The organism is Cellulomonas sp. URHE0023 (assembly GCF_000688475.1).
GTDB lineage: Bacteria > Actinomycetota > Actinomycetes > Actinomycetales > Cellulomonadaceae > Cellulomonas.
This window is the reverse complement of the sequence record NZ_JIAN01000009.1, coordinates 230,686-285,994: the sequence shown is the minus strand read 5'-3', so window position 1 is coordinate 285,994 and position 55,309 is coordinate 230,686. Positions and strand designations below refer to the sequence as shown.

The 55,309-nt window shown below is 71.0% G+C and carries 61 protein-coding genes (2 of these 61 running past the window's edge); 35 read left to right on the top strand and 26 right to left on the bottom strand.

All coding sequences use genetic code 11. The features are described 5' to 3' along the window. On the bottom strand, nt 1–53 hold the start of the coding sequence (locus N553_RS0118130) for a LacI family DNA-binding transcriptional regulator (RefSeq protein WP_034623294.1). It extends 973 nt beyond the left edge of the window; 53 of the gene's 1,026 nt are visible here — the first part of the coding sequence; its start codon is at nt 51–53; the stop codon falls past the left edge of the window. 98 nt (nt 54–151) lie between these two features. Between N553_RS0118130 and N553_RS0118125 the strand changes: the two genes are divergently transcribed. The 6 genes from N553_RS0118125 to N553_RS0118100 all read left to right on the top strand — a co-directional run bounded on the left by N553_RS0118125 (nt 152) and on the right by N553_RS0118100 (nt 8,239). Then, nucleotides 152–1,459, top strand: a complete 1,308-nt coding sequence (locus tag N553_RS0118125; protein WP_028047710.1) for an extracellular solute-binding protein — start codon at nt 152–154, stop codon at nt 1,457–1,459. Nucleotides 1,460–1,464: 5 nt separating this feature from the next. After that, nucleotides 1,465–2,508: a carbohydrate ABC transporter permease gene (locus N553_RS0118120; RefSeq protein WP_028047709.1), complete on the top strand. Its 1,044-nt coding sequence runs from the start codon at nt 1,465–1,467 to the stop codon at nt 2,506–2,508. Then, nucleotides 2,505–3,392 (top strand): carbohydrate ABC transporter permease, encoded by an 888-nt coding sequence (locus N553_RS0118115; RefSeq protein WP_028047708.1) that lies wholly within the window; start codon nt 2,505–2,507, stop codon nt 3,390–3,392. The genes N553_RS0118120 and N553_RS0118115 overlap by 4 nt, the downstream gene beginning before the upstream one ends. Then, a complete protein-coding gene (locus tag N553_RS0118110; RefSeq protein ID WP_156043901.1) occupies nt 3,389–5,698 on the top strand; it encodes a glycoside hydrolase family 3 N-terminal domain-containing protein in 2,310 nt (769 codons plus the stop codon). The genes N553_RS0118115 and N553_RS0118110 overlap by 4 nt, the downstream gene beginning before the upstream one ends. 43 nt (nt 5,699–5,741) lie before the next feature. After that, nucleotides 5,742–7,472: a dihydroxy-acid dehydratase gene (gene ilvD / locus N553_RS0118105; RefSeq protein WP_028047706.1), complete on the top strand. Its 1,731-nt coding sequence runs from the start codon at nt 5,742–5,744 to the stop codon at nt 7,470–7,472. A gap of 83 nt (nt 7,473–7,555) precedes the next feature. After that, the gene (locus N553_RS0118100; RefSeq protein ID WP_156043900.1) at nt 7,556–8,239 is read left to right on the top strand and encodes a hypothetical protein; all 684 of its coding nucleotides are present in this window, start codon (nt 7,556–7,558) and stop codon (nt 8,237–8,239) included. 48 nt (nt 8,240–8,287) lie between these two features. Here N553_RS0118100 and N553_RS0118095 read toward each other — a convergent pair whose 3' ends face one another. After that, complete coding sequence (locus tag N553_RS0118095) at nt 8,288–8,791, bottom strand: hypothetical protein (RefSeq protein WP_028047704.1); 504 nt, start codon at nt 8,789–8,791, stop codon at nt 8,288–8,290. A 59-nt stretch (nt 8,792–8,850) separates the two neighbouring features. Here N553_RS0118095 and N553_RS23535 point away from each other — a divergent pair, with 59 nt between their 5' ends. Both N553_RS23535 and N553_RS0118085 read left to right on the top strand, forming a co-directional pair. Next, complete coding sequence (locus N553_RS23535; protein ID WP_051640332.1) at nt 8,851–10,554, top strand: alpha-glucosidase; 1,704 nt, start codon at nt 8,851–8,853, stop codon at nt 10,552–10,554. Between the two features lie 27 nt (nt 10,555–10,581). Continuing rightward, entirely contained in the window at nt 10,582–11,319 is a 738-nt protein-coding gene (locus tag N553_RS0118085; RefSeq protein ID WP_028047703.1) for a DUF2306 domain-containing protein, read from the top strand. Nucleotides 11,320–11,330: 11 nt separating this feature from the next. On the opposite strand, the gene N553_RS0118080 is transcribed toward N553_RS0118085, so the two are convergent. Genes N553_RS0118080 through N553_RS0118070 form a run of 3 tightly spaced genes read right to left on the bottom strand, consistent with a single transcriptional unit; the run spans nt 11,331 to nt 12,882 of the window. Further along, nucleotides 11,331–12,284 (bottom strand): NAD(P)-dependent alcohol dehydrogenase, encoded by a 954-nt coding sequence (locus N553_RS0118080; RefSeq protein ID WP_197030128.1) that lies wholly within the window; start codon nt 12,282–12,284, stop codon nt 11,331–11,333. Beyond that, nucleotides 12,281–12,565 (bottom strand): hypothetical protein, encoded by a 285-nt coding sequence (locus N553_RS0118075; RefSeq protein WP_028047701.1) that lies wholly within the window; start codon nt 12,563–12,565, stop codon nt 12,281–12,283. The genes N553_RS0118080 and N553_RS0118075 overlap by 4 nt, the downstream gene beginning before the upstream one ends. Then, nucleotides 12,565–12,882 carry a winged helix-turn-helix domain-containing protein gene (locus N553_RS0118070; protein ID WP_231505314.1) on the bottom strand — a complete coding sequence of 106 codons (318 nt, stop codon included), beginning with the start codon at nt 12,880–12,882 and terminating at the stop codon, nt 12,565–12,567. Before N553_RS0118070 ends, N553_RS0118075 begins: the two co-directional genes overlap by 1 nt. A gap of 83 nt (nt 12,883–12,965) precedes the next feature. Here N553_RS0118070 and N553_RS0118065 point away from each other — a divergent pair, with 83 nt between their 5' ends. From N553_RS0118065 to N553_RS0118035, 7 genes are all read left to right on the top strand, one after another. After that, the gene (locus N553_RS0118065; protein ID WP_028047699.1) at nt 12,966–13,535 is read left to right on the top strand and encodes a pyridoxamine 5'-phosphate oxidase family protein; all 570 of its coding nucleotides are present in this window, start codon (nt 12,966–12,968) and stop codon (nt 13,533–13,535) included. Between the two features lie 280 nt (nt 13,536–13,815). Then, nucleotides 13,816–15,684, top strand: a complete 1,869-nt coding sequence (locus N553_RS0118060) for an acetolactate synthase large subunit (RefSeq protein WP_028047698.1) — start codon at nt 13,816–13,818, stop codon at nt 15,682–15,684. Between the two features lie 3 nt (nt 15,685–15,687). Next, nucleotides 15,688–16,212, top strand: a complete 525-nt coding sequence (gene ilvN / locus N553_RS0118055) for an acetolactate synthase small subunit (RefSeq protein WP_028047697.1) — start codon at nt 15,688–15,690, stop codon at nt 16,210–16,212. A 45-nt stretch (nt 16,213–16,257) separates the two neighbouring features. Beyond that, complete coding sequence (gene ilvC, locus N553_RS0118050; RefSeq protein WP_028047696.1) at nt 16,258–17,286, top strand: ketol-acid reductoisomerase; 1,029 nt, start codon at nt 16,258–16,260, stop codon at nt 17,284–17,286. A gap of 146 nt (nt 17,287–17,432) precedes the next feature. Next, nucleotides 17,433–17,981: an ASCH domain-containing protein gene (locus tag N553_RS0118045; protein ID WP_028047695.1), complete on the top strand. Its 549-nt coding sequence runs from the start codon at nt 17,433–17,435 to the stop codon at nt 17,979–17,981. 58 nt (nt 17,982–18,039) lie between these two features. After that, nucleotides 18,040–19,104, top strand: coding sequence for a 3-isopropylmalate dehydrogenase (locus N553_RS0118040; protein WP_028047694.1), 1,065 nt, complete (start codon nt 18,040–18,042; stop codon nt 19,102–19,104). 94 nt (nt 19,105–19,198) lie between these two features. Beyond that, the gene (locus N553_RS0118035) at nt 19,199–20,308 is read left to right on the top strand and encodes a branched-chain amino acid aminotransferase (RefSeq protein WP_028047693.1); all 1,110 of its coding nucleotides are present in this window, start codon (nt 19,199–19,201) and stop codon (nt 20,306–20,308) included. Between the two features lie 65 nt (nt 20,309–20,373). On the opposite strand, the gene N553_RS23530 is transcribed toward N553_RS0118035, so the two are convergent. After that, the gene (locus tag N553_RS23530) at nt 20,374–20,976 is read right to left on the bottom strand and encodes a DUF6069 family protein (RefSeq protein ID WP_197030127.1); all 603 of its coding nucleotides are present in this window, start codon (nt 20,974–20,976) and stop codon (nt 20,374–20,376) included. Nucleotides 20,977–21,354: 378 nt separating this feature from the next. On the opposite strand from N553_RS23530, the gene cimA reads away from it, so the two are divergent. The 4 genes from cimA (at nt 21,355) to N553_RS0118010 (ending at nt 25,604) form a co-directional block, all read left to right on the top strand. Further along, nucleotides 21,355–22,983 (top strand): citramalate synthase, encoded by a 1,629-nt coding sequence (cimA, locus tag N553_RS0118025; RefSeq protein WP_369796725.1) that lies wholly within the window; start codon nt 21,355–21,357, stop codon nt 22,981–22,983. An 89-nt stretch (nt 22,984–23,072) separates the two neighbouring features. Continuing rightward, the gene (locus tag N553_RS0118020) at nt 23,073–23,933 is read left to right on the top strand and encodes a hypothetical protein (RefSeq protein WP_028047691.1); all 861 of its coding nucleotides are present in this window, start codon (nt 23,073–23,075) and stop codon (nt 23,931–23,933) included. Nucleotides 23,934–23,957: 24 nt separating this feature from the next. Beyond that, nucleotides 23,958–25,016 (top strand): lipoate--protein ligase family protein, encoded by a 1,059-nt coding sequence (locus N553_RS0118015; protein WP_028047690.1) that lies wholly within the window; start codon nt 23,958–23,960, stop codon nt 25,014–25,016. Nucleotides 25,017–25,061: 45 nt separating this feature from the next. Beyond that, entirely contained in the window at nt 25,062–25,604 is a 543-nt protein-coding gene (locus N553_RS0118010) for a DapH/DapD/GlmU-related protein (protein WP_028047689.1), read from the top strand. A gap of 7 nt (nt 25,605–25,611) precedes the next feature. Here N553_RS0118010 and N553_RS0118005 read toward each other — a convergent pair whose 3' ends face one another. Both N553_RS0118005 and N553_RS25730 read right to left on the bottom strand, forming a co-directional pair. Beyond that, on the bottom strand, nt 25,612–25,920 hold the full coding sequence (locus tag N553_RS0118005) for a DUF202 domain-containing protein (RefSeq protein ID WP_028047688.1): 309 nt from the start codon (nt 25,918–25,920) through the stop codon (nt 25,612–25,614). After that, nucleotides 25,917–26,282 carry a YidH family protein gene (locus N553_RS25730; protein WP_028047687.1) on the bottom strand — a complete coding sequence of 122 codons (366 nt, stop codon included), beginning with the start codon at nt 26,280–26,282 and terminating at the stop codon, nt 25,917–25,919. Before N553_RS25730 ends, N553_RS0118005 begins: the two co-directional genes overlap by 4 nt. A gap of 160 nt (nt 26,283–26,442) precedes the next feature. Between N553_RS25730 and N553_RS25465 the strand changes: the two genes are divergently transcribed. Then, nucleotides 26,443–26,610 (top strand): hypothetical protein, encoded by a 168-nt coding sequence (locus tag N553_RS25465; protein ID WP_197030131.1) that lies wholly within the window; start codon nt 26,443–26,445, stop codon nt 26,608–26,610. Between the two features lie 2 nt (nt 26,611–26,612). On the opposite strand, the gene N553_RS0117990 is transcribed toward N553_RS25465, so the two are convergent. Further along, a complete protein-coding gene (locus tag N553_RS0117990; RefSeq protein WP_028047686.1) occupies nt 26,613–27,323 on the bottom strand; it encodes a YggS family pyridoxal phosphate-dependent enzyme in 711 nt (236 codons plus the stop codon). 41 nt (nt 27,324–27,364) lie between these two features. On the opposite strand from N553_RS0117990, the gene N553_RS0117985 reads away from it, so the two are divergent. Further along, nucleotides 27,365–27,763 (top strand): YccF domain-containing protein, encoded by a 399-nt coding sequence (locus tag N553_RS0117985; RefSeq protein WP_028047685.1) that lies wholly within the window; start codon nt 27,365–27,367, stop codon nt 27,761–27,763. Here the strand turns inward: N553_RS0117985 and N553_RS0117980 are convergent. The 5 genes from N553_RS0117980 to N553_RS0117960 form a co-directional block, all read right to left on the bottom strand. Next, nucleotides 27,760–28,146, bottom strand: coding sequence for an MmcQ/YjbR family DNA-binding protein (locus N553_RS0117980; RefSeq protein WP_028047684.1), 387 nt, complete (start codon nt 28,144–28,146; stop codon nt 27,760–27,762). The two genes, N553_RS0117985 and N553_RS0117980, sit on opposite strands and share 4 nt — an antisense overlap. Then, nucleotides 28,146–28,637: a Cys-tRNA(Pro) deacylase gene (gene ybaK, locus N553_RS0117975; protein ID WP_369796724.1), complete on the bottom strand. Its 492-nt coding sequence runs from the start codon at nt 28,635–28,637 to the stop codon at nt 28,146–28,148. The genes N553_RS0117980 and ybaK overlap by 1 nt, the downstream gene beginning before the upstream one ends. A 13-nt stretch (nt 28,638–28,650) precedes the next feature. Further along, nucleotides 28,651–31,206 (bottom strand): RNA helicase, encoded by a 2,556-nt coding sequence (locus N553_RS0117970; RefSeq protein ID WP_028047682.1) that lies wholly within the window; start codon nt 31,204–31,206, stop codon nt 28,651–28,653. Nucleotides 31,207–31,243: 37 nt separating this feature from the next. After that, complete coding sequence (locus N553_RS0117965) at nt 31,244–31,807, bottom strand: hypothetical protein (protein WP_156043899.1); 564 nt, start codon at nt 31,805–31,807, stop codon at nt 31,244–31,246. A 64-nt stretch (nt 31,808–31,871) separates the two neighbouring features. After that, nucleotides 31,872–32,648, bottom strand: coding sequence for an MBL fold metallo-hydrolase (locus tag N553_RS0117960; RefSeq protein WP_028047680.1), 777 nt, complete (start codon nt 32,646–32,648; stop codon nt 31,872–31,874). A gap of 139 nt (nt 32,649–32,787) precedes the next feature. On the opposite strand from N553_RS0117960, the gene N553_RS0117955 reads away from it, so the two are divergent. After that, a complete protein-coding gene (locus N553_RS0117955; RefSeq protein WP_034623390.1) occupies nt 32,788–33,696 on the top strand; it encodes an oxygenase MpaB family protein in 909 nt (302 codons plus the stop codon). Here the strand turns inward: N553_RS0117955 and N553_RS0117950 are convergent. Then, a complete protein-coding gene (locus tag N553_RS0117950; RefSeq protein ID WP_028047678.1) occupies nt 33,693–34,298 on the bottom strand; it encodes a hypothetical protein in 606 nt (201 codons plus the stop codon). The two genes, N553_RS0117955 and N553_RS0117950, sit on opposite strands and share 4 nt — an antisense overlap. Beyond that, nucleotides 34,295–35,224 (bottom strand): hypothetical protein, encoded by a 930-nt coding sequence (locus N553_RS23525; RefSeq protein WP_051640331.1) that lies wholly within the window; start codon nt 35,222–35,224, stop codon nt 34,295–34,297. The genes N553_RS0117950 and N553_RS23525 overlap by 4 nt, the downstream gene beginning before the upstream one ends. Nucleotides 35,225–35,250: 26 nt before the next feature. On the opposite strand from N553_RS23525, the gene N553_RS0117940 reads away from it, so the two are divergent. Then, nucleotides 35,251–35,637 (top strand): DUF1304 domain-containing protein, encoded by a 387-nt coding sequence (locus N553_RS0117940; protein ID WP_028047677.1) that lies wholly within the window; start codon nt 35,251–35,253, stop codon nt 35,635–35,637. Nucleotides 35,638–35,656: 19 nt separating this feature from the next. Here N553_RS0117940 and N553_RS23520 read toward each other — a convergent pair whose 3' ends face one another. After that, complete coding sequence (locus N553_RS23520) at nt 35,657–36,676, bottom strand: DUF418 domain-containing protein (RefSeq protein WP_051640330.1); 1,020 nt, start codon at nt 36,674–36,676, stop codon at nt 35,657–35,659. 92 nt (nt 36,677–36,768) lie between these two features. On the opposite strand from N553_RS23520, the gene N553_RS0117930 reads away from it, so the two are divergent. Continuing rightward, nucleotides 36,769–37,590: a methyltransferase domain-containing protein gene (locus tag N553_RS0117930; protein WP_028047676.1), complete on the top strand. Its 822-nt coding sequence runs from the start codon at nt 36,769–36,771 to the stop codon at nt 37,588–37,590. A gap of 28 nt (nt 37,591–37,618) precedes the next feature. Here N553_RS0117930 and N553_RS0117925 read toward each other — a convergent pair whose 3' ends face one another. Continuing rightward, entirely contained in the window at nt 37,619–39,463 is a 1,845-nt protein-coding gene (locus N553_RS0117925) for a hypothetical protein (RefSeq protein WP_028047675.1), read from the bottom strand. Between the two features lie 236 nt (nt 39,464–39,699). Between N553_RS0117925 and N553_RS0117920 the strand changes: the two genes are divergently transcribed. The 5 genes from N553_RS0117920 to N553_RS23515 all read left to right on the top strand — a co-directional run bounded on the left by N553_RS0117920 (nt 39,700) and on the right by N553_RS23515 (nt 44,675). Then, on the top strand, nt 39,700–40,485 hold the full coding sequence (locus N553_RS0117920; protein WP_028047674.1) for a fumarylacetoacetate hydrolase family protein: 786 nt from the start codon (nt 39,700–39,702) through the stop codon (nt 40,483–40,485). Between the two features lie 109 nt (nt 40,486–40,594). Then, on the top strand, nt 40,595–42,097 hold the full coding sequence (gene gltX, locus N553_RS0117915) for a glutamate--tRNA ligase (RefSeq protein WP_028047673.1): 1,503 nt from the start codon (nt 40,595–40,597) through the stop codon (nt 42,095–42,097). Further along, entirely contained in the window at nt 42,094–43,008 is a 915-nt protein-coding gene (locus N553_RS0117910) for a pseudouridine-5'-phosphate glycosidase (RefSeq protein ID WP_028047672.1), read from the top strand. Before gltX ends, N553_RS0117910 begins: the two co-directional genes overlap by 4 nt. Nucleotides 43,009–43,011: 3 nt before the next feature. Continuing rightward, complete coding sequence (locus tag N553_RS0117905) at nt 43,012–43,863, top strand: carbohydrate kinase family protein (RefSeq protein WP_028047671.1); 852 nt, start codon at nt 43,012–43,014, stop codon at nt 43,861–43,863. Between the two features lie 62 nt (nt 43,864–43,925). After that, nucleotides 43,926–44,675, top strand: a complete 750-nt coding sequence (locus N553_RS23515) for an HAD family hydrolase (RefSeq protein ID WP_034623287.1) — start codon at nt 43,926–43,928, stop codon at nt 44,673–44,675. A gap of 26 nt (nt 44,676–44,701) precedes the next feature. On the opposite strand, the gene N553_RS0117895 is transcribed toward N553_RS23515, so the two are convergent. The 6 genes from N553_RS0117895 to N553_RS0117870 are packed head-to-tail and all read right to left on the bottom strand — an operon-like array spanning nt 44,702 to nt 49,737. Beyond that, on the bottom strand, nt 44,702–45,448 hold the full coding sequence (locus tag N553_RS0117895; protein ID WP_028047670.1) for a class I SAM-dependent methyltransferase: 747 nt from the start codon (nt 45,446–45,448) through the stop codon (nt 44,702–44,704). A 4-nt stretch (nt 45,449–45,452) separates the two neighbouring features. Further along, nucleotides 45,453–46,256 carry a histidinol-phosphatase gene (hisN, locus tag N553_RS0117890; protein ID WP_028047669.1) on the bottom strand — a complete coding sequence of 268 codons (804 nt, stop codon included), beginning with the start codon at nt 46,254–46,256 and terminating at the stop codon, nt 45,453–45,455. 35 nt (nt 46,257–46,291) lie between these two features. Next, entirely contained in the window at nt 46,292–47,368 is a 1,077-nt protein-coding gene (gene rsgA / locus N553_RS0117885; RefSeq protein ID WP_028047668.1) for a ribosome small subunit-dependent GTPase A, read from the bottom strand. Beyond that, nucleotides 47,368–48,669, bottom strand: a complete 1,302-nt coding sequence (aroA, locus tag N553_RS0117880; RefSeq protein WP_028047667.1) for a 3-phosphoshikimate 1-carboxyvinyltransferase — start codon at nt 48,667–48,669, stop codon at nt 47,368–47,370. The genes rsgA and aroA overlap by 1 nt, the downstream gene beginning before the upstream one ends. 10 nt (nt 48,670–48,679) lie before the next feature. Next, nucleotides 48,680–49,180, bottom strand: coding sequence for a hypothetical protein (locus tag N553_RS0117875; RefSeq protein WP_028047666.1), 501 nt, complete (start codon nt 49,178–49,180; stop codon nt 48,680–48,682). An 11-nt stretch (nt 49,181–49,191) separates the two neighbouring features. Further along, on the bottom strand, nt 49,192–49,737 hold the full coding sequence (locus tag N553_RS0117870) for a ferritin (protein WP_028047665.1): 546 nt from the start codon (nt 49,735–49,737) through the stop codon (nt 49,192–49,194). A 98-nt stretch (nt 49,738–49,835) separates the two neighbouring features. Here N553_RS0117870 and N553_RS23510 point away from each other — a divergent pair, with 98 nt between their 5' ends. Together N553_RS23510 and rsrA are read left to right on the top strand one after the other, a co-directional pair. Beyond that, on the top strand, nt 49,836–50,606 hold the full coding sequence (locus tag N553_RS23510; protein WP_034623284.1) for a sigma-70 family RNA polymerase sigma factor: 771 nt from the start codon (nt 49,836–49,838) through the stop codon (nt 50,604–50,606). Beyond that, complete coding sequence (gene rsrA, locus N553_RS0117860; protein ID WP_028047664.1) at nt 50,606–50,908, top strand: mycothiol system anti-sigma-R factor; 303 nt, start codon at nt 50,606–50,608, stop codon at nt 50,906–50,908. Before N553_RS23510 ends, rsrA begins: the two co-directional genes overlap by 1 nt. Nucleotides 50,909–50,967: 59 nt before the next feature. On the opposite strand, the gene N553_RS25945 is transcribed toward rsrA, so the two are convergent. Then, nucleotides 50,968–51,042, bottom strand: a complete 75-nt coding sequence (locus N553_RS25945; protein WP_155859599.1) for a 50S ribosomal protein bL37 — start codon at nt 51,040–51,042, stop codon at nt 50,968–50,970. Between the two features lie 137 nt (nt 51,043–51,179). Between N553_RS25945 and N553_RS0117855 the strand changes: the two genes are divergently transcribed. The 3 genes from N553_RS0117855 to N553_RS0117845 all read left to right on the top strand — a co-directional run bounded on the left by N553_RS0117855 (nt 51,180) and on the right by N553_RS0117845 (nt 53,856). Continuing rightward, nucleotides 51,180–52,268 (top strand): type IV pilus twitching motility protein PilT, encoded by a 1,089-nt coding sequence (locus tag N553_RS0117855; RefSeq protein WP_028047663.1) that lies wholly within the window; start codon nt 51,180–51,182, stop codon nt 52,266–52,268. A gap of 155 nt (nt 52,269–52,423) precedes the next feature. Further along, entirely contained in the window at nt 52,424–53,245 is an 822-nt protein-coding gene (locus N553_RS0117850; protein WP_028047662.1) for a DUF4097 family beta strand repeat-containing protein, read from the top strand. Then, nucleotides 53,245–53,856 carry a PadR family transcriptional regulator gene (locus N553_RS0117845; protein WP_369796723.1) on the top strand — a complete coding sequence of 204 codons (612 nt, stop codon included), beginning with the start codon at nt 53,245–53,247 and terminating at the stop codon, nt 53,854–53,856. The genes N553_RS0117850 and N553_RS0117845 overlap by 1 nt, the downstream gene beginning before the upstream one ends. Nucleotides 53,857–53,887: 31 nt before the next feature. Here N553_RS0117845 and N553_RS0117840 read toward each other — a convergent pair whose 3' ends face one another. Continuing rightward, on the bottom strand, nt 53,888–54,487 hold the full coding sequence (locus tag N553_RS0117840) for a GDSL-type esterase/lipase family protein (RefSeq protein WP_028047660.1): 600 nt from the start codon (nt 54,485–54,487) through the stop codon (nt 53,888–53,890). A gap of 247 nt (nt 54,488–54,734) precedes the next feature. Here N553_RS0117840 and N553_RS0117835 point away from each other — a divergent pair, with 247 nt between their 5' ends. Continuing rightward, nucleotides 54,735–55,309 carry the 5' portion of a GlxA family transcriptional regulator gene (locus tag N553_RS0117835; RefSeq protein WP_028047659.1) on the top strand. Its footprint extends 382 nt past the window's final position, so only the first 575 of its 957 coding nucleotides appear in the window; it begins with the start codon at nt 54,735–54,737; its stop codon lies off the right edge, out of view.

The following is a 55,309-nucleotide window of genomic DNA, read 5'->3' as shown; positions in this document are numbered from 1 at the left end:
ACGTCTTCCATCTTCACGCGGGGTATCGAGTCCACGTGGGGATCATATGGCATCGTTTCGATAACGTTATCGATAACGATTGACACACCGCGTGAACTAATGCCAACCTTGCGCCGTCCAGCCCTGTCAGTGACGACGAGGAGATTCGACGATGAAGAGGACAGCAGTCCTGCGCACCCTTGCCGTGGGTGCCTCGATAGCCCTGTTGGCCAGCGCCTGTAGCTCAGGCAGCGGAGGAAGTGACGACTCGAGCGACGGAGCATCCGGCGACGCCGTGACCGTCACGTGGTGGCACAACTCGAACACCGCGCCCGGCAAGGACTACTACGAGCAGGTGGCCAAGGACTTCGAGGCCGACAACCCGGGCGTGAAGATCGAGATCAGCGCCATGCAGCACGAGGACATGGTCACGAAGCTCGACGCCGCGTTCCAGGGCGGCGACGCGCCAGACATCTACATGGAGCGCGGTGGCGGCGAGCTCGCCGACCACGTGGAGGCCGGTCTGACCAAGGACCTGTCGGAGTCCTCGAAGGAGACGATCGACAAGCTCGGCGGTTCGGTCGCCGGTTGGCAGGTGGACGGCAAGACCTACGGTCTTCCGTTCTCGCTCGGTGTCGTCGGCTTCTGGTACAACAAGGCGCTCTTTGCGCAGGCCGGGATCACCGAGCCGCCCGCCACCTGGGACGACTTCAACGCCGACGTCGAGAAGCTCAAGGCCGCGGGCATCGAGCCGGTGTCGGTCGGTGCGGGAGACAAGTGGCCCGCAGCGCACTACTGGTACTACTTCGCCATGCGGGAGTGCTCCCAGGACGTCCTGGCGGACGCGGTCAAGTCGCTCGACTTCTCCGACCCGTGCTTCGTGAAGGCCGGCGAGGACCTCGAGGCGCTCATCAAGACGGAGCCCTTCAACGCAGGGTTCCTGGCGACGCCCGCCCAGGAGGGCCCGACCAGCGCCTCCGGACTGCTGGCCACCCGCAAGGTCGCCATGGAGATGCAGGGACACTGGGAGCCCGGCGTCATGCAGGGACTCACCGAGGACAAGAAGGGTCTCGGAGAGGACACCGGCTGGTTCCCGTTCCCGCCGGTCGACGGCGGCAAGGGTGCGCCGACGGCCGCCCTCGGTGGCGGCGACGCCTGGGCGGTCTCCGAGGACGCGCCCGACGCAGCGGTGGACTTCGTGAACTACCTGCTCTCCGACGAGGTCCAGAAGGGCTTCGCCGAGAACAGCATGGGTCTGCCGACCAACGCCTCGGCGTCGCAGTACGTCGCCGACCCTGCGCTGGCCGAGCTCCTGAAGGTCCGCGACGCGGCGCCGTACGTCCAGCTGTACTTCGACACGGCGTTCGGCCAGTCGGTCGGAGGCGCCATGAACGACGAGATCGCCCTCCTGTTCGCAGGACAGGCGAGCCCGCAGGACATCGTCGACGCCACTCAAGACGCGGCTGACGCCGAGAAGTGACCGACATGCCCGATCGGACAGCAGAAGTAGCGGACAGGGACGCCCCTTCTGCGTCGTCCACCCCCTCGGTCCCGTCCGCCGGTCGCACCTCGGTGCGGCCGGCGGGCGGGGGCCCCGGTGGCCGGCGCCGGACCGGGTCGCAGTGGCGCAAACGCCTGGAGATCCTGTTCTTCACGGCGCCGGCCCTGATCCTGTTCACGCTCTTCGTCGTGTGGCCGATCATCAAGGCGGTCCAGTTCTCGTTCTACCGCTGGAAGGGCTTCGGCCCGCTGGTCGACTTCGTCGGCCTGAAGAACTACGTCAGCGTCCTGCAGAACGACGTCTTCATCGGGGCGCTCGAGCACAACCTGATCGTCGTCGTGATGTCGATCGTGCTCCAGCTCCCGCTGGGGCTCGCGATCGCCCTGCTGCTCAACCGCCGGATGCGCGGCCAGGGCACGCTGCGCACGATCATCTTCGTCCCGTACGTGCTGGCCGAGGTCATCGCCGGAGTCGTGTGGTTCCAGCTCCTGCAGCCGCAGTACGGCGTGATCGACACCCTCCTCGGCGCGGTCGGCCTGCACGGGCCGGAGCAGGGCTTCCTCGGCACCCCGAAGTACGCCCTCATGACCGTCATCGTGGTGCTCACCTGGAAGTACCTCGGGCTCGCCGTCCTGCTGTTCCTGGCCGGCCTGCAGAGTGTGCCCGACGAGCTCTACGAGGCCGCGCAGATCGACGGCGCCGGCTGGTGGGAGACGCAGCGACGCATCGCGATCCCCCTGCTCGGCCCCACGATCCGCACCTGGGCCTTCCTGTCCATGATCGGCTCTCTGCAGCTGTTCGACATGGTCTGGATCCTCACGGGCGGCGGCCCTGCCAACGCCACCACGACCATGGCGACCTTCCTGGTCACCGAGGGCACCAAGCGACACAACTTCGGGATCGCGTCGGCGGCCTCCGTGATCCTCTTCGTCGTCGCCCTGGTGCTCGCACTCACGTACCAGCGCTTCGTCCTGCGGCGGGACCTCCAGCCCTCGAGGACTCACAAGGCCAAGAAGGTGACCCGATGACCGCGGCAGTTCTCACCGAGCCGGCGACGCCCGGCCAGTCCGGCACGCACAGGACGCGCAGGCGCGCGTTCGGCGGCGGCAACCCGATCGTCTACGGACTGGCGCTCGTCGTGGTGGCCGTGACGGTCGGACCCGTGCTCTACGGCGTCCTGGGTGGCTTCCGCACCAACGCGCAGCTGGCCGAGAACCCTGCCGGGCTCCCGGACCCGTGGGTGCTGACCAACTACGCCAAGGTGCTCACGAGCGGGACCTTCTGGCAGTACGCACTCAACTCGACGGTCATCGCGGTCACCACCACGGCCATCGTCGTGGTGTTCGGGATCATGGCCGCCTACCCGCTGGCCCGCTATCAGTTCCGCGGCCGCGAGCAGCTGTTCCTCGTGTTCGTGCTCGGCCTGCTGTTCCCTGTCACGGTCGCGATCATCCCGCTCTTCATCCTGGTCACCGGCAGCCTGCACCTGGGCAACACGTGGTGGGGCGTCGCGCTCCCGCAGGCGGCGTTCGCTCTGCCGATGACCGTCGTGATCCTGCGCCCGTTCCTCCAGGCGCTTCCCGACGAGCTCGAGGAGGCCGCGCTGCTCGACGGCGCGTCCCGGATCGGGTTCTTCTGGCGGATCCTCGTGCCGCTGTCCGGTCCGGGCATGGTCACCGTCGGCGTGCTGGCCTTCGTCGGCTCGTGGAACGCCTACCTGCTGCCCCTGCTTCTCCTGCAGGGCGACATGAAGACCCTGCCGCTCGGCGTCGCCGACTTCTCCTCCGAGCACGCCTCCGACACCGCTGGCGTGTTCGCGTTCACCACCCTGGCCATGATCCCGGCCCTCGTCTTCTTCCTGGCGATGCAGAAGCGCATCGTGAACGGCCTCCAAGGGGCGGTCAAGGGATGACGACCTTCGAAGGAGCACACGTGACGGAGCTGCTGACGGTGCCTGCGCGAGCGGGCCGCGCCCAGGACCTGCTCAGCCAGATGACTCTCGAGGAGAAGCTCGCGCAGATCGTCGGCTTCTGGGAGAAGGAGGACGGCGAGGCCGTGGCTCCGCTGCAGGGCGAGTTCACTGCCGAGCACGGGCTCGCGGACGCGGTACGGCACGGGCTCGGTCACCTCACCCGGGTGTACGGCACGCGGCCGGTGGACGCCGTCGAGCGGGCGCAGTGGCTCTGGGCGCAGCAGCGCTCGCTGGTGCGTGACACCCGCCTCGGCATCCCGGCGCTCGTGCACGAGGAGTGCCTCACAGGCCTCTCGGCGTGGCGTGCCGCGACCTTCCCCACGCCTCTGGCCTGGGGTGCGTCGTTCGACCCCGACCTCGTCACGCGGATGGGAGCGTCGATCGGGGAGTCCATGCGGACGCTGGGCATCCACCAGGGTCTCGCGCCCGTCCTCGACGTGATCCGGGACCCGCGCTGGGGCCGCGTCGACGAGTGCATCTCCGAGGACCCCTACGTCGTCGGGACGCTGGGCACCTGCTACGTCCGCGGGCTGCAGTCCGCGGGGGTGCACGCGACCCTCAAGCACTTCGTCGGCTACTCGGGCTCGCAGTCGGGTCGCAACTTCGCGCCCGTCCACGCCGGCCCGCGCGAGGTCGCCGACGTCCTGCTGCCACCGTTCGAGATGGCGGTCCTGGACGGCGGCGCGCGCTCGGTCATGAGCTCGTACATCGAGATCGACGGCGTCCCGGTCGCGGCCGACCCCACGATCCTGACGGACCTGCTGCGCGATCGGTGGGGCTTCGAGGGGACGGTCGTCGCGGACTACTTCGGCGTCGCGTTCCTGCACCTGCTGCACGGGACCGCCGCCGATGCGGGCGACGCCGCAGGTCAGGCGCTCGCCGCCGGGGTCGACATCGAGCTCCCCACCGGCGACGCCTACCTGGAGCCGCTCGCGGCCGCCGTCAGGTCCGGTCGGGTGGACGAGGCACTCGTCGACCGTGCCGTGCTGCGCGCGCTCCGGCAGAAGGAGGAGCTCGGCCTGCTCGACGCGACGTTCGACGACGCGCCGCCGACGGCCGTCGACCTCGACACCCCCGAGCACCGCCGGATCGCGGGACGTCTGGCGCAGGAGTCCGTCATCCTGCTGTCCAACGACGGCACGCTTCCGCTGCGTGGTGGCGGCCAGGTGGCCGTGATCGGTCCGAACGCGGACCGGGCCGAAGCGCTCTTCGGCTGCTACTCGTTCCTCAACCACGTGATCGCGCACCACCCGGGCGTCGAGGCGGGCATCAAGATCCTCACCGTCCGCGAGGCGCTCACGGCCGAGCTGCCGGCGGCGTCCGTGCAGTGGGCCCCCGGGTGCGCGGTCGACGACGACGACCGCAGCGGGTTCGACGAGGCGGTCCGGGTCGCGGCCGCAGCCGACGTCGCCGTCCTGGTGGTCGGCGACCACGCGGCCCTGTTCGGCCGGGGCACGGTCGGCGAGGGGTGCGACCGCGACGACCTCGAGCTCCCCGGCGTGCAGCGCGAGCTCGTCGAGGCCGTGCTCGCCACGGGGACCCCGGTGGTGCTCGTCCTGCTCACGGGCCGGCCGTACGCGGTGGACTGGGCGCTCGAGCGGTGCGCCGCCGTGGTCCAGACGTTCTTCCCTGGCGAGGAGGGCGGCCCGGCGGTCGCCGGCGTGCTGTCGGGCCGGGTCAACCCGTCGGGTCACCTGCCGGTGAGCCTCCCGCGGTCGGCCGGTGCGCAGCCGTTCAGCTACCTGCATCCCGCGCTGGGCGGCGACGGCGACGTGACGAACCTGCGGAGCACGCCGGCGCTGCCGTTCGGGCACGGCCTGTCGTACACGACGTTCGCCCACGAGCACCTCGCCGCGGACGAGCGCGTCCCCACGGACGGGCGGATCGGTGCGCGCGTCCGGGTCACCAACACCGGAGACCTGGCCGGCGACGACGTGGTGCAGCTGTACGCACGCGACCTGGTCGGCTCCGTGACGCGTCCCGTCGCGCAGCTGGTCGGCTACCGCCGGGTGAGCCTCGAGCCAGGGGAGTCGGTCGTGGTGTCGTTCGAGGTCCCGACGACGCGGCTCGCGTTCTCGGGGCGCGACATGACCCGGATCGTCGAGCCGGGCGAGGTGGACCTGTGGGTCGGTCCCTCCTGCGACGCCTACGAGACGCGGACCCGGGTGACGCTGACCGGGCCGGTGCACCCGGTCGGGATCGACGCCGACCGGTGGACCACCGTGACCGTCGAGTCCGCAGGGTGACCCTCGCGCGGTGTTCCCGAACGGCAGTCCTACACTCGCGAGCATGACCCTGACGTCCGACCCGGCCCCCACGTCCAGCACTCCCGGCGTCGACATCAAGCCCCGCTCTCGCACCGTCACGGACGGTCTGGAGGCGACGGCCGCGCGCGGCATGCTGCGCGCGGTCGGGCTCGGTGACGACGACTTCGCCAAGCCGCAGATCGGCGTCGCGAGCTCGTGGAACGAGATCACCCCCTGCAACCTGTCGCTGCAGCGGCTCGCGCAGGCCGTCAAGAGCGGCGTGCACGCGGGCGGGGGCTACCCGCTGGAGTTCGGCACGATCTCGGTCTCGGACGGCATCTCGATGGGCCACGAGGGCATGCACTTCTCCCTGGTGAGCCGCGACATCATCGCCGACTCGGTCGAGACCGTCATGCAGGCCGAGCGCCTCGACGGCTCGGTGCTGCTCGCCGGCTGCGACAAGTCCCTGCCGGGCATGCTCATGGCCGCGGCTCGCCTGGACCTGGCCAGCGTCTTCCTCTACGCGGGGTCGATCGCGCCCGGCTGGGTCAAGCTGTCGGACGGGACCGAGAAGGACGTCACGATCATCGACGCGTTCGAGGCCGTCGGCGCCTGCGCGGCGGGACTGATGAGCCGCGAGGACGTGGATCGCATCGAGCGCGCGATCTGTCCCGGTGAGGGTGCCTGCGGTGGCATGTACACCGCGAACACCATGGCGTCGGTGGCGGAGGCCATGGGCATGTCGCTGCCCGGCTCGGCAGCACCGCCCAGCGCCGACCGTCGTCGCGACGCCTTCGCGCACAAGTCCGGCGAGGCCGTCGTCGAGCTGCTTCGCCGGGGGATCACGGCCCGTCAGATCATGACCAAGGAGGCGTTCGAGAACGCGATCGCCGTGGTCATGGCGTTCGGCGGCTCGACCAACGCGGTCCTGCACCTGCTCGCCATCGCGCACGAGGCGGAGGTCGACCTCACGCTGGCCGACTTCTCGCGCGTCGCAGCCAAGGTGCCGCACCTGGGCGACCTCAAGCCGTTCGGCCGCTACGTGATGAACGACATCGACCGCATCGGCGGCGTCCCCGTCGTGATGAAGGCGCTGCTCGACGCGGGCCTGCTGCACGGTGACTGCCTGACCGTGACCGGCAAGACCGTCGCGGAGAACCTGGCCGACGTGAACCCGCCGGACCCGGACGGCAAGATCCTGCGCGCGCTGAGCAACCCGATCCACAAGACCGGCGGCATCACGATCCTGCACGGGTCGCTGGCCCCCGAGGGTGCGGTGGTGAAGTCCGCCGGCTTCGACTCCGACGTGTTCGAGGGCACGGCCCGCGTCTTCGAGCGGGAGCGTGCCGCACTGGACGCCCTGGAGGACGGCACGATCGTCGCGGGGGACGTCGTGGTCATCCGCTACGAGGGCCCCAAGGGTGGCCCCGGCATGCGCGAGATGCTCGCCATCACCGGCGCCATCAAGGGCGCGGGCCTCGGCAAGGACGTCCTCCTGCTCACCGACGGTCGCTTCTCGGGTGGCACCACCGGCCTGTGCGTCGGCCACGTGGCCCCGGAGGCGGTCGACGGCGGCCCGATCGCGTTCGTCAAGGACGGCGACCGGATCCGTCTGGACATGGCCAGCGAGTCGCTCGAGGTGCTGATCTCGGACGAGGAGCTCGAGGCCCGCAAGGTGGGGTGGGCGCCCCTGCCCGCCAAGTACACGCGCGGCGTCCTGGCCAAGTACGCCAAGCTCGTGCAGTCGGCGTCCAAGGGCGCGGTGCTGATCTGAGCGCCCCGATGGTTCGACGGTCGGCGGCGGTTGCGGCGGCGGGCGTGCTGGCGCTCGCGGCGTGCGGATCCGGACCGGCGCCGGTGAGCACGTCGACGGCGCGCACCACCCAGGCGCCGTCCGCTACCCCAACGCCTTCCGCCACCCCGTCGCCGTCCCCGACCGCGACGGTCGACCCCCTCGCGGGACCGACCGTCGCGCCAGCACAGCAGCTCGACGCGGGCCAGGTAGGCGACGGTGTGCCCGCGCAGGTGCAGGGCTCCGGCGACGTAGCGGTGACCTACCTGCGCAACGGCGAGCTCGCGGTGGTCGTCACCCTTGACTGCAGCGCCTGCACGGGGCCCACGGCGTTGACGGCACCGGGCCGGCGGTCCGCATTCGGCAGCGCCGAAGGGCCGCTGACGGGTTCCTACCTGATGGACCCCATCAGGTCGAGCGATCCGAACCAGTCGGTCTGGCTCCAGGCCGCAGGCTCCTGGACGCTCCGGTTCGAGAGCTGGAACGACCTGCCCGTCGTCTCCGGCCCTCAGTCGGGCTCCGGCTCGGCGGTGCTGCGGATCGCGGACACAGCCACCACTGCGCAGGTCTCCTGGACGCCGGCCGGACCGGGGGACAAGTTCTCCGGTCGCAGCTTCGGGACCGTGTCCGCCGGCCCACCCCAGCTCTTCGGTGACACGCAGGCGTTCACCGAGGTCGTCGACGTGGCCATGCCGGGTGCCCTCGCGATCGCCACCAACGGCACGTGGACCGTGACGCCGATTCCCTGAGCTACTCAACCCACGACCGGCGCCTCGGGCGTGGGCGGCGGTGGGCCGTCAACCGCGCATCGTGCCGTGCTCGATCAGCCGCGTGACGGCCGCGGTCAACGCCTCGCTGTCGTGCACCACGACCGTGTAGACGCGACCGGTGCTCGTGGTGATCTCGGTCGCAGGGCCGGCACGGAACAGGAGCGCGACGCGGTTGCCGGACGCGCGTCGAAGTCCGCTGCCGCCGAACATGCTGGGCGTCACGCGCTCCATGTCGCGGACCGACACGAGATCGCCGACCGCGAGCTGCTGGCGGTAGACCGGCCAGAAGGCGACCGAGACGGCGTCCTGGCCCACCGTGACCGTGATCCGGCAGACCAGGAGCACGACGCCGACCGATCCGCCGAGCAGCAGGGCAAGGACCGTGAAGACGGCCTGGACCGTGCCCGACCGGGGTGTCGAGAGCACCAGGACGGCCGCTGCGACCATCGCCACGAGCAGCACCACGCCTAGTCCGCGGAGCCGTCCGGGTGCCGCCTCGTCGGCGATGAAGTCCTGAGTCTCGTCGGTCATGGCGCCACGATAGGGCGCCTCCGGAGGCGGGCCCGCACCACCGGCGCGACGATGGGGCCGTGGGCTGGACCGTCGAGGATGCGCCGTGGTGGACCCGTGCCGTCGTCTACCAGGTGTACCCGAGGTCGTTCGCCGACTCCGACGGCGACGGCATCGGTGACCTGCGGGGCGTGCTGCAGCACCTCGACCACCTCGTCGAGCTCGGCGTGGACGTCGTGTGGCTCTCGCCGGTGTACGCGTCCCCGCAGGACGACAACGGGTACGACATCAGCGACTACCAGGCGGTCGACCCGATGTTCGGCACGCTCGAGGACCTCGACGAGCTGATCTCCGCACTGCACGAGCGAGGCATGAAGCTGCTCATGGACCTCGTGGTGAACCACACCTCCGACGAGCACCCGTGGTTCCAGGAGTCCCGCGACCCGACGAGCCCGAAGCGTGACTGGTACTGGTGGCGCCCACCACGAGCGGGCATGGACGCAGGGACGCCCGGGGCGGAGCCCACGAACTGGGGCTCGTTCTTCTCCGGCACCGTGTGGGAGCTCGACGAGGCGAGCGGCGAGTACTACCTGCACCTGTTCAGCAGGAAGCAGCCGGATCTCAACTGGGAGAACGAGGAGGTCCGGCAGGCTGTCTACGCGATGATGCGCTGGTGGCTGGACCGCGGGGTCGACGGCTTCCGGATGGATGTCATCAACGTGATCTCCAAGGACACGACGCTGCCGGACGGACCGGTGCACGACGGCGTATGGGCCGATGGTTCGGCCTCCTACATCTGCGGTCCGCGGATCCACGAGTTCCTCGCCGAGATGCACAGCGCGGTGTTCGCGGGCCGCCCTGACCGGCTCCTGACGGTCGGCGAGATGCCCGGGGTCACCATCGAGCAGGCACGCGAGTTCACCGACCCTGCCCGTGCGGAGGTCGACATGGTCTTCCAGTTCGAGCACGTCGGCCTCGACCAGGGTCCCGGCGGGAAGTTTGACGTGCGGCCGCTGCGGCTGGCGGACCTCAAGGCGTCGTTCGGGCGTTGGCAGTCCGGTTTGGCGGACGTGGGGTGGAACAGCCTCTACTGGGACAACCACGACCAGCCGCGGGTCGTGTCGCGGTTCGGCGACGACGGCCACTTCCGACGGGAGTCCGCGACGATGCTGGCGACCGTCCTGCACCTGCACCGCGGCACGCCGTACGTCTACCAGGGCGAGGAGCTCGGGATGACGAACGCGCACTTCACCAGGCTCGAGCAGTACCGGGACATCGAGACGCTGCGCCACGTGGCGGCGGCAGGCTCCATGGCCGGCATCGCGGAGAGGGGCCGCGACAACGCGCGCACCCCGATGCAGTGGGACGCCGGTCCGCACGGCGGGTTCACCACCGGAGAGCCGTGGATCGAGGTCAACGAGAACTACCGCATCGTCAACGCTGCGGCGGAACGGGCCGACGAGAGCTCCGTCTTCCACCACTACCGTCGCCTGATCGCGTTGCGCCACGAGGATCCCGTGGTCGCGCTGGGCGACTTCACGATGCTGCTGCCCGACCACGAGCACGTGTACGCGTTCACGCGGTCGCTGGACGACGTGTCGCTCACGGTCCTCGGCAACTTCTCCGGTGAGGTGCAGGACGTGCGCCTCGACGACGACCCGGGCGAGCTCATCCTGTCGAACTACGCCGCACCGGCGGCGACGCTGCGGCCATGGGAGTCGCGCGTCTACCGACGCGTGGGCCTCCCACCGTCCTCCCACGTGGGCCCGCCCGACAGACTCTGACGGTCTGCGCTCTCTAGCGTCGACTGCATGACCACGACGGCAGCACCTCCGGCCCCTCAGCTCACCGCAGTGCGCCGCACCGGGGTGGGCTGGCTCGCGGTTGTCCTGACCTCGCTGGGCATCATCGCGTTCTCCGCGATGCCCTACTTCATGGCGTCGCTGGCTGACCTGGCCGAGCAGGGGACCGGGCTGGCCTCGGGGTACGCCGACCAGGCGGCGTTCGTGCAGGCCGCGCTGTACGTGCACATCGCTGCCGCCTCGGTCGCCCTGCTGGTCGGGCCGTGGCAGTTCTCCGCGCGGCTGCGCAACGGTCGACGCCGGCTGCACCGGATCCTCGGGCGTACGTACCTGCTGTCGGTCGCGGCGGGCGCGCTCGCGTCGCTCGTCATCGCCCCGTTCAACACCGCGGGCATGGTCGGGTTCTTCGGGTTCGGGACGCTCGGCGTGCTCTGGCTGTGGACGGGCGGGCGCGCCTACCGGGCGATCCGGTCCGGCGACGTGCACGCTCACCAGTCGTGGATGATCCGCAACTTCGCGCTCTCGTACGCCGCGGTGACGCTCCGCCTCCTGACGATCTCGCTCACCGCGGTGCAGGTGCCGTTCTCCCAGGACCCGGGTGGGTCGTTCGAGGCTGCCTTCGAGAACGCCTACAACGCCGTCCCGTTCCTGTGCTGGCTGGTCAACCTCGTGGTCGCGGAGTGGCTCATCCGACGCCGGGGACTGCCGTCGTTCCGCCTCGTCGATCCGGCCCGTGCGGTCGGGTGAGTCGGGGCGCCTCAGATGACCGTGAGCCCGACCTTGCCCGCCGTGTGGCCCTTCTCGACGCGCTCGATCGCCTCCGCCGCATCCCTCAGCCCCGGATAGATCCGATCGACCACGGGACGCACCGCACCGTCCTCGATCCATGCTGTGATCGGGGCCAGCGCGGCGCGGGACGGCTTCTCGACGAGTGCCCGCACCGTGCCCTTCCCGATCCAGCCGAGCGCCAACGCACCGATGATCCGGCCGAGCGGACCGATCCACCGACCGCCCTCGCCGCTGGACAGCAGGAGCGACCCGCCCGGCGCCAGCACCTTGCGCAGCGCGGGTCCGCGTCGCCCACCCAGGTCGAGGACCACGTCGTACCGCCCGGGTTCGCGCACCACGTCGGTGGTCGTGTAGTCGATCGCGCGCGTGGCGCCCAGCGAGAGCACGAGCTCGAGGTTGCGTGTGCTGCACACGCCCGTCACCTCGGCGCCGAGTGCGACGGCGATCTGCACCGCGAAGGTGCCCACGCCCCCGGAGGCGCCATGGATCAGCACCCGCTGACCCGGCTGGACGCCGTCGAGCCCCTGCCAGGCGGTCGTCGCGGCCAACGGCACGGTAGCGGCCTGCTCGAACGTCAGGTTCGTGGGCATCGGGGCAAGAAGCTCCTCGGGAGCGGCGACGTAGTCGGCGAACGCGCCCTCGACCTGTCCGTACACGCGGTCGCCGACGGCGAACCTGCTGCCTGCCGACTCGACGACGCCCGCGAGGTCGGTCCCGCGGACGAGCAGCCTGGGCCCCCGGAACCCGAGCTGGAGCCGCATGATGCGCGGCTCGCCCCTCAGGAAGTGCCAGTCGTACGGGTTGACGCCCGCCGCGTGGACGCGGACCAGGACCTGGCCCTCTGCGGGTGCGGGCTTGGGGACGTCGCGGACGGCGACGGAGTGGTAGCGCTCGCTGACGGCGGCACGCATGGTGGCGCTCATTCGACCGACCTCAGGATCTGCTCGATGGACGAGGTGCGCGACCGCAGCTCGGAGACGTCCGCGGCGGTGCGCTGCTGGGCGTCGAGGGTGGTCGTCGCCAGCTGCTCGTACCGCTGGACGAGCTGCCGCAGCTCCTCGGCGTCGGCCCCGCGGAGCTTCGCCTTGCGGAGCTCCTGGGCGCCGCTGATGAGTGCGAGGAGGAGGAGCACGACGAGCGTGAGCACGCCCAGGGCGAAGATCGCGCTCGGCCACGTCGACAGGTCAAGCGTGGTGGCGAACATCAGGGGATCTCCTTGGTGGTGAGCGTGCGGACCGCCTCGGCGATGACCGGGGCAGACAGGTGCAGGTCGAGATCGGCGACATCGAAGTACTTCATCGCCTTGCCGTCGCCGGAGAGCTCGAGCGTCCCGACGACGAGCCCGGCGGCCTCGAGCCGTTGCAGGTGCATGTGCAGAAGCGGCCGGCTGATCCCGATCTCGCGTGCCAGGTGGCTGACGTAGTCCCGCCCTCCGGCCAGCTGCGCGACGATCCGGAGCCGCAACGGGTTGGCCAGCGCCGCGAGCATCGCGACGAGCTCGTCGCCGGTCGGTTCCCTCATCGCCATCCATATGTGTAAGAAAAAGCTGACACATGAAAGGTAGCACCGACAAGTAGGCTCGACGCAAGAGAGAAGGGGTTGACGTGGGAAAGGTGCACGAGCAGATCGACGGTCGCCTGCGGGCGTTCATCGAGGCGCAGCCGATGTTCTTCGTCGCGACGGCGCCCAGCGGTCCGGACGGTCACGTCAACGTCTCACCCAAGGGCATCGCCGGCACGTTCGCGGTCCTGGACGAGCACTCGGTGGCCTACCTCGACATCACGGCCAGCGGTGCCGAGACGATCGCTCACCTGCGGGACAACGGCCGCATCACCCTCATGTTCTGCGCGTTCCAAGGCCCGCCCAACATCGTCCGGCTGCACGGGCGTGGCCGGTTCGTGACGCTCTACGACGAGGGCTTCGACGAACTGTCGGCGCTCTTCCCGCCGACCGCGGGCGCTCGCGCCGTGATCGTCGTCGACGTCGAGCGCGTCTCCGACTCGTGCGGGTACGGGGTCCCGCTCATGAGTTTGGAGGGGGAGCGTGACCTGCTGCCTCCGTACATGGAGCGCAAGGGCGTCGACGGTCAGGTCGAGTATCGACGGCTGAAGAACCGATCGAGCATCGACGGGCTGCCGGCGTTCGACATGGACCCGGAGGCCTCCGAGGCATAAGAGCAGCGTCCGCCTACTGATCACGTGAACCACGATGTGAGACGCGTGGGTGGTGGCGTGACACGGACGAAACCTGGGCGTACTGTCGACGTCGTGCACAACACTCGTCTCGTAGTACTTCCTGAGCGCGCCGGCTGAAGCCTCCCGTCCAGGCCTCGTCAGCGCGCTCGCCCCTCGTCCAGCCCGTTCCGTGGCTCGAGGGGCTTTTCTGTGTTCGGCCCGCAGTTGTCAGCACGCAGTTGTCAGTACGACTGAGCAGCACCACCCCAGGGAGACATCGATGGTCCAGGGTCCACACCCGGCACCGCCGCGCACGCCCGCGCATGCCCCGACCGCCAGCGTGACGACCTCCGTGAGCAGCTCGCGCGTACCCGCCGCCGCGACGACTGCGATCGGTCCGGAGCAGGTCACCGGTGCGAAGTCGATCGTCCGCTCGCTCGAGGAGGCAGGTGCCGAGGTCGTCTTCGGCATCCCGGGCGGCGCGATCCTGCCCACCTACGACCCGCTGATGGACTCCACCCGCCTGCGCCACATCCTCGTGCGCCACGAGCAGGGCGGTGGCCATGCTGCCGCCGGCTACGCCGCGGCGACCGGTCGGGTCGGCGTCTGCATGGCGACGTCGGGGCCCGGTGCGACGAACCTCGTGACCCCGATCGCGGACGCGCACATGGACTCCGTGCCGCTCGTGGCGATCACCGGGCAGGTCGGTGCGTCGCTCATCGGGACGGACGCGTTCCAGGAGGCCGACATCGTCGGCATCACGCTGCCCGTGACCAAGCACAACTACCTGGTCACCAACCCTGATGACATCCCCCGCGTGATCGCCGAGGCGTTCCACATCGCCTCGACCGGTCGCCCCGGCCCGGTCCTCGTCGACATCGCCAAGTCGGCCATGCAGGCAAACACCACGTTCTCCTGGCCGCAGGACCTGAACCTGCCCGGCTACCACCCGGTGACCAAGCCGCACGCCAAGCAGATCCGCGAGGCCGCGCGCCTGATCGCCACGTCACGCAAGCCGGTGTTCTACGTGGGCGGTGGTGTGATCCGCGCCGGAGCCTCTGCGCAGCTCAAGGCGCTCGCCGAGGCAGCCGGCGCGCCCGTGGTCACCACGCTCATGGCTCGCGGCGCCCTGCCGGACTCGCACCCGCAGAACCTCGGCATGCCTGGCATGCACGGAACGGTCCCGGCCGTCGCGGCGCTGCAGAAGGCCGACCTGATCGTGGCGCTCGGCGCGCGGTTCGACGACCGCGTGACCGGGCTGCTCTCGAGCTTCGCGCCCAACGCGACGATCGTGCACGCGGACATCGACCCGGCCGAGATCGGCAAGAACCGCACGGTCGACGTGCCGATCGTCGGAGACCTCAAGGAGGTCATGGCCGACCTGCTGCCGGAGCTCGCCCGCGAGCACGTCCAGCACGGCAAGCCCGACCTCGAGGGCTGGTGGCGCCAGCTCGACGAGTGGCGCGAGACGTTCCCGCTCGGCTACGACGAGCCGCAGGACGGCCACCTGTCGCCGCAGTACGTCATCTCGCGCATCGGCGAGCTGTCCGGGCCGGAGTCGATCTTCGCCGCGGGTGTCGGTCAGCACCAGATGTGGGCCGCGCAGTTCATCAAGTACCAGCGCCCCAACTCCTGGCTGAACTCCGGGGGACTGGGCACGATGGGCTACGCCGTGCCGGCGGCGATGGGCGCCAAGGTGGGCGACCCGTCACGCACCGTGTGGGCGATCGACGGTGACGGCTGCTTCCAGATGACCAACCAGGAGCTCGCCACCTGCACGATCAACGACATCCCGATCAAGGTCGCGATCATCAACAACTCGTCGCTCGGCATGGTGCGGCAGTGGCAGACCCTGTTCTACGAGTCCCGCTACTCCAACACCGACCTGAACACGGGCCACGGCACCGTGCGGGTGCCGGACTTCGTCAAGATGGCCGACGCCTACGGCTGCGCCGGCCTGCGCTGCGAGACCGCGGCGGACGTCGACTCGACGATCAAGCGGGCCCTCGAGATCAACGACCAGCCCGTGGTCATCGACTTCACGGTGTCGCGTGACGCGATGGTGTGGCCGATGGTCGCTGCGGGCGTCAGCAACGACCAGATCCAGTACGCACGTGGGATCAGCCCCGCGTGGGACCGGGAGGACTGAGCCATGTCCCGCCACACCCTGTCGGTTCTCGTCGAGAACAAGCCCGGCGTGCTCACGCGCGTCGCCGGCCTGTTCGCGCGGCGTTCGTTCAACATCCACTCGCTCGCGGTCGGTCCCACCGAGCACGACGAGATCTCGCGCATCACGGTCGTCGTCGACGTCGACGCTCTCCCGCTCGAGCAGGTGACCAAGCAGCTCAACAAGCTGATCAACGTCATCAAGATCGTCGAGCTCGAGGACGCGGCCTCCGTCCAGCGTGAGCTGCTGCTCGTCAAGGTCAAGGCCGACACCGCGCAGCGCACCAGCGTCCTCGAGGTCGTCCAGCTGTTCCGCGCGCACGTCGTCGACGTGGTGCCCGACACCGTCGTCATCGAGGCGACAGGCGGGCCGGGCAAGCTCGACGCCCTGCTCGCCGCACTGGAGCCCTTCGGGATCCGCGAGATCGTGCAGTCCGGCACCGTGGCGATCGGGCGCGGCTCGCGCTCCATCACCGATCGCGCCCTCGAGCGGGTCAACCGCTCCGCCTGAGCTTTTCCCCGTCAGCACAACCCTTTACACCGAGGAGATTCCACCGTGGCCGAGCTGTTCTACGACGACGATGCCGACCTGTCGATCATCGCCAACAAGAAGGTCGCCGTCATCGGCTACGGCAGCCAGGGGCACGCGCACAGCCTCAACCTGCGCGACTCCGGCGTCGACGTGACCGTCGGCCTGCGCGAGGGCTCGGCGTCCCGCGCCAAGGCCGAGAACCAGGGCCTCAAGGTCGCTTCCGTCGCCGACGCCGTCCGCGAGGCCGACGTCGTCGTCATCCTGGCGCCCGACCAGGTCCAGCGCATCGTCTACCGCGAGGAGATCGAGCCCAACCTGAAGGACGGCGCCGCGCTGGTCTTCGGTCACGGCTTCAACATCCGCTTCGGGTACATCAAGCCGGCGGCCGGCCTCGACGTCCTCATGGTCGCGCCCAAGGGCCCCGGTCACCTGGTCCGCCGCGAGTACGTCGACGGTCGCGGCGTGCCGGTCATCGTCGCCGTCGAGCAGGACGCGTCCGGCGCCGCCTGGTCGCTGGCACTGTCCTACGCCAAGGCGATCGGTGGCCTGCGCGCCGCCGGTATCAAGACGACGTTCACCGAGGAGACCGAGACCGACCTGTTCGGTGAGCAGGCCGTCCTGTGCGGCGGCGTCTCGCAGCTGATCCAGTACGGGTTCGAGACCTTGACCGAGGCCGGCTACCAGCCCGAGGTCGCGTACTTCGAGGTCCTGCACGAGCTCAAGCTGATCGTCGACCTCATCTTCGAGGGCGGCATCACCAAGCAGCGCTGGTCCGTGTCCGACACCGCCGAGTACGGCGACTACGTGTCCGGCCCGCGCGTCATCACGCCGGACGTCAAGGCGAACATGCAGGCCGTCCTCGCCGACATCCAGTCCGGCGCGTTCGCCGAGCGGTTCATCAACGACCAGGACGCCGGCGCTCCCGAGTTCAAGGCCCTGCGCGAGAAGGGCCAGAACCACCCGATCGAGCCCGTGGGCCGCGAGCTCCGCAAGCTGTTCGCCTGGGTGAAGCCGTCGGAGACCGACTACGTCGAGGGTTCCGCGGCGCGCTGACGCTGTCCTCACCACGAACGGCACCGCAGGCTTCGGCCTGCGGTGCCGTTCGTCGTCCGTGGGCCGCGCGGTGACGGGTCGCGCCGGTAGGTAGGGTCGGCACTGGCGTGCGCAACCGTGGGCGTACCGACGACGGAGGGACGACGATGACGGACGAGCAGACACCGACGCAGGCTGGGGCCGGAGAGGTCGAGGACCTGCGGATCTCGGCGTTCTGGCAGGCCGCCCGTGGTCACGTCGGTCTCGGCAAGATGGATGCCGTCATGGGCGGTACGCCGGACGACGTGGTGCCGCCGCCGTCGTGGTCGTACGGCAACGGTCCTGAGGCCGAGGCCCTCCTGGCCCGGGTGCTCGCCGGCGCGAAGACGAGCACGGCGACGGTCCTGGCGCAGCTGACCTCCGCCGGGCTCGAGGTGCCGCGCGTGGGGGACCTGTCGATCGTGACGGACGCAGCCGGTGAGCCGAAGGCGGTGCTGCGCACCACCGAGGTCCAGGTCGTCCCGTTCGACCAGGTGTCCGAGGAGCACGTGGCCGCCGAGGGTGCCGCCGAGGCGTCGCACGAAGCCTGGGTGGCAGAGCACGAGGCGTCGTTCACCGCGGCACTCGGTGACGCGTTCACGCCTGCGTCGGAGGTCGTCCTGGAGCGGTTCGAGATCATCTACCCGACGAGCGGACCGACGCCCGCCGTCGACTAGTCGACTCAGACTCTGAGACGCCCGTCCCGAGCGGTGGGACGGGGGCTAGGGTCGAGACATGGTCGACACCGCCGCTGCCCAGCACATCAACCTCGCCGTCGTCGCAGGCGACGGCATCGGCACGGAGGTCGTGGAGCAGGGACTCCTGGCACTCGACGCCGCGCTCGGTGGCAGCCAGGTCACCGTGTCGACCACGAGCTTCGACCTGGGTGCGCGGCGCTGGCATGCGACCGGCGAGACGCTGACGGACACCGACCTCGACGCGATCCGCACGCACGACGCGATCCTGCTGGGCGCCATCGGCGACCCGAGCGTGCCGTCGGGTGTGCTCGAGCGTGGGTTGCTGCTGAGGCTCCGCTTCGCCCTGGACCACTACGTGAACCTGCGCCCGAGCCGCCTGTACCCGGGCGTCGCGTCACCGCTCGGGAACCCGGGCGAGATCGACTTCGTCGTCGTGCGCGAGGGAACCGAGGGCCCGTACGTGGGCAACGGCGGCGCCATCCGCGTCGGCACACCGCACGAGGTGGCCAACGAGGTGAGCGTGAACACCGCGTTCGGCGTGGAGCGTGTGGTGCGTGACGCGTTCGCACGCGCCGCGGCACGCCCGCGCAAGAAGCTGACGCTCGTGCACAAGCACAACGTGCTCGTGCACGCCGGACACCTGTGGCGCCGCACCGTCGAGGCCGTGAACGCGGAGTTCCCCGACGTGACCGTCGACTACCTGCACGTGGACGCTGCGACGATCTTCCTGGTCACCAACCCGTCGCGGTTCGACGTGATCGTGACCGACAACCTGTTCGGCGACATCCTCACGGACCTGGCCGCGGCGATCACGGGCGGCATCGGCCTGGCCGCGTCGGCCAACATCAACCCGGACCGCACGGCTCCGAGCATGTTCGAGCCCGTGCACGGCTCGGCCCCGGACATCGCCGGCCAGGGCAAGGCCGACCCGACCGCCACGGTGCTCTCGGTCGCGCTGCTGCTCGAGCACCTTGGTCTCGCGGCCGCCGCCGCGTCCGTCGAGAAGGCCGTGGCCGACGACATCAGGGACCGTGGCGCTCGTGAGCGAGTACGGTCGACGGCCGAGGTGGGCAAGGACCTCGCCGCGCGCATCGCGGGCTGACTCCTTCCCGACGACGACGGCGAGGCTGTCGTCTGTCCACCCGGCCGTCCTCACCGGTACCGTCGTTTCCGACTCTGGTGAAAGGCCCCCCGACATGAGCACCACCGCACACCCCACCTCCGCCGATCTCTTCGAGGTCACCCGAACCGAGACGCCCGTCCCCGACGCGGAGCGCGAGGCTGCCCTCGCCGCGCCGAAGTTCGGCACCGTGTTCACCGATCACATGGCACGGATCTCCTGGTCCCAGGAGACCGGCTGGAGCAACCGGCGCGTCGAGAAGTACGGACCGCTGCTGCTGGACCCGGCGGCGGCCGTCCTGCACTACGGCCAGGAGATCTTCGAGGGTCTCAAGGCGTACAAGCACCCCGACGGCTCGGTCTGGACGTTCCGCCCGCAGGCCAACGCCGCACGGTTCGCCAAGTCCGCGCACCGGCTCGCTCTGCCCCAGCTCTCCGAGTCGGACTTCCTGGGTGCGATCCAGGCGCTGGTCTCGACGGACGTCGCGTGGGTGCCCGGAGGTGAGGAGACGAGCCTCTACCTGCGCCCCTTCATGTACGCGTCCGAGACGTTCCTGGGCGTGCGGCCCTCGCTCGAGGCGGAGTTCCTGGTCATCGCCTCGCCGGTCGGTCCGTACTTCGCGGGCGGTGTGCGGCCCGTGTCCATCTGGGTGGCCGAGGACTACCACCGTGCGGGCGCGGGCGGCACGGGTGACGCCAAGTGCGGAGGCAACTACGCCGCGAGCCTGCTCCCGCAGCAGGAGGCCTACGACAAGGGCTTCGAGCAGGTCTGCTTCCTCGACGCGTCGACCAACACGTACCTCGAGGAGCTCGGGGGCATGAACGTCTGCGTCGTGTACGCGGACGGCATTGTCGCGACGCCACCGATCTCCGGGTCCATCCTCGAAGGTGTGACGCGCTCGTCGGTGCTGCGGCTGCTGACGGACGCCGGCAACGCGGTAGAAGAGCGACCGATCACGCTGGCCGAGCTGAAGACCGGCCTCGCCGACGGGTCGATCAGCGAGGTGTTCGCCTGCGGGACCGCAGCGGTGATGACCCCGATCGGCAGGCTCGCCGGCGTGGGCTTCGACCTCACGGTGGGCGACGGCACGGCCGGTCCGGTCACGACGAGGATCCGGGCCGAGCTCACGGACATCCAGTACGGCCGCGCGGCGGACCGGCACGGTTGGCTGCACCGGCTCGCGTAGCAGCACAGGCCCGAACGGCCGGTCACCCCTGATGGGGTGGCCGGCCGTTCGCCGTGGACAGCCGTCTACTCGACGACCACTCCGGGTCGCAGCGTGCGCGCGAGCACGCTCGACAGCAGGGTCCAGATCGCGATGCCGACGACGAGGTTGATGCCGCCGGAGGCCAGAGCCGCCGAGGTGTCGTCGGTCCACGTGAGGGGGATGAGCGCCGCGACGACGATCGCGAGGAACATGATCCAGCCGAAGAACGCACGGGGTCGGGGTGTAGTCACCACGAGCAGCTGGAGCAGGGCACCGGCGACGACGGCGGACAGGGCGCCACCGAGGACGTAGGCCGCGCCGACGGAGTCCGTGCCGAACAGGTCCTTCACGACGAGGTCGATGTTGATGATCTGGTCGAGCACGATGACGCCGACGACTCCGACGAGTGCCGCGACCAGTGCGGTCGCAGCGACGCCCGCCCAGTACCGGCCGTTGTCGACCGACGGTGCGGCGGGCCGTGGTGGTTCCGCGGGTGGGGGGACGGGGGGCGCGACCGCGGGAGGTACGGACGCGGGCGGGACGGCGGACGCGGGCGGGACGGCGGACGCCGGGGGCGGCGGCGCGGCGTGCTGACCGTGCGGCTGGTACGCCGACTGGCGCTCGGGCGGCGGATTGGGGATCGACATGCGGTCTCCTGGTGCTCGACCCACGTGTGGCCGGACGGCCGCACGTGTCCCCACGCTAGCGAGGAGCGGACATGTCGCGCGCTCCGTTGCGCGACCGCGTCGTAGACGCGTGGACGCGATGTCCAAGGCGTGGAACGCGTGACCGTGGTACGTGACGTGTGCCACGATGCAAGTGTGAACAGCACCGCCCTCATTATCGAGTAGCGCGTCGGCCCACCCGCTGACGCGCAGACCTCCCGTACCCCGGGGGGTCTTTTTGTTGGTCGAGGCACCACCACCGCCCCGCCCACGTCGACTGCACCGGCACACCCCCGCCGGAGGAACGCCTCACCGCAGCACCGACGACGTCCGAGATCACAGCACCGAAGAGAGCACATCGTGTCCGTCCCCGCACCGAACCACTCCTCGTTCCAGGTCTACGACACGACCCTGCGCGACGGCGCGCAGCAGGAGGGCATGAACCTCTCTGTCGCCGACAAGCTGATGATCGCGCCGCTGCTCGACGAGCTCGGGGTCGGCTTCATCGAGGGCGGGTGGCCGGGCGCGGTGCCGAAGGACACGGAGTTCTTCAAGCGGGCGGCCAAGGAGCTGGACTTCCGCAACGCCGAGCTCGCCGCGTTCGGCAGCACCCGCAAGGCGGGGACGCGCGCGGTCGACGACCCCCAGGTGCGCGCCCTCGTCGACTCCGAGGCCCCGGTGGTCGCCCTCGTCGCCAAGCACGACCTGCGGCACGCCGAGCGCGCCCTGCGCACGACGGGCGACGAGAACATCGCGATGATCGCGGACACGGTGGCGTTCCTCGTGCGGGAAGGGCGCCGGGTCGTCGTCGACGCCGAGCACTTCTTCGACGGGTACCGGTTCGACCCGGCCTACTCGCGCGCGGCGGTCCTGGCCGGCTTCGAGGCGGGCGCCGAGGTGGTCACGCTGTGCGACACGAACGGCGGCATGGTGCCGGCGTGGGTCGCGCAGATCGTGCACGAGATCCGCGACGCGGTGGGTCCGGAGGCGATCCTCGGGATGCACGCGCACAACGACTCGGGCTGCGCCGTGGCGAACACGCTCGCGGCGGTCGAGGCCGGTTGCACGCACGTCCAGGGGACGGTGAACGGGTACGGCGAGCGGACGGGCAACGCCGACCTGCTCGCGGTCGTCGCCAACCTCGAGCTCAAGTACGGCCTGCCCGTGCTCAAGACGACCGAAGGGCTGCCCGGAGGTCTTCGGGACCTGACGCGCATCGCCCACGCGATCAGCGAGATCACGAACATCTCCCCGTTCGCCCGCTCGCCGTACGTCGGCGCCAGCGCGTTCGCGCACAAGGCCGGGATCCACGCGTCGGCGATCCGCGTCGACCCCGACCTCTACCAGCACACGGACCCGGCCAACGTGGGCAACGACATGCGCATGCTCATCTCGGACATGGCGGGCCGCGCGTCGATCGAGCTCAAGGGACGTGAGCTGGGCTTCGACCTGTCGGACCGGCCGGACGTGCTCAGCCGGGTCACCGAGCGCGTCAAGGACGCCGAGGCCAACGGGTACACCTACGAGGCCGCGGACGCGTCGTTCGAGCTGCTGCTCCTCGAGGAGCTCAACGGGCAGCGCACGCAGTACTTCACGGTCGAGTCCTGGCGCGCGATCGTCGAGCGCCGCGGACCGCGTGGGACACCGGCCACGGCGGAGGCCACGGTCAAGCTGCACGCCGGCGGCGAGCGCATCGTGAGCACAGGTGAGGGCGTCGGACCCGTCAACGCCCTGGACCACGCGCTGCGCCAGGCGCTCCTGAAGGTCTACCCGGAGCTCGAGGAGTTCGAGCTGATCGACTTCAAGGTCCGGATCCTCGACTCGATGTACGGGACCGACGCGATCACACGCGTGCTCATCGAGATGAGCGACGGCCAGGACGTCTGGAGCACGGTCGGCGTCGGTCCGAACCTGCTCGAGGCCTCGTGGGAGGCGCTGACCGACTCCGCCATCTGGGGTCTGTACCGCCACGGCGTCGCGCCGCGCTGACTTTTCATCCCGTCACGGGCCGCGCTCGCGGCTAACCTCGGGACCTGACGGCCCCCGACGGCGGCCGATGCGGCGAGAGGGGTGCGGTCGTGTCCGGCTCCGCCCCGCCGTCGCCGTCGTCCGACGGCACTGAGGGGTCCCGTAGGAGGCCGCCGGCGCACGGGTGGTGGTGGCTCGCCGTCGCCGTCGGTGCGTTCGCGCTCCTGGTCCTGCTCGTCGCCGAGCCCTGGTCGGTCGAGACCGAGCCGATCCCGACGGCCGTCGCCTCGCCGACGCCGAGCGATCTGCCGTCGGCGCCCACGCCGTCGGTGTCCGTCGCGCCCCCCGGGTCTGATGCCGCGTTCGACGCGACGACGAGCATGGGCCTGTTCGTGACGGCCGCGGACCTCGTGGCCGACGTCCCGGCTGCGGAGACCGGGGTCGACGAGCTCGTGGCTTCTGGGCAGGTCCCGTGGGGACTGCCCACGGGCACCGTCGTGGAACCCGTCACCTGCGTGCTGGCGGTGACCGTCGTCGCCGAGCCGCCGTCCTTCTACGACGTCCGCCGCTGGGGCAACACCGCGATGGACTTCGAGCAGGAGGTGACCGTCCTGCCCGACCCGGCCGCGGCCCGCGAGGCGTTCCGCGAGCTCGTGACAACCATCGACGCGTGCCCGAGCTACCGCGAGGTGACCACCGGCGTCGAGAGTGCGTTCTGGACGGCGCAGCCGGCGATCGAGGGGCAGGGCGTCTACCCCTCGGTCGTGCTCCAGGTGGACCGGACGTCCGCGGGGTCGACGGTGCCTGCCTACCAGGGGCAGATGCTCGTGGGGAACACCATCGTCTCGTGGACGGCGCAGACCTTCTCGACGGGGACCCGCGAGGACGGCCTCGCGACGCTCGGCGATCCGGAGTCCCTGTCGGCGATGGTCCAGGAGCGGGCGCAGCTGGCGGTTCGCGCGCTGGGATGACACGCCGGTGCATAGGCTCGTGCGATGCACGGTGAGTACAAGGTCCCCGGCGGCAAGCTCGTCGCGGTCGACCTCGACGTGGTGGACGGGCGCCTGCGTGACGTGAGCGTCAGCGGCGACTTCTTCCTCGAGCCCGACGAGGCGCTCGAGGTGCTGTCGACGGCGCTCGACGGCCTACCGTTCGACGCGAGCTTCTCCGTGCTGACGCAGAGCGTGACCGAGGCGCTGCGGTGGTTCGCCGAACCCGTGACGATGGTGGGGTTCGACGCGCGCGCCGTGGCGACCGCCGTGCGCCGTGCGCTCGGCTACTCGACGGTCTGGGGCGACCACACGTTCGAGCTCATCCACCCCGGACCGCTCCCGCCCGCGCTGCACGCCGCGCTCGACCAGGTGCTCACCGAAGAGCTCGCCGCGGGTCGGCGAGGGCCGACCCTGCGGTTCTGGGAGTGGGTCGAGCCGGCCGTGATCATCGGGTCGTTCCAGTCGCTGCGCAACGAGGTCGACCTGGCGGCGGCGGAGCGCTTCGGGATCACGGTCGTGCGTCGGATCTCGGGCGGTGGAGCGATGTTCATGGAGGCGGGGAACTGCATCACCTTCTCGCTCGTGGTTCCCGCCTCGCTCGTCGACGGCATGACGTTCGAGGAGTCCTACGGATTCCTCAACCAGTGGGTCCTCGGAGCGCTCGCGGACGTCGGCGTGCAGGCCACCCTCACGGGACTCAACGACATCTCGTCGTCGACGGGCAAGCTGGCGGGTTCGGCGCAGAAGCGCGTCGTCGGCGGGGCCGTCCTGCACCACGTGACGATGTCCTACGACATCGACGCCGACAAGATGCTCCAGGTGCTGCGGATCGGTCGGGAGAAGCTCTCGGACAAGGGGACCGCCAGCGCGGCGAAGCGCGTCGACCCGGTGCGTTCCCAGACGCAGCTCCCACGGGAGGCGGTCATCGACGCGTTCGTCGCGCACTTCCGGCAGCAGTACCCGACCGTCGACGGCGATCTTCGGCCGCACGAGCTCGAGCTGGCGAGGGAGCTCGTGACCACCAAGTTCGCCGACCCGGCCTGGACGGCACGCGTCCCGTAGGGCGTTTCTCCCGGCCGTCCGTCGGAGTCGGACCAAGATCGTGGGATGCCCGGTGACCGTCTGATGCTCATCCACAGCCCCGAGTTCCAGGCGATGGCGGCCCGCGTCCTGCACGTCACCGGGCTGACCTCGCGACTGAACGTCCTGCCGTTCGACGACGACGCGGGCAAGGCCGCGCTGCTCGAGCAGATACTCGGCCGCCCCCTGCCCGCGCGCACGACGATCTACCCGCCCTTCTACACGGATCACGGCCTGAACCTCGACCTGGCCGAGCGGGTGTTCATCAACCAGGGCTGCACGTTCCTGGACTACGCCGGCATCCGGCTCGGCGAGCGGGTCATGGTCGGGCCCAAGGTCACCTTCATCACCGACGGGCACCCCGTCGACCCAGCCGAGCGTCGGCTGTACCTCACGGGCGCACCGATCGATGTCGAGGAGAACGTCTGGATCGGTGCCGGCGTGACGATCCTGCCCGGCGTGAGCATCGGCCGCGACGCCGTGATAGCCGCCGGCGCGGTCGTCGCAGACGACGTACCCGCAGCCAGCCTCGTGACCGGCCCGAAGGCGACCGTGCGACGACGCTGGTGAGGCGGTCCTAGGTGCCGTGCAGAACGACGAACGCGACGGCTCCGACGCCGAGCACGGTGAGGCCGGACGCGCACACGGTCACCAGGCGTCCGTCGAGGCCCGAGACGTCCTCGCGGGCGTTCCGGCGAGCCGAGAAGATCGCGAGGACGGCCGCCACGAGGGCGCCGAGGGCTGCGATGCTCCACGCGCCGCCACCGAGGAACTCCTGGAGCACGTGCGCTGCGGCGACGCCTCCTGCCGTCAGACCGAGCGCGGTCCGACGCCACGCGAGGTGCGTGCGCTCGACCGCCAGGCCCGTGGCGGCAGGTTCGGTCATGCCGTCGCCAGCCCGATCAGCACCAGGAGACCCGCCAGGCAGACGCCCACGACCAGGAGACCGAACGCGGACGGCGACGGCAGAGGGGTGCCGAGGCGGACGGCCCGTTCGGCCTGCGCCCAGCCGATCCAGGCGGTCGCCGGTGCGACGAGGCCGACGACGACGAGCACCAGAGCTGCCGAGAACCGGAGGTGGTCCTCGATCGGCAGGTCGAGCGCCTCGAGCGCGACCCCGCCGGCGAGAAGGGCGAGCGAGGTGCGGATCCAGGCGAGGAAGGTGCGCTCGTTGGCCAGCGAGAACCGTGCGTCGGGCTCGGTGCCGACGCCGTAGACCCACCGCGGGAACCTCTTGTCGTCGGCCACGTGCCCATCTTGGTCTCTGGTCCGGCGGCTGACCACGACGAACGCGCCGACGAGCACCAGGTAGACGGCGCCGGTCGCAGCGGTCCGGGCCGCCTGCGAGCACACCCGACGTATCTGGACCGGCACCACGCTCTCCTTCCTCGCGACGAAGGAGATGCAGATGACCGCCGACGCCAGGCTCGACCGCGAGATCCGCCGCATGAGCGTGCTGCACGCACGCGAGCTGGCGAGCGTCCGCCGCCGCTCCGCCGGTGCACGCTCGGCCGCCGCCCGGGCCGTCGCACTGCGCGGGGGCGGTCGGCCCGTCACCCGGCAGCTGGGCTCCTGAGCTCAGGCCCGAGGCCCGAACAGGGCGCTCCCGACCCGCACGACGGTCGCACCCTCCGCGATGGCGAGCTCCAGGTCGCCGCTCATGCCCATGGACAGCTCCTGGACGTCCGCGGTGCCGGGTGCGCCGGAGGCGACGATCTCGTCACGCAGGGTTCGTAGCACCGCGTAACCGGCTCTGACCAGGTCGGCATCGCGCGAGTTCGCTCCGACGGTCATCAGGCCCGCCAGCCGCACACCGGGCAGAGCGCCGATCGCGCAGGCCAGCTCGACCGCCTCGGCGGGGGCTGCACCGTGCTTCGTCGGCTCTTGCGAGACGTTGACCTGCACGTACACCTGCACACCGCTCGACCGCGCGGCCAGGCGGTGTGCCAGGTCCAGCGAAGCGACGGACTCGATGCATGACGCCCACCGCAGGGCGGCGTTGACCTTGTTCGACTGCAGGGGCCCGATGAGGTGGGTCGTCACGCCGAGGTCGCCCAGGAGTGGGCCTTTGGCGACGAGCTCCTGCACCCGGTTCTCCCCGATGAGCACCGGGTGGGGCGTTCCCGTGTCTGCTGCGAGGGCCGCGCGGATCGTCGCCGCGTCCTGGGTCTTCGTGGCGAGCAGCAGGCGCACCGACCCGGGGGAACGGCCGGCGGCGCTCTCGGCGGCGGCGATCCGGGCGCGCAGTTGTACGAGCCGGTCGGCCACCGCGGTGGGGTCGACGGTCATGGGACGCACCCTATCCGCCAGTGCGGGTGCACTCTTGACCTGTGAAGACGCTGCTGAACATCATCTGGCTCGTGCTCGCCGGGTTCTGGCTCGCCCTCGGGTACGTCGCCGCGGGCATCCTGTGCTGCATCCTCATCATCACCATCCCGTTCGGGATCGCCGCGTTCCGCATGGCGAGCTACGCGCTGTGGCCGTTCGGGCGCACCGTCGTGGACAAGCCCACGGCGGGTGCCTGGTCCGTGATCGGGAACGTCATCTGGATCATCGTCGCGGGGTGGTGGCTCGCGCTCGCCCACATCATCACCGGCGTCCTGCAGGCGATCACGATCATCGGTATCCCGCTCGCGCTCGCCAACTGGAAGATGGTCCCGATCTCCCTGGTACCGCTGGGCAAGCAGATCGTCCCGTCAGACCGTGCCATGGCTGCCTACGGGCACTAGGGCCCCTCGGGATGCTCTGCGAGCCACTGCTCGGCCAGCGCTTTCGGGGCCGTCCGCAGCCAGGCCTCGACGACCGCGTCCGTCAGCTCATCCACGTCGATGACCTCGAGCCGCACGAGGACCGCGGGATAGCCGTTGAAGTGCGGCGTGACGAAGTACGCGTCCGGGCGCCGGGCAAGCATCTCGTCCTTGGTGACCAGGTCGCCGGTGTGCACCATGAGCACCGGCCCGTCGGGGACGTCGTCGCCGAGCGCTTTGAGGTCGGCCGGTCTGAGCCGGCGCTCCTTGACGACGATCTTGCCGCGCACCGACCAGACGAGCTCGTCCTGGGTGGTCTCGGGCAGCGCCAAGGCGACCGAGGCGACGTCCTCCCAGGTGGACATCAGTCGCGCGCGATGTCCGCGACCGTCGCGCCGGTGAGACGGACCAGGTCCTCGGGCGACAGCTCGACATCCAGGCCTCGTCGGCCGCCCGAGACGAACACCGTGTCGAACAGCCAGGCCGTCTCGTCGACCACGGTCGGGTGCGCCGCACGCTGGCCGAGCGGGGAGATCCCGCCGACGACGTACCCGGTGGCGCGCTCGGCGGCGTGCTTGTCCGCCATGGCTGCCTTCTTGCCGCCGACCGCGTGCGCCAGAGCCTTGAGGTCGAGCTGGCCGGTCACCGGGACGACCGCGACCGTGAGCGTGCCGTCCACCGTTGTCATGAGCGTCTTGAACACCTGCTCGGGTGGCACCCCGATCGCCGCCGCGGCCTCCAGGCCGTAGCCCAGGTCGCTCGCCGGGTCGTGCTCGTACGTGTGCGCCGTGTGCTCGACGCCCGCGGCGGTCAGGGCGACGAGCGCCGGGGTGCCCGTGGGTGCGTGCTTGGTCACGACGACCAGCCTGTCACAACGGTCCGACGGCGGTGATCCGCAGCTGGACCTCGCTGGTCTCGTCGGATCCGGCCAGGTCGACGACCGCGTCGATGCGCCAGTCGTGGTCACCCTCGGGGTCGTCGAGCAGCTGCCGGACGGTCCACGTGCCGCGCCCGGGTGTCACCTGGAACAGCCCCGGACCGCGCGCGGGCGAGCCCGTGAGGATCTCGTCGTGGTCGTCGTAGAACGGGTCGAGGGCGTCGCGCCAGCGCTCCACCGTCCAGGGCTCGCCGTCGGCGTCGAGGTCACCGAGTGCCGCTAGACCTCCGTAGAACTCGCGGGCGGCCAGCTCGACGCGGCGGAACAGCGCACCGCGCACGAGGGCGCGGAACACACGCGGGTTGGCAGTGATCGGCTCCGGAGTGTCCACGTCGATGCCGCTGCCGCTTCCTGAGTGCGCGTCGGCCCCGTGCTCGTCCAAGGGGTTCGACAGGCGCTCCCACTCGTCGAGAAGGCTGGAGTCGGTGCGCCGGACGAGGTCGCCCAGCCACTCGATGAGCTCCCACAGCTCCTCGGTGCGGGCGTCCTCGGGAACCGTCTGGCGCAGCGCGCGGTAGGCGTCGGCGAGGTACCGCAGCAGCACGCCCTCCGTCCGGTCGAGCTGGTAGTACGCGACGTACTCCGCGAAGCTCATGGCCCGCTCGTGCATGTCACGGACGACGGACTTGGGGGACAGGGCGAGGTCGGCGACCCACGGGTTGGTCTGCCGGTAGGTGATGAACATGGCCTCGAGCAGCTCGGCGAGCGGCTTGGGGTAGGAGACGCCCTCCAGGAGCGCCATGCGCTCGTCGTACTCGATCCCGTCCGCCTTCATGGCAGCGACCGCCTCGCCGCGCGCCTTGTTCTCCTGCGCGGAGAGCACCTGGCGTGGGTCGTCCAGGGTCGACTCGAGCACCGAGACCACGTCGTGGGCGTAGGCCGGGTCCGCCTGGTCGAGCAGGTCGAGCGCGGCGTACGCGAACGGGGACAGGGCCTGGTTGAGCGCGAAGTTGGGTGGCAGGTCCGTGGTGAGTCGCAGGCCGCGGTGCCGGCCGTTCTCGTCCTCGATCCAGGGTCGCTCGACGACGCCCGCAGCCCTCAGCGAGCGGTAGACGGCGATGGCGCGACGCACGTGACGGCCCTGGGCACCTGCGGGCTCGTGGTTGTCCGTCAGCAGCTTGGTCATGGCCGCGACGGGGTCGCCGTCGCGCGCCAGCACGTTCAGGACCATCGCGTGCGAGACGGCGAAGCTGCTGGTCAGCGGCTCGGGCGGCGCATCACGCAGACGCTCGTACGTCTTGTCCGTCCAGTTGACGTGCCCCTCCGGCGCCTTCTTGCGCACGATCTTCTTGATCTTCTTCGGGTCGTCGCCCGCGCGTTCCAGCAGCTTGCGGTTCTCGATCACGTGCTCGGGCGCCAGGATGATGACCTCCCCCACGGTGTCGAACCCGGCGCGGCCCGCGCGGCCCGAGATCTGGTGGAACTCGCGGGCGGACAGGTGGCGCATCCGGACTCCGTCGTACTTGACGAGGCTGGTGAGCAGCACCGTCCGGATCGGGACGTTGATCCCGACGCCGAGCGTGTCCGTGCCGCAGACGACCGGGAGCAGGCCCTTCTGCGTGAGCCTCTCGACGATCCGGCGGTACTTGGGGAGCATCCCCGCGTGGTGCACGCCGACGCCGTGCCGCAGGAGGCGGTTGAGCGTCTTGCCGAAGCCGGGCGCGAAACGGAAGCCCGCGATCTCGTCGGCGATGCGGTCGCGCTGCTCCCGGCTGGCCAGGGGAGTGGACAGCAGGGACTGCGCGCGCTCGACGGCCTCCTTCTGCGTGAAGTGGACGACGTAGACGGGAGCGCGCCGGGTCTTCACCAGCTCGTCGAGCAGCTCGTGCAGCGGCTCGACCGCGTAGGTGAAGGTCAGCGGGACGGGGCGCTCGGCGTTCGCGATGACGGCCACGCTCTGGTGGGTTCGGCGCGTCAGGTCCTCGGCGAAGAAGCTGACGTCGCCGAGCGTCGCGGACATGAGCACGAACTGGACCGTGGTCAGCTCGAGCAGCGGGACCTGCCACGCCCACCCACGCTGCGGGTCGGAGTAGAAGTGGAACTCGTCCATCACGACCTGGCCGACGTCGGCGTCGTTCCCGTCGCGCAGCGCGACGTTGGCCAGGATCTCGGCGGTGCAGCAGATGATCGGTGCGCCCGGGTTGACGGCAGAGTCCCCGGTCATCATCCCGACGTTCTCCGACCCGAACGCGTCGACGAGCGCGAAGAACTTCTCGCTGACCAAGGCCTTGAGCGGGGCGGTGTAGTACGTGCGGCGGCCCTGCGCGAGTGCGACGAAGTGCGCTGCCACCGCGACGAGCGACTTGCCCGAGCCGGTCGGCGTCGACAGGATCACGTGCGCACCCGTCACGAGCTCGAGCAGTGCCTCGTCCTGGTGCGGGTAGAGGCTCAGTCCCTGGTCGTCTGCCCAGCCGGTGAATGCCTCGTACAGGGCGTCGGGGTCGCTCGGGTCAGCAGGGATGCGGTCGGCCAGCGTCGGGGTGCTCATCGTGGGTCGATGGTCCCACGTGCGCAGTGGGACGGGCTCAGCCCCAGCGCCACGACGCGATCATCGCCTCGACGGTCGGGCGCCAGGTCTCGTCGTCGGGACGGTGCGTCCACTCCACCAGGTAGAGGCCGTCGTCGTGCTCGACCGCCCACTGCGTGATCGTGAGCTTCGCGTTCATGCTCAGGTCCTTGCGGACCGCGACGCCGAGCGCGCTGTGCTCGACGACCGGGTCCCCGACGAGCTGCGAGTCCTCCGGGTGCCGACGCTGCCAGTCCGTGAAGTCCTCCAGCGAGCCGAGACCGTCGGTCTGGGGCGGCTGCACGACGCCGAAGGACGACCAGTCGGGCAGAGGTGCGAGCTGCACTGTCAGGAGGTCACCGTGCTGCTCGCCCTCGACGGGGGCGCCGAGGGAGAAGGTCGTCCGGCTGTCGCCGCTTGCGACGATCTGCGCGGGGAGGTCGATCTCCGCCGGCGGGTTCAGGGTCTCGACGGCGAGCGGCGGCAGCGCGGCGGGCTCGCGAGTCGCCCGCGCGAACGCCGCTCCTCCCGCCAGGATCACGCCGACGACGAGCGGGACCGTGACCCGGGCAGCTGTTCGCACGCGCAGATTGTCGCGAGCGCGCCGGCTGTCCGTCTCACGTGTCATCCGATCGGCGCAAGGGCCGTCAGTCGACCGGCGTCGGCTCGCCGAGGGCGAGCCAGCGGACGTCGGCGCCCGTCGCGGCCAGCGCGGGCTCGAAGACGTCGCGGTTCTCGCGGAAGTGCGACCAGCCCTCGTAGTGCACCGGGATGACGACGCGGGGCTTCAGAAGGCTGACCACCTCGGCGGCTTCGGCGGTGTTGAACGTGAAGCGCAGCGGACCCGTGACGGGGAACTTCACGGCCCCGAGGTGCATCACGGCGACGTCGACCGCGAGCTTCGATGCGACCTCCCGGATGCCGTCGAACAGCACAGTGTCGCCGGAGACCCAGATCGCGACGTCGTCGGAACCCTCGACGGTGATGGCGAAGCCGACAGCCTCCCCGACGAGCCGGTGGCCGAACCGGGGACCGTGCTGAGCGGGGGTCGCCGTGATCGTCAGCGTGGGTCGGCCGGGCGCCTCCAGGACGTGCGTCTGCCAGGCGGCGAGCCCGACCGCGCCCGCACCGAGGCGCCGCGCGCCGGACACCGTGGTCAGCACGCTCCCTGCCGCAGGCAGGAACGCGCGTCCCGCGTCGTCCAGGTTGTCGGCGTGGTGGTCGTGGGACAGCAGGACCGCGTCGATGCTGCCGAGGTCGGACGGCTGCAGCGCCGGGCCGGTCACCTTGCGCGAGCGCGCGCCGGGCCCGAACGAGTACGTGCGTCCGGGAGCCTCGAACGTCGGGTCGGTGAGCAGCCGCCAACCCTCGATCTCGATCAGGAGGGTCGGGCCGCCGATGTGCGTGAGCGTGGGTGCGGTCATGCGGGCATCGTGTCGGGCCCGCCACGGTTGCCCCGGGCGCACTCCCGGAAATGAGACGTCGACCCCACAGGCGCCCCGGCACCCGGCGACCTAGCATCGAGGCCCAGCACGTCCGACGATGCGAGAGGCGGGTGCACCGATGTCACTCGGGCTGTCCACCCTGCGGGACCGAGCAGGCACCCAGCTCTTCCTGCGCGTCGCCGGGCCGGACGGGCTGGCGCAACGGGATCGGATCCACGGCACGCCCGGCCCCCGCTGGTACCTGCCCGGTTCGCCGATCCGCACGGTGCACGGCGACGCGTCGATGTTCGTCGGGGGCATGCGCGCGCTGCTGCTGCAGTCCCTGCACCCGGCGGCCATGGCGGCCGTCGCCGCGCACTCCGGCTACAAGGGTGACCCGTGGGGTCGGCTCGCGCGGACCAGCACCTTCCTCGCGGTCACCACGTTCGGCACCGCCGACGACGCCGAGGCCGCGATCGCCCGCGTCCGCGAGGTCCACGAGCGCATCACCGGCACCACCCACGAAGGGATCGCGTACGCAGCGGGCGACCCGGAGCTGCTGCGGTGGGTCCACGTGGCCGAGGCGGACAGCTTCCTGCGCGCCTACCGGCTGTACGGCCAGCGACCGATCGACGCGGTCGACGCCGACCGGTACGTCGAGCAGGCCGCACGGGTCGCCGTCGCGCTCGGGGCGGAACGCGTTCCGACGTCGGTCGCGGAGCTCGCGCTGGCCCTCCGCGAGTTCAGGCCCGTCCTCGGTCCGTCCGCCGCGGCTCGTGAGGCCGCGGACTTCCTGCTCCATGAGCCGCCGGTTCCCTGGAGCCTGCGGCCCGCGTACTCCTCGCTCGCCCGTGCGGCGGTCGCGTCGCTCCCGTTGTGGGCGTGCGAGCAGCTCGGCGTTCGGCACCCCGGCCCGGTCGGCCGCGCCGGAGCGCGGCTCGCGGGAGGAACGGTCACCCGGATGATCCGCTGGATGCTGGGCCCCGACGACGCCCGCCGGGTTGCCGGTGCAGGCCGCCCGGCGCCGTCGGACGACGCCCGGCGCTAGCCGTCCACCGGACGCAGGTGCCAGGTCCAGGACGTGAGCATCGACTCGACGATCGACGTGCTGCCCGCCACGTCCGCACCGGGGTAGAAGATCAGCCCGACGACGATGACGACCCCGTCGTGGTCCGTGTACCACTCACGGATAGTCGGTCCGGTGGTGCCGAACTGCGTGTCGATCCGGAACGCCTCGCCGAACGCGCTGCGGACCAGGACAGGTCCGTCGGTGATGTGCGTCCCGTCGCTGATCGGCACCGCGAGGTGGTGCGCCACGACGGCCTCGGCGGATCCACCGGCGTCGGGCAGGCAGACGACCAGGATCGCCGCCATGGGGCTCGCGCTCAGGTGGAACGTCCGGTCCGACGTCGGCCCCACCGCGCCCGGATCAGGCAGGGGTGCGTCGAAGGCGTAGTCGGGGCACCCCCGTGCCGCTGGGACCGCGACCGTGAACGGCAGGGCGATGCCCTCGTCGAGCGAGTCGACCGGAAGGTCGCCGGGCAGGTGCTCGGATCCGTGGTGCACCCAGAGGTCCGCAGAGGCCCCACCGCCGACGAATGCCGCGACACCGACGACGGCTGCGACGAGGTGGTGACGGGCGGCTCTCACATGCGCTCATCGACCGACGGGACGCCGAACTGAACACCGTGCGGCAACCCGACGACCGGACGGCACACATCGAGCAGGCGCTCCCGCAGGGCGTTGCCGCGCTCGGCGAAGATCTTCTGCGCCGCGGCGTACGACGCCTTGCCCTGCGCTGTCTCGATCATGACCGGCTCGAGCCCGTAGCTGCTCACGTCGTAGGGCGACGCCTGCATGTCGAGCGTGCGGATGTCACGTGCGAGCTCGAAGCAGTCCAGCAGCAGGTCACCGGGGACCACGGGACCGAGCTTGGTGGCCCACTTGTAGACGTCCATGCCCGCGTGCAGGCAGCCGGCCTGCTCCATGTCCGCCTGGTTGGCCCGCGTCGGTCGCAGGGCGTTGCGGTCGACCGCCTCGGGCGTGAAGAACCGGTACGCGTCGAAGTGGGTGCAGCGGATGCGGTTCGACTCGACGACCGCGTCGGTCCCCGCAGCACCCAGCCGCAACGGCAGCGGGTGCCGGTGCTCGTCGTCGTGCTCGCGGTAGACCATCGCCCACTCGTGCAGGCCGAAGCACCCGGTGAACGCCGGTCGCGCGAGGGTCTGGCCCAGCAGGCCGGCGATGAACCGCAGAGACTCGCCGCGGTCGGCCAGGTAGGCCTCGACGTCGAGCGTGACGAACCCGTCGGGGTCGGTGACGTACCAGCGCCAGCCGGCGTGCGGCACGGGCCCTGGGGTCAGCCTGACGCCGGCTCCTGGGTGCCAGCGCCGCAGAGCTGCCGGTGAGACGGGGTAGTACTCGAACAGGAAGTCCTCGATCGCGTGCTTCTCGTGCCGCGACCTGCGCGCACGCCGACCGGCCGTGAACGCGTCGGCGCGCGCGGCGTGCTGCTCGGCGAGCGACTGCCACGTTGCCTCGTCGAGGACGCCTCGCGCGGACACCCTGGTGGTCATCGGACAAGGGTAGGCAGACTGACCCGATGCTCATCGCTGCCGCTGTCTTCGCCGTGCTCGCCGCCCTGCTCCACGTCGTCTTCTTCCTCTACGAGTCGGTGCTCTTCGAGCGACCTGAGGTGCACGCACGCTTCCTGACGCGCACGCAGGACGTGCCGGCGGTCAAGCCGTGGGCGTACAACCAAGGCTTCTACAACCTGTTCCTGGCGGTCGGCACCCTGGTGGGGGTCGGGCTGGCGCTCGCCGGGTCGCAGGACGTCGGGTTGGCGCTGGTCCTGTTCGGCTGCGGCTCGATGCTCGCCGCGGCTGCCGTCCTGATCTCCGCGGACCGCCGCATGGTCCGGGCAGCGGCGACGCAGGGCCTCTTCCCGGTGCTCGCCATCGCGCTCGCGGTGGTCCAGCTCACCGTCTGAGACGTGCACGACCGGTCGTTCACCCCTGCGCGTCGCGCACCGGGGTCGTGTCCTGGGCTACCACCGTCGACACCTCGTGCATGACGCGTTCCAACGGCCCGCGGCCCAGGAACCGGGCCCATGCCCAGCACGCGGCAGTCGTGACGCCCAGGAATGCGAGCCAGCTGAGCACGGTGGGCTGGAAGACGACGTCGTCGCCGACGATCGCGATGACGACGATGTGCACGGTGTAGGCCGTGAGGGCGAGGCTGCCGACCGCGGCGACAGGGGACACCGCGCGCGGCCAGCGGTCGGCGGCGGCCAGCGAGCCCACGAGCACGAGGAACGCGACGCCGGTGTTGCCCGCCAGCTCGAAGGTGGTGGACGCATGCGGGGCGCTGCTGGTGAGCTCGGGCGGCCAGGAGGTCGCCCGCTGCGCGAGCCAGGCGCCGCCGTGCCCGAGCAGGACCAGCCCGAGCCCGACGAGAACCCCGACGTGCCGCAGCCGCGGGGACCGCAGGTCGCTGCGGCCCACGGCAAGGCCGGTCAGCAGGTAGGACATCCAGATCAGGGCCGGGTAGTGGGGGCCGACGAAGAGGCCGGGGATGCTGTTCTGCTCCACGGGGTCGTCGACGAGCCACTGGACGAGCGGCGGTCCGAGCACCGCGAAGGCGACGGACGCGGCCAGGAGCGCCCGCCGCGTCCAGCCGAGGACGACGCTTCCGGCGACGAAGAGGACCGCGTACGTCGGCAGGATCACGACCACCGGAGTACCCAGCGCCACCAGGACGAGGCCCAGGAAGAGCACGAGGAAGGCTCGTGCGACGACGCGGATGCGCGCGTTCGTCATCGCACCGCCGCTGACCGGTGACGCACCGCCGGAGAGCAGGGCGAGCGAGATGCCGGCGAGCACGACGAACAGAGCCGACGGCCGGCCGTCCGCGAGCTGGGCGAACCCGCCCGGAGGCACCGGACCGTGGTCGTCGGGTCCCACGTGTGCGGTCATCATCCCGAGCACGGCGATGCCCCGCGCCACGTCGATGCCCACGATCCGCCGCATCCGTGGATCGTAAGGCAGGGCCATGTCTCGCATATCGAAACGGTTCGTTCCGATTGTTGAAATGGAACCCTCGCGGATGATTAGAGTTCTGTGTGAACTCCCCGGCGCACCCCGACGTCTACACCCACGGACACCATGAGTCCGTGCTGCGCTCCCACCGTTGGCGCACCGCGGAGAACTCGGCCGCGTACCTGCTGCCCGCGCTCGTGCCGGGCTCCCGGCTCCTCGACGTGGGGTGCGGTCCGGGTTCCGTGACGATCGATCTGGCCACCCGGCTCGGCAACGGCTCGGCCGTCGGTGTGGACGCATCGACGGCTGTCGTCGAGATCGCGCAGAAAGCGGCCGCCGACGCTGGTGCGTCGAACGTGACGTTCCAGGTCGCCGACGCCTACGAGCTCCCCTTCGAGGACGACTCGTTCGACGTCGTGCACGCTCACCAGGTGCTGCAGCACCTGACCGATCCCGTCGCCGCGCTGCGGGAGATGCGACGCGTCGCCCGCCCCGGCGGGATCGTCGCGGTCCGGGACGCGGACTACGCCGGCATGACGTGGTACCCGCACTCGGCGGGCCTCGACGAGTGGCTGGCCCTGTACCACGAGGTCACGCAGGCCAACGGAGCGGAGGCCAACGCGGGGCGTCGCCTGCTGGCATGGGTCCGGGAGGCAGGGTTCGCCCCCGACGACATCGTGCCCAGCGCCGGGGTCTGGTGCTACGCCACCCCCGAGGACCGCACCTGGTGGGCCGGGTTGTGGGCGGACCGGTCGGTCGCGTCCAACTTCGCCGCGCAGGCGATCGCGCACGGGCTGGCCGACGAGGTGGGCCTGGAGCTGCTCGCCGACGCGTGGCGCGAGTGGGGCGAGCAGCCCGAAGGCTGGTTCGCGGTGCTGCACGGCGAGATCCTCGCGCGCGCCTGACCCACGGGCTCGGTCGGCGGCGGAACCGTCAGGCGCGACGTCGGCGGGACACGGTCACGGCCGCCGCGCCAAGCAGGATCGCGGCCGCTGCGAGGAGGCCGATCCGCGGGTCACTGCCGGTCACGGCCAGACCTTCCACGGCGACCGAGGCGGTGCTGGCTGCGGTCGTCGCAGGCGTGCCGTCGACGGTGAGCCCGCGTGCCCATGCCGTCTGCGAGACGCTGCCGACGGGGACGTCCTCGCCGGTCACCGTCCTCGTGGACGGGTCGTCGCACACGTGCGTCGTACCCGCGGGCAGGTCGAAGGTGCCGCACGCGGGCACGCTCCCGGTCGACGTCTCGATGGTGACGTCGTGCAGGTCGGACACGGGGTCGCCCACCACCTCGTAGCCCCAGTGCACCGTCTCGCCCACGTCGGCCAGACCGTCGCCGTCGGTGTCGTCGAGCGTCGGCTGCGTCGTGATCGACCCGACGGGGGAGGCGAGCCCGACGGGCGCAGCAGACTCGATCGAGGTCAGTGGGCGGCCGTCGACGAGGCCGTGTGCCGTCGCCGCGAACGAGTAGAGCAGTGGCTGACCTGCTGGGGTCGCCGCGATGACGTCCTGCAGGTCGCGAGCCGTCACCAGGTGCGTGCCGGTGCACACCGTCGAGTCGTCGGGGGGCAGAACGCTCTTCGGGCAGGTCGCGGGCGCGTCCAGCGACGGGTCGGAGATGTCCAGCGTGCTGACGGTCCGGTTCCCGGTGTTGTAGACGACGTACTCGAACGGGATCGCGTCGCCGATGGCATAGCTCCCGCTCCGGGCCCCGCCGCTCGGGACCTGCTTCACCAGCGTGAGCTCGTCGAGCGGGTCGATCGTGTCCACGTGCACGTTGCGGACAAGGTGGACGTCCGAGGACCCACCGGTCGAGGCGCCGAAGCCGAACTTGTACGTCGGCGGGGCGGCCTCGGGCATCGTCGCGCGCAGGACCTCGACGTAACCGGACCCGAAGTCGACCGAGACGACGACCTCCGGCCCGACGGTGCTGCCCGCCGGCTGCGGCGCGATCGAGACCATCACGCGTCGCTGCATCTCATCCGCGGTGCCGGCCTCCGGGGCGAGCGTGGACCCGCTCCGCAACGACTGTCCGGGCAGCGGGGAGGCGCTGAGCAGGCAGTACCCCTGCACCCAGTCGACCCGCGGATACGTGGCGCCGTCGGTCCAGGCAGGCTGCACTCCCTGCTGCCCGGGCCCGCGCAGAGCGACCACGTCCGGCGTGCGCCCAGTAGTCGCCGAGACGTACGGGGCCGTGCAGCCTCGTCCGCGCATCTCCTCGTCGTTGCCGTAGTTCCCGTACGCGTCGAGGCCCACGCCCAGGTACCCGGCCGCGACGCCCGGCTCGATCCGGCGGGTCAGAGGGTCGCTGCCCGCACCACGTTGCGCGTAGCCGAGCGACCCGCCGAATGCTCCGGTGTCGTCCAGGCCGAACGTGCCGTCGGAGAGGAAGAACGAGATGCCGTCGGCGCCGTCCCTGCCGCCGTACTGCACCTGGTCGAAGGTCACGACGAGGCCCGCCGACGCCGGCAGCGGGTAGTCGTAGAGCAGTGAGCCGGCGACACCACCCCAGCTGGTGCCCGTCGACGCGCTCGTGAGCTGCAACCACCCCGGAGCCGCGCCCTGGGGCGGGGCCGGGTTGTCGACCGGGTCGACCGGCGTGGTGCAGGAGTGCTCGGACCCCGGCGCCGCGGCGGTCAGGCAGGCCTCGCCGACGAAGGCGTAGCCGGACGGCGCGTCGGCGGAGTCGAAGGTCCAGTCGATGAGCGAGGTCCCACCATCCGCTGCGGCCGGGGCGGCGGTGGCCACGCCGGCGACGAGCAGAGCGACGGCGAGTGCCACGGAACCGAGGCGGTTCGTCGCGGACGTCCGGGGTCGTCGAAGGGGCCGCCGTGCCGTGAGAGTCCTCATGACCGTGCTCGCCTGTCTCTTCGGTGGGTCCGCTCCGGGTCGGGGAGCATCGGTGGTGCTGGCACCTGCGTCTATCGGCCGGCGCACAGGTCTGATGAGGGCCGATGCCGTGGCGGGTCGCGCGGGCGCCCCGTCCGGCGTGCCCTACCGGTCGATTAGGCTGAGATGTGCGCATCGCGAGGTTCACCACCGGGCAAGATCCCCGCTACGCCGTGGTCGAGGGGGCGGCAGGCGACGAGGAGCTCGTGGTCATCACCGGTGACCCGCTCTACACGCCGGTGCAGCCCACGGGCGAGCAGATCCGGCTCGACGACGACAGCGTCCGCCTGCTGGCCCCGGTCATCCCGCGGTCCAAGATCGTCGGCGTCGGTCGCAACTACGCCGAGCACGCCGCGGAGCACGGCCACGAGGTCCCCGCCGCGCCGCTGCTGTTCCTGAAGCCCAACACCTCCGTCATCGGTCCCGACGACCCGATCGTCCTTCCGGACTGGACCGAGCACGTCGAGCACGAGGCCGAGCTGGCGATCGTCATCGGCAAGGTGACCAAGGACGTCCCTGCCGAGCGTGCCCTGGACCACGTCTTCGGCTTCACCGTCGCCAACGACGTGACGGCACGCGACGTGCAGCGCGCCGACTCCCAGTGGGCCCGCGCGAAGGGCTTCGACGGCTCCTGCCCGATCGGCCCGTGGATCGTGCCCGGACTCGACGTCGACGACCTGTACGTGCGAGCGCGGGTCAACGGTGAGCTCAAGCAGGACGGCCGCACGTCGCAGATGGTCTTCGACGCCGCCTACCTCGTGGCGTACGTGTCCGAGGTGTTCACGCTCCTGCCCGGCGACATCATCCTCACGGGTACCCCTGCCGGAGTCAGCCCGATCGTCGACCGCGACGTCGTCGAGGTCGAGGTGGAGGAGATCGGGACGTTGCGCAACCCGGTCCTGCGCCGCAACTGACGCTCTGCGGCTGCCGCGAGCTGCTCGTCGGGCACGGCGAGCGCCCGTCGGCGTGCCCCGGAGCGCGCCCGACGCCAGAGCACCTGGGCGGCCCCACTAGCCTGGAGCCGTGACTTCCCCCGCCGTGCGTGTCCGCTTCTGCCCGTCGCCCACCGGAACGCCTCACGTCGGGCTCATCCGGACGGCGTTGTTCAACTGGGCGTACGCCCGCCACACCGGTGGCACGTTCGTGTTCCGCATCGAGGACACCGACGCCGCCCGCGACTCGCAGGAGTCGTACCTGCAGCTGCTCGACGCGCTGCGCTGGCTGGGCCTGGACTGGGACGAGGGTGTCGAGGTCGGCGGGCCGCACGAGCCGTACCGGCAGTCGCAGCGTTCCGACCTGTACACGGACGTCGTGCGACGTCTGGTCGAGGGTGGCTACGCGTACGAGTCGTACTCGACCGCCGAGGAGATCGAGGCGCGACACCGGGCGGCGGGCCGCGACCCGAAGCTCGGCTACGACGGCGCCGACCGCGACCTGACCGACGAGCAGAAGGCGTCGTTCCGGGCCGAGGGGCGCGAGCCCACGCTGCGCCTGCGGATGCCGGATGACGACATCACGTTCACGGACCTGGTCCGCGGCGAGATCACGTTCCAGCCGGGCTCGGTGCCGGACTTCGTCATCGTGCGCGCCAACGGTCAGCCGCTCTACACGCTGGTCAACCCGGTGGACGACGCCCTGATGGGCATCACGCACGTGCTGCGCGGTGAGGACCTGCTCTCCTCGACGCCTCGCCAGATCGCGCTGTACCGCGCGCTGCTGGAGCTCGAGGTCGCGACGGTCATGCCGGTGTTCGGGCACCTGCCGTCGGTGCTGGGCGAGGGCAACAAGAAGCTGTCCAAGCGCGAGCCCGAGGCCAACCTGTTCCTGCACCGGGACCGCGGCTTCACGCCCGAGGGCCTGCTCAACTACCTGGCGCTGCTCGGCTGGTCCATCGGCCCGGACCGCGACATCTTCACCATGGCGGAGATGACGGACGCCTTCGACGTCGCGGACGTGAACCCCAACCCGGCACGCTTCGACCAGAAGAAGGCCGAGGCCATCAACTCGGCTCACATCCGGTTGCTCGACCCGGAGGACTTCCGCGACCGCCTGGTGCCCTACCTGCACCGCGCCGGCATCGTTCCTGCGGACTCCTACGCCGACCTCGAACCGGCGCACCGCGCCCTTCTCGATGCGGGAGCCCCGCTGATCCAGGAGCGCATCACGCTGCTGGGCGAGGCCGAGGGCATGCTCGGGTTCCTGTTCGTGGCCGACGACGCCCTGGAGATCGCCGACGACGCGCGCGCGGCGTTGCGCGAGGAGACTCCCGCGGTGCTCGACGCGTCGCTCGCGGCCCTGTCGGCGCTGCCCGCGGACGGGTTCACGACCGAGGCGACGCAGGCCGCGCTGCAGGCGGCGCTGGTCGAGGAGACCGGCCTCGGCCTCAAACCGAGGTTCGCGTTCACGCCTCTGCGCGTGGCGCTGAGCGGGCGACGCATCTCGCCGCCGCTGTTCGAGTCGATGGAGATCCTGGGCCGGGACGCCACGCTGGCGCGCCTGGAGACGCTACGAGAGGCGGTCCGATGACGACGATCCGGATTTCTGACGAGGTCACCGACGCGATCAACCACGGGGAGCCCGTGCTGGCTCTCGAGTCGACGATCTTCACGCACGGGCTGCCTCGACCGCGCAACCTCGACGTGGCGCTCGAGGCGGAGGCCGGGCTCCGGGCCCAGGGCGTCGTGCCGGCGACGATCGGCGTCTACCACGGGGTCCCGACCGTCGGGCTCAGCGTTCCCGAGATCTCGGAGCTGGCGTACACCGACGGCGTCGACAAGGTGTCGCTGCGGGACCTTCCGGTGGCGATCGCCCTCGGCCTGCACGGTGGCACGACGGTTGCCGCGACCGCCTTCCTGGCCCACCACGCCGGCATCCGCGTGTTCTCGACCGGTGGCCTCGGCGGCGTCCACCACGGGGCGTCGGAGTCGTTCGACGAGTCGGCCGACATGACGGTCCTGGCGGCCACCCCGGTCCTGGTCATCAGCGCCGGCGTGAAGTCGATCCTCGACGTGGCGGCGACGCTCGAGCGGTTCGAGACGCTCAACATCCCCGTGCTCGGCTACGGCACCACCCGCTACCCGGGCTTCTACGTCGCCGACTCGGGCCACTCGATCGCGTACTCGGTGGACACGCCGCAGCAGGTGGCCTCGGTCATCGAGGCGCGTGACGCGCTCGGCCTGCCGCAGGCGATCCTGCTGGCCAACCCGGTCGCGCAGGACAAGCAGCTGCCCCCCGAGGAGCTCGACGCGATCCTCGACCGGGCGTGGTCGCAGGCGGCGGCGCAGGGCGTCACCGGCAACGCGACCACGCCGTTCCTGCTCGACTTCATCCAGCGCGACACCGGTGGCCGCAGCCTCGAGGTGAACGTCGAGGTCTACCGCGGAAACGTGGCCCTCGGTGCCCAGGTCGCGACGGCCCTGACCCGACCCGCGGGCTGAGCGGTGGTCCTGGGGGTCACGGGCGACCTCGTCGAGGACATCGTCGTCTGGCTGGCCGAGCCGCTGCGGCACGGCACCGACGCTCGAGCGCAGGTGTTCCGGACGCCAGGGGGGAGCGGGGCGAACGTCGCCCGGTTCGCCGCGGACCTGGTGCCGACGAGGTTCCTGGGGTGTGTCGGTCCGGACCGGCCGGGCGACGCGCTCATCGACGCGCTGTCTGCTGCCGGTGTGGAGGTACAGGTCCAGCGCACCGGCCGGACCGGCACCGTCGTTCTGCTCATCGACGAGTCCGGTGAGCGAACGATGTTCCCGGACCGGGCGGCGTCCTCGATGCTCGAGCGGATCCCGCCCGGATGGCTCGACGGCCTCGATCTGCTCCACGTCCCCGGCTACTCGTTCGAAGGTGGTCCCACGGCGGACGCTGTCATCGACGCGATCGGCCGTGCACGCCTGCGGGACATCCTCGTGTCGGTCGACGCATCCTCGACGGGAATGCTGACGCACTACGGCGTCGACGCGTTCCGTGACCTGCTTGCGGAGCTGGGGGCGGACATCCTGCTGGCGAACGCGGCCGAGGCGGAGCTGCTGGGGCTCGGGTTCTCGCACCGGACCACCGTCGTCGTGAAGTCCGGTCCCGACCCGACCGTCGTGCACCTGCCCGACGGGTCCTCCTTCGAGGTGCCGGTGCCGCCGGTCGCGGACGTCCGTGACCTCACGGGTGCCGGTGACGCCTTCGCGGCGGGGTTCCTCGCGGCCTACATCGGGAGCCGTGACCTGCGGTCGGCCTGCGTCGCCGGGCACAGGCGAGCGGCCCGGGTGCTCTCCTCACCCGGAGCGACCACCGAAGGTCCGTGAGGGTGCCGCGCGCCGCCCGGACGCTTTCTCGACGCAGTGCTCGCACCACCTAGCCTTGCCCGGTGAGCCTGCACCCCGTCGACGGCATCCTGTTCGACATCGACGACACCCTGGTGGACACCCGGGGCGCGTTCGGCACGGCGCTGTCGGCCATCGCCCGGCGCTACCTGCCCGACGTGACGCCCGACCGGGACGCCGACCTGGTGACCTTCTGGCGGGCCGACGTCAACGAGCACTTCGCGCGGTACACGCGCGGGGAGATCGGGCAGGTCGAGCAGCGGATGTCGCGGGCCAACGAGCTGCACGAGGAGTTCGGTGGCCCGGTCCTGGACGACGACGGCTTCGTCGCGTGGGACCACGTGTTCGACACGACCTTCCGAGAGGCCTGGAACGCGCACGAGGACGTCGACGACGTCCTCGAGCGCCTGCTGGACGCCGGCCTGCACGTCGGCGCCCTGACCAACGCCGCGCTCGCCTACCAGAGCGACAAGCTCCGGCGTACAGGCCTCGCCGACCGCGTCCCGTTGCTCGTGGGCGTCGACACGCTCGGGTTCGGCAAGCCCGACCCACGCGTGTTCGTCGAGGCATGCCGTCTGCTGGGAACCGACCCCGCGCGCACGGTGTACGTCGGCGACGAGCTCGACGTCGATGCGCGTGCCGCCGTCGACGCCGGGCTGCTCGGCATCTGGCTGGACAGGCCAGGAGCGCGACGGCTGCAGGTCGAGCCCGAGGACGTCGAGGCCGCGAGGCGGGCCGGCGTCCAGGTCATCGGGTCGCTCTCCGTGCTGCCGGACCTTCTCGGCGTGGCGTAGCAGCGGGAAGCAGCGCGGCACACGGCCTACCGCAGACGGGCCCGGTAGCACTCCGTGCGGTACGGCATCTCCACCACGTCGCGACCTCGCAGGTCGGGGTGGGTCGCGGCAAGCTCGTCGATCGCGTCGAGCAGCCCGTCACGCTCGTCGTCGGGAAGCAGGAGCAGGTGGCTGCGACTGGCGGCCAGCGTGCGCAGGTCGGCGGGGTGCATCGGCCGCATCCAGCGGAACGTCGCGTGCTCGGGCTCCGTGAACAGGTCGCCGAGCGCGGGTTCGCCGTAGCGGAGCGTGTCTGTGAGCGAGTCCCCGCGATGCACGATCTCCGTCCAGCGACCCACCCAGTCGACGGTGTCGTCGCGAACGTTCCAGATCGGTGCCACCTGCCCACCGGGCCGAAGCACGCGGGCGATCTCGGTCGCGGCAGCAGGTGGGTCCACCCAGTGCCAGGCCTGCGCGACGGTCACGGCGTCGACGCACGCGTCGGGCAGGTCCAGGTGCTCGGCGGTCCCCGGGAAAGCCTCGACGTCGGGCAGCAGCGCGCTCAGCTGCGCCCGCATCTCGTCCGACGGCTCCACGGCGACCACGTGCAACCCGAGCGCGACCAGCGGCTGCGTCAGCTTTCCGGTACCTGCGGCGAGGTCGAGCACGTCGCGGGCGTCCGGCGGGACGGCCCAGCGGACGGCCTCGTCGGGGTAGCCGGGCCGTGCGGCCGCATAGGCGCCCGCTCCCCGGTCGAACGAGGCGGCCCGTGCCCCCACATCGTCAGTGCTCATGCGCTCAAGCCTGCGGCAGTGGGTCCAGGACGTCGAGCGCTGCCTGGTGGAGCCTGCCGTTGGACACCAGGGCCGAGCCGCCGAACGGGCCCGGAACACCACGGATCGACGTGAACAGACCGCCGGCCTCCGTCACGATGGGAACCAGCGCGGCCATGTCGTGCAGTGCCAGCTCCGGTTCCGCAGCCAGGTCCACGGCGCCCTCCGCGACGAGCACGTGCGACCAGAAGTCGCCGTACGCGCGGGTCCGCCAGGTCCGCCGCGTGAGGTCGAGGAACGGGTCCAGCAGGCCACGCTCCTCCCACCCCGACAGGCTCGAGTAGGACAGCGAAGCGTCCGAGAGGCGGTCCACGGCGGACACCCTCAGGCGGCTCGCCGCGGCCAGCGACTTCCCCGTCCAGGCGCCGGAACCCTGTGCGGCCCACCAGCGCTTGCCCAGGGCTGGTGCGCTGACCAGGCCGAGCACCACCTGGTCCCCGTCGAGAAGCCCGATCAGGGTTGCCCACACGGGCACGCCGCGCACGAAGTTCTTGGTCCCGTCGATCGGGTCGACCACCCACCGCCGAGGCCCGTGGCCGGTGTCACCCATCTCCTCACCGTGCACGGCATCGCGAGGGCGCGCGCGAGACAGTTGGCCGCGGATGACCTCCTCGGCCGTCTTGTCGGCATCCGAGACGGGCGTGAGGTCGGGCTTGGTCTCCACGCGGAGGTCGAGGGCCTTGAACCGGGCCATCGTGATGGAGTCCACCTGGTCGGCGATGACGTGGGCCAGGCGCAGGTCATCGTCGTACCCCGGGCGGATGCTCATGCCCGACACGGTATCGGCTGCACCAACCCCACACGTCAGGGGCGCGCGGACTCCCGCTGCTCGGGTTCGCCGGTGCCCAGGCGGCTCGCCAGCAAGCGGCGGAACGACTCGACGCGTGCGGCCCGGGCAGACGTCGTGACCTCGTCGGTCGAGTCCTGCACCCAGTCGTCGAGCGCGCAGTCGGGGGCGTCGTCGGCGTGGGTGCAGCCGCGTGGGCACTCCTCGGACACGGCAGCCAGGTCCCCGAACGCGCCCAGCAGGTGCTGCGGGTCCACGTGCGCGAGCCCGAACGACCGGACGCCCGGGGTGTCGATCACCCACGTCGGCTCACGGGTGCCGGGTACCCGCAGCGCGACGGCGCTGCTCGACGTGTGCCGACCCCGGCCGGTCACGTCGTTCACGACGCCGACCGCACGTCCCGTGCCGGGAACCAGGGCGTTCACGAGCGTGGACTTGCCCACGCCCGAATGGCCGACGAGCACCGACGTGCGGCCGTCGAGGGCCTCGCGGACCGCGTCCAGCCCGTCGATCACGCGCCCGTCGCCACGACTGCTCACCACCACCTGCACGCCGATCGGCGCGTACATGTCGACGAGCGTCGCGGGATCGGCCAGGTCGGCCTTGGTCAGGGCGAGCAGGGCATCCATGCGCGCGTCGTAGGCGGCCGCGACGCAGCGGTCGATCATGCGGGTGCGCGGCTCGGGGTCGGCGAGGGCGGTCACGATCACGAGCTGGTCGGCGTTGGCGACGATGATCCGCTCGACCGGGTCGGTGTCGTCCGCGGTGCGGCGCAGGACCGTCCGACGCTCACCGATCCGGACGATCCGGGACAGCGACCCCTCGTCACCCGAGGTGTCGCCGACGATGTCGACGCGGTCTCCCGGCACGACGCGCTCGCGGCCCAGCTCCCGGGCCTTCATCGCGATCGCGACGCGTTCGTCGGGCCCGTCCGGGTCGACGAGGATGGCGTACCGGCCGCGGTCCACCGCAGTGACCAGGGCGATCTCGGCGTCCGCGTGCTCGGGGCGCTGCTTGGTGCGTGGGCGCGAACCTCGACCGGGACGGATGCGGACGTCCCGCTCGTCGTAGCGACGTGCCCCCGGTTGAGGCATCAGGCGGGCGTCCGGGTCCCCAGCAGCATGTCCGACCAGAGACCCACGAAGTCGGGCAGCGTCTTCGCGGTCGTCGCGACGTCCTCGACCTCGATGCCCGGTACCCGCAGGCCGACCAGCGCGCCCGCGGTCGCCATCCGGTGGTCCTCGTACGTGCGCCAGACGGCACCGGTCAGGGGCCGGGGAGTGATCACGAGGCCGTCCGACGTCTGCTCGGCCTGCCCGCCGACGCGCGTGATCTCGGCGGCGAGGGCCGCCAGGCGGTCGGTCTCGTGCCCGCGCAGGTGCGCGATGCCGCGCAGGCGGGTGGGGGAGTCGGCCAGCGTGGCCAGCGCGGCGATCGTGGGTGCGATCTCGCCCGCGGCGTGCAGGTCCAGGTCGACCCCGTGGATCGCGCCGGTCCCGGTCACGGTGAGCACGTCCGCGTCGAGGCTCGTCGTCGCGCCCATCCGCTCGAGGATGCCCGGCAGCAGGCCGCCCGGCTGTGTCGTCTGGGAGGGCCAGCCCGGCACGCTGACCGACCCACCGGCCACCATCGCTGCGCACAGGAACGGCGCCGCGTTGGACAGGTCCGGCTCGACCCGCACGTCCCGACCCCCGATGGGGCCCGGCGCGACCTGCCAGATGGCGGGCCGCGAGTCGTCGACCTCGACGCCGGCCTCGCGCAGCAGGGCGACGGTCATCTCGATGTGCGGGAGGCTCGGCAGCGTCCGGCCCGTGTGCCGCAGCGTCAGGCCTCGTTCGAACCGGGCGGCCGCGAGCAGGAGCCCGGAGACGAACTGGCTGGACTCGGACGCGTCGATGTCCACCTGGCCACCCGCGACCCCGCCGCGTCCGTGCACCGTGAAGGGCAGGTGGCCTGGCTCGCCGTGCTCGTCGACCCGGACACCCAGGGTGCGCAGGGCTGTCAGCACCGGACCCATCGGCCGGGCCAGCGCCGACGTGTCGCCGTCGAACCGCACCGGACCGTCCGCGAGCGCTGCGACGGCGGGCAGGAAGCGCATGACGGTGCCGGCGAGGCCGCAGTGGATCGTCGCGCCACCGGTCAGCGCGCCAGGGCTCACCGACCAGTCGCTGCCGTTCTCCTCGACGACCGTGCCCAGCGCGCCCAGCGCAGCGGCCATCAGCCGCGTGTCCCGCGACCTGAGTGCGCCACGCAACCGCCCCGGCGCGTCGGCCAGCGCGGCCAGAACGAGGTAGCGGTTGGTCAGCGACTTCGAACCGGGAACCTCGACGAGCGCGTCGAGCGGCCCCGTGATGACCGGCGCCGACCACAGGTCGGCGGAGGGTGCGGTTGTCATGTCGTCCAGGTTAGTGGGCCTCTGACCGCTCCTGGCGCGCACGGTGCACCCGCCAGCTGATGCCTGGCCGGCCCTCGTAGTCGGCCGCCGCGAGGACGGCGCCCGCGGTGAACGCCAGCGATCGGACCAGCCGCTCGCGGCGGGCCCTGCGCTCCAGCTTGCTCTCGGTGCCCCGCTTGCGCGGGAGGTTCACCAGGATCAGGGGCGCCGTCAGGACGGCCAGCGCGAAGGCGGCGATCCTCGGGGCCTTGTTGGCGGAGAGCAGCACGCCGGCCGCCGCGAGCGCTGCACCGTGCACCTGCACGACGGTGGTGAGCTGACGGTCCGAGAGCTCGTAGCCGACCACCTCGCCGGCCGGTCCTCGACTGACCTGCGCGGGAAGGCGATCGAGCAGTGTCGTCAGCGCACCACGGGCCTCCGCGGCGTGCGCGGCCGGATGCCGCACGACGTCGAGACCCTCGGAGACGAACCACGAGGCGAACAGGGGACGGGCGACGCGACGCAGCAGCACGGGAGGTCTCCTTAGAGGGCCCCGCCCGCGGCGGTCGGTGCGTCGGCGGACACGCCGCCGTCACCGATCTGCTCGCGGGCGACGTAGTTCTCGAGGTCGAACAGGTTGTCACCGGCTCGGGTGGCGACCGTCAGCAGCGTCGTCGCGGAGGCGACCTCCTCGACCTGCTCCTTGAGGAACCAGAGGAGGAACTGCTCGCCCAGCGCGTCGTTCTCGGCCCGCGCCGCCCGGAAGATCGCTTCGATCTGCTCGGTCACCTGCTGCTCCTGCACCAGGGCCAGGGCGATCGGCTCCACCACGTCGGCGAACTGGTTGCGCACCGCGCTGCCGGCGGGGATCTCGACGTCCAGGTCCCGGTCGAGGAGGTAGCGCACGATCATCAGCGCGTGGTTGCGCTCCTCGAGGGCCTGGCGGTAGTAGTGCCGCGCCAGCTGAGGCAGGTCCTGGCCGTCGAACCAGACGGCGATCGCGACGTACTGCTGGTGGGCGTCGAACTCGTGGCCGATCTGCTCGCGCAGGAGCCGCAGGTAGGTGGAGTCCTCCGAGATGGTCGTCATGCCCGCCACGCTAGTGCGCGCTGGGCACGTTGGCGACGCGGTTGCGCAGGTGGGGCGGGGTGGGGAATGGCGCGCGGGCATGCGCCGTTGTGCCTGCCATGACCTGTGCCGCGCTCGAGACGCGCCCCTCGACGCCTACCCCGACCGGTTGGGACCTCGCAGTGCCCGAAGACACCAAGCTCGCCGCTGTGGCGTGGCCCACCCCGGCCGGTGGCCCGGCGTCTGCGGGTCTAGGCTCGTCCGCGATGAGCGAGGACACCCACCGCGCGCCCGAGGCCGAGGACGACGCGGCACGCACCGAGCGGTTCGAAGCTGAGGCGCTGGTCTACCTGGACCAGCTCTACGGTGCTGCCCTGCGCATGACGCGCAACCCTGCGGACGCCGAGGACCTGGTCCAGGAGACGTTCGCGAAGGCGTTCGCCGCGTTCCACCAGTACCGGCCGGGGACCAACCTCAAGGCGTGGCTGTACCGGATCCTGACCAACACGTACATCAACTCCTACCGCAAGAAGCAGCGCGAGCCGCAGCAGTCGCGTTCGGAGGAGATCGAGGACTGGCAGCTGGCGCGCGCGGAGTCGCACACGTCGGCGGGCCTCCGCTCCGCCGAGGCCGAGGCGCTGGACCACCTGCCGGACTCCGACGTGAAGGACGCGTTGCAGCGCATCCCCGAGGAGTTCCGCATCGCCGTGTACCTGGCTGACGTCGAGGGCTTTGCATACAAGGAGATCGCGGAGATCATGGGAACGCCGATCGGGACAGTGATGTCCCGGCTGCACCGCGGGCGAGCCCAGCTCCGTGAGCTGCTGTCGGACTATGCGCGTGGGCGCGGTCTCGTGGCCGCGACCCCCACCACGCCGGAGGTCTTGTGATGGACGAGTGGGACGGGACGGCACCGACGCCGCCTCACGTGGTGGACGGCCCGTGCGGGAACAACTGCAACGACGCGCTGGAGCGGCTCTGGGAGTACCTGGACGCCGAGCTCGACGCCCCTGACTCGGACGTCGTGCGCGCTCACCTGGCCGAGTGCCAGGGCTGCCTCGAGGAGTACGACGTCGAGGTCGTCGTGAAGAACCTCGTGCGCCGCGGCTGCAAGGAGACCGCACCGGACACCTTGCGGGTGCGGATCCACGAGCAGCTGACCGTCATGCGGGTGACCACGACGCTCGAGTGAGCGCGTCGTGACGGCATGAAGAAGGCCCGGTGCGTATGCACCGGGCCTTTCTCGTACCGTCAGGCGTTGGGACGGTTGCCGTGGTTCGCGGCGCTGCCCTTGCGGGAACGGCGCTTGCGGCCTCGCTTGCTCATGGGAACTTCCTTCGTCGAAGAAATGCTGGGTGGTCGGCACAGTGATCTGAAAACCTGATGCGGGCGCCGGACTCGTTCCATGGTCCCACATCCCGCGGGTGCTCAAGTCACGGGCCTCGCTGGTCGATGACTACAGGGTGAGCCAGCCGACACTTTCTGTGATCCCGTTCCTGCACGCCCTCGCGAGCACGGGCGGCTCCGACCTGCACTGCAAGGTCGGCTCCGCTCCGCGCGTCCGGGTGGATGGTCGTCTGCGCAAGCTCCAGGTGCCGGACCTCAAGCCGGCGGACACCGAGCGCATGCTCGAGGAGGTCATCCCGGACGACCTCGTGGACCACTTCCGCACCAACCACGAGGCGGACTTCGCGTACTCGATCCCCGGTGTCGGCCGGTTCCGTGTCAACGCGTACCAGGCCCGCGGCACCTACGGCATGGTGTTCCGTCGCGTCGCGGTGGGTGCGCAGTCGCTGGGCGACCTGGCACTGCCCGAGGTGGTCGGGCAGCTGGCGCTCGAGCCGCGTGGGCTCGTGCTGGTGACCGGGCCGACCGGCTCCGGCAAGACGACGACGCTCGCGTCGATGGTCGATCTCATCAACACGTACAAAGAGGTCAACATCGTCACGATCGAGGACCCGATCGAGATCCTGCACCACGACAAGAAGGCGATCGTCTCGCAGCGCGAGGTCCGCCAGGACACGGCCGACTTCACCGTGGCGCTGCGCGCCGCGATGCGGCAGGACCCCGATGTGATCCTCGTCGGTGAGATGCGAGATGTGGAGACCGTCCGGGCCGCTCTGTCCGCAGCCGAGACCGGTCACCTGGTCCTGTCCACGCTGCACACCATCGACGCGGCAGAGACGATCAACCGCATCATCGACTTCTTCCCGCCGCACGAGCAGAAGCAGGTCCGGATCGCGCTCGCCCAGGCGCTGCGGGGGATCGTGTCCCAGCGTCTGGTCCGGCTGGCCGACGGCGCCGGTCGGCGGCCGGCGATCGAGGTCATGGTCAACACCGGCCGTACGCGCGACGCGATCCTCGAGCCGGCTGACGCGCCGCCGCTGATCGACCTGATCCGCGATGGTGACTTCTACAAGATGCAGACGTTCGACCAGCACCTGTTCCAGCTGGTCCGCGACGACGTCATCACGTTCGACGAAGCGCTGTCGGCGTCGACGAGCCCGCACGACCTCACCGTGGAGTTGCGTCAGGCCGGTCTGGTCGCCTGACCGCACGGCCCAAGAAGCCCGGGACCTCGACGGAGGTCCCGGGCTTCTTCGTGCGCGCGCCGGTCTGACCCCCCGGGGAGGCCGGGCTTGCCAACGCCGGAGACGCGATATAACGTGTTTGCAGGAACGAGATATATCGCGAATGGAGAAACGTCATGGCAACCGAGTCGTGGGTCGTCGCCGGTCCGCAGATCATCGAGATCGAAGCGGTCAGCGCCCTGCAGGTGCAGCTGGTGGGGGGACGCGTCGACGTCGTCGCGCACGACGGGCCAGGGGCACGGATCGAGGTGCACGCGGTCGACGGGCGACCCTTGGAGATCACGCTCTCGGACGGCGAGCTGCGCGTCGGGTACCAGTTCACGCTCGGCGGCTGGGAGGGCTTCCTCGAGAAGTTCCGCAACTTCGGCGGCAAGGACCGTGCCGACGTGCACATCGCCGTTCCGCGCGAGGTGCGGGCCAGGCTCGGCACCGTGAGCGCCGACGGGCTGCTCGCCGGGATCGTCGAGGACGCCTCGGTGTCCACGGTCTCCGGCACGCTGATCACCGACGGCACGCGCGGCCGGCTCGGCGCCAAGACGGTCTCGGGAGAGATCGTCGTACGGGACCACCGCGGCGACCTGCGGCTCAACTCTGTGTCGGGCGAGCTCGCTGCATCCGGGGAGCTGAGCCTCGTCCAGGCCAACTCCGTCTCAGGCTCGCTGACGTTGGACGTCCACTCCGGCACCTCCAGCGTCACGGCGTCGACCGTGTCCGGCGACGTCACGGTCCGGCTGCCCTCCGGCAAGGGTGTGCAGGTCAAGGCGAAGTCCGTCTCCGGGCGCCTCGTCGTGGACGGTGAGGAGTACAAAGGCTCGTCACCCGGCCAACGCAAGGTCGATCTGCGCAGCGGGGACGGCGCGTGCTTCGTCTCGGCGAGCACCGTGTCCGGGCACGTGACCGTTCTGCGAGGCTCCGGCGCAGCCGACGGGGTGGCCTGATGATGGCGCCGGTCTTTGCCCACGGGCAGCTGCGGCTCTACCTGCTGTCCCTGCTGGAGTCCGGACCCAAGCACGGGTACGAGCTGATCACCGACCTGTCAGACCGGTTCGGTGGCACCTACCGACCCAGTCCCGGCACGGTCTACCCACGGCTCGCCCGGCTCGAGGAGGAGGGACTTGTCGTGCGCGTCGACGAGGAGCGCAAGAGCACGTACGCCCTCACCGCCGCGGGTCGTGCGGAGCTCGAGGCTCGTCGTGGAGACCTGGCCTCGCTCGAGGAGGGGATCGCCGAGTCCGTGCGCGAGCGCGCCGCGGAGGTCCGGGACGACGTGCGGGGCTCGATGCGCGGACTGCGCGCCGACCTTGCGGCGGCCGCCCAGCGCGCGCGGGCCGAGGCGGTGCCGCACACCGGCTCGACGTCGACGGACACGCGCACGGCGTCGCATGTGCGGTGGGCCGACGCGGAGGTCATGCTGCAGCGGTTCCGCGACGAGATCCGGGCCGACCTGCGCAAGGCGGACGCACAGGGCAAGGTCGAGCAGCTGACGGTCGAGACGTTGCGGACCGTGCTCGACACCGCCTTGACGGCCGTGCGAGGAACGCTGCGGTGAGGCACCCGTGACCCTGTGGGACCGCTGGCGCTCAGGCCCAGTCTTCGGGCAGCCCCAGCCAGGAGTGCCACCCCGTGTGCAGCACCAACCAGGCCATGAGCCCGTAGCCGGCCTGACCGGGGAGCGTGCCGTTCCCGGCTGCGAGATCGCCGAGCCACTGCTCGTGCGAGGCGAGCGGGGTGAACGTGTCGACGAACGGCACGCGACGCCTGGTGGCGACGTCCGCGAACGCGGCTGACAGGTCTCCGAGCTTCTCGGCGTCAGCCGTGCTGCCGGGGGGCGGACCGACCACGAACGCGGGGATCCGGCGCTGTTCGGCGACGTCGAGGATGTTCGCGAGGTTGAGGCGGCTGCGGGCCAGCGACAGTCCCGCGGACACGTCGGCCCGGCCCAGCGCGACGACCAGACGGTTGTCGGCCTCGGGGGAGAAGCGGCGGCTCACCTCGTCGTCCCAGCGAGCGCCGAGGCCCGTGCTCGTCTCCCCGGGTACCGCCAGCGCCATCGCGATCAACGGGTCGGGGGTCGGGGTGCGGGCGGCCACGCGCCCCAGCCAGCCGAGTCCCTTCGGGTCGCCCGCGCCGGCCACGAGCTCGTCGCCGACCACCGCCAACCTCAGCGGCAGCTCGCCCACGTGTGTCACCTCTCGTCGCCCAGCGGTTGCGCGGTCGTCACCCGACGGCCGCGCCCTCAGTGTCTCAGGGGTCCCGGGCAACGACCGGTTCATCACCGGGCCTGTCGCGCGGCCGAATCGCGCCGGATCGCCCGCGCGGGCGCGGCGGAAGGCCCGGCGGCGTTCGCACCGTGAGGCGTCAGGGTCGCCGTGGCAGGACTAGTACTGAACGTTGACTTTCTGCCACGGGGCTCGTCATGCTGGGGCCATGCTCCGATCCGTGGCCGCCATCGTCCTGCCCAACGTCGCGCCGTTCGAGCTCGGCGTGGCCTGCGAGGTCTTCGGCATCGACCGCGCGGACACGGGTGGACCGACGTTCGACTTCGTCGTGTGCGGTCCGCGGCCGGGGATGGTCACCACCAAGGGTGGGCTCTACTCGATCAACGTCGAGCACGGTCTGGAGGCCACCGAGGACGTCGACCTCGTGATCCTGCCCGCATACGGTGAGCTCGACGGGGTGCCGGACAGCGTGCTCGAGGCCGTACGGGCCGCCCACGCCAGGGGTGCCTGGGTGCTGAGCATCTGCAGCGGCGCGTTCGCGCTCGGAGCGGCCGGGCTCCTTGACGGACGCCGGTGCACCACCCACTGGATGCACAGCGCCCACCTGCAGGAGCGGTTCCCCGCCGCGCGCGTCGACCCGGCGGTCCTCTACGTCGACGACGACCGGGTGATCACGAGTGCCGGCACCGCTGCGGGCATCGACGCCTGCCTGCACCTCATCCGTCGCGAGCTGGGTGCGGCGGCCGCAACGGCCGTCGCGCGCAGGATGGTCGTGCCGCCGCA

Coding starts and splice junctions, on each gene's coding strand:
- N553_RS0118125 (WP_028047710.1), top strand. CDS start 152: ATGAAGAGGACAGCAGTCCTGCGCACCCTTGCCGTGGGTGCCTCGATA.
- N553_RS0118120 (WP_028047709.1), top strand. CDS start 1,465: ATGCCCGATCGGACAGCAGAAGTAGCGGACAGGGACGCCCCTTCTGCG.
- N553_RS0118115 (WP_028047708.1), top strand. CDS start 2,505: ATGACCGCGGCAGTTCTCACCGAGCCGGCGACGCCCGGCCAGTCCGGC.
- N553_RS0118110 (WP_156043901.1), top strand. CDS start 3,389: ATGACGACCTTCGAAGGAGCACACGTGACGGAGCTGCTGACGGTGCCT.
- ilvD (WP_028047706.1), top strand. CDS start 5,742: ATGACCCTGACGTCCGACCCGGCCCCCACGTCCAGCACTCCCGGCGTC.
- N553_RS0118095 (WP_028047704.1), bottom strand. CDS start 8,791: ATGACCGACGAGACTCAGGACTTCATCGCCGACGAGGCGGCACCCGGA.
- N553_RS0118085 (WP_028047703.1), top strand. CDS start 10,582: ATGACCACGACGGCAGCACCTCCGGCCCCTCAGCTCACCGCAGTGCGC.
- N553_RS0118080 (WP_197030128.1), bottom strand. CDS start 12,284: ATGAGCGCCACCATGCGTGCCGCCGTCAGCGAGCGCTACCACTCCGTC.
- N553_RS0118075 (WP_028047701.1), bottom strand. CDS start 12,565: ATGTTCGCCACCACGCTTGACCTGTCGACGTGGCCGAGCGCGATCTTC.
- N553_RS0118070 (WP_231505314.1), bottom strand. CDS start 12,882: ATGAGGGAACCGACCGGCGACGAGCTCGTCGCGATGCTCGCGGCGCTG.
- N553_RS0118060 (WP_028047698.1), top strand. CDS start 13,816: ATGGTCCAGGGTCCACACCCGGCACCGCCGCGCACGCCCGCGCATGCC.
- ilvN (WP_028047697.1), top strand. CDS start 15,688: ATGTCCCGCCACACCCTGTCGGTTCTCGTCGAGAACAAGCCCGGCGTG.
- N553_RS0118045 (WP_028047695.1), top strand. CDS start 17,433: ATGACGGACGAGCAGACACCGACGCAGGCTGGGGCCGGAGAGGTCGAG.
- N553_RS0118040 (WP_028047694.1), top strand. CDS start 18,040: ATGGTCGACACCGCCGCTGCCCAGCACATCAACCTCGCCGTCGTCGCA.
- N553_RS0118035 (WP_028047693.1), top strand. CDS start 19,199: ATGAGCACCACCGCACACCCCACCTCCGCCGATCTCTTCGAGGTCACC.
- N553_RS23530 (WP_197030127.1), bottom strand. CDS start 20,976: ATGTCGATCCCCAATCCGCCGCCCGAGCGCCAGTCGGCGTACCAGCCG.
- N553_RS0118015 (WP_028047690.1), top strand. CDS start 23,958: ATGCACGGTGAGTACAAGGTCCCCGGCGGCAAGCTCGTCGCGGTCGAC.
- N553_RS0118010 (WP_028047689.1), top strand. CDS start 25,062: ATGCCCGGTGACCGTCTGATGCTCATCCACAGCCCCGAGTTCCAGGCG.
- N553_RS0118005 (WP_028047688.1), bottom strand. CDS start 25,920: ATGACCGAACCTGCCGCCACGGGCCTGGCGGTCGAGCGCACGCACCTC.
- N553_RS25465 (WP_197030131.1), top strand. CDS start 26,443: ATGACCGCCGACGCCAGGCTCGACCGCGAGATCCGCCGCATGAGCGTG.
- N553_RS0117990 (WP_028047686.1), bottom strand. CDS start 27,323: ATGACCGTCGACCCCACCGCGGTGGCCGACCGGCTCGTACAACTGCGC.
- N553_RS0117980 (WP_028047684.1), bottom strand. CDS start 28,146: ATGTCCACCTGGGAGGACGTCGCCTCGGTCGCCTTGGCGCTGCCCGAG.
- N553_RS0117970 (WP_028047682.1), bottom strand. CDS start 31,206: ATGAGCACCCCGACGCTGGCCGACCGCATCCCTGCTGACCCGAGCGAC.
- N553_RS0117960 (WP_028047680.1), bottom strand. CDS start 32,648: ATGACCGCACCCACGCTCACGCACATCGGCGGCCCGACCCTCCTGATC.
- N553_RS0117955 (WP_034623390.1), top strand. CDS start 32,788: ATGTCACTCGGGCTGTCCACCCTGCGGGACCGAGCAGGCACCCAGCTC.
- N553_RS23525 (WP_051640331.1), bottom strand. CDS start 35,224: ATGACCACCAGGGTGTCCGCGCGAGGCGTCCTCGACGAGGCAACGTGG.
- N553_RS0117940 (WP_028047677.1), top strand. CDS start 35,251: ATGCTCATCGCTGCCGCTGTCTTCGCCGTGCTCGCCGCCCTGCTCCAC.
- N553_RS23520 (WP_051640330.1), bottom strand. CDS start 36,676: ATGCGGCGGATCGTGGGCATCGACGTGGCGCGGGGCATCGCCGTGCTC.
- N553_RS0117910 (WP_028047672.1), top strand. CDS start 42,094: ATGACGACGATCCGGATTTCTGACGAGGTCACCGACGCGATCAACCAC.
- N553_RS0117895 (WP_028047670.1), bottom strand. CDS start 45,448: ATGAGCACTGACGATGTGGGGGCACGGGCCGCCTCGTTCGACCGGGGA.
- hisN (WP_028047669.1), bottom strand. CDS start 46,256: ATGAGCATCCGCCCGGGGTACGACGATGACCTGCGCCTGGCCCACGTC.
- rsgA (WP_028047668.1), bottom strand. CDS start 47,368: ATGCCTCAACCGGGGGCACGTCGCTACGACGAGCGGGACGTCCGCATC.
- aroA (WP_028047667.1), bottom strand. CDS start 48,669: ATGACAACCGCACCCTCCGCCGACCTGTGGTCGGCGCCGGTCATCACG.
- N553_RS0117870 (WP_028047665.1), bottom strand. CDS start 49,737: ATGACGACCATCTCGGAGGACTCCACCTACCTGCGGCTCCTGCGCGAG.
- N553_RS23510 (WP_034623284.1), top strand. CDS start 49,836: ATGACCTGTGCCGCGCTCGAGACGCGCCCCTCGACGCCTACCCCGACC.
- rsrA (WP_028047664.1), top strand. CDS start 50,606: ATGGACGAGTGGGACGGGACGGCACCGACGCCGCCTCACGTGGTGGAC.
- N553_RS0117850 (WP_028047662.1), top strand. CDS start 52,424: ATGGCAACCGAGTCGTGGGTCGTCGCCGGTCCGCAGATCATCGAGATC.
- N553_RS0117845 (WP_369796723.1), top strand. CDS start 53,245: ATGATGGCGCCGGTCTTTGCCCACGGGCAGCTGCGGCTCTACCTGCTG.